We start from the raw sequence: 41,748 nt of genomic DNA on the forward strand, positions 1-41,748 counted from the left end.
GCTCTACGAGGCGGAGGTGCGCTATCTTGTCGCCAGGGAGTGGGCGCGCACGCCCGACGACATCCTCTACCGGCGCACCAAGCACCACCTCCACCTCACAGATGCCCAACGCCGCGCCTTCGCATCATGGTTCGAGGCCGAGCATCTCGCAGAGGCCGCGTGAATGACAAAGCGACTATCAACAACACGCAGGCGGGCCGATACGGAATGCCACTGACGCTTTCGCTGAACACCAATCCGCTGGTCAATCGCTTCGCCGATCCGGACGATCTGATCGACACGGTCGCGCGCGACCTGAAGATCCGCGACCTGCAACTGACGCACGAGTTCATCAATCCGAGCTGGCCGGCGCCGGTGATCCGGCGGCTGACGCGGCAGATGACGGCGGCCTTGCGGCGCACCGGCGTGCGCGTCACCAGCGGCATGACGGGACCTTACGGGCGTCTCAACCATTTCGGCCATCCCGACCGCGACGTGCGCCGCTATTACGTCGACTGGTTCAAGACCTTCGCCGACATCATCGCCGAACTCGGCGGCGTCTCCGTCGGCACCCAGTTCGCCATCTTCACCTTCCGGGATTATGACGATCCGGCCCGGCGAGAGGAGCTCATCCGGATCGCCGTCGACTGTTGGGAAGAGGTGGCGGAGCACGCCGGCGCCGCCGGCCTGCGCTACGTCTTCTGGGAACCGATGAGCATCGGGCGCGAATTCGGCGAGACGATCGCCGAATGCCTGAGGCTGCAGGACCGGCTGACCAGGGCCGATATGGCGGTGCCGATGTGGATGATGGCCGATATCGACCATGGCGACGTGACCAGCGCCGACCCGGACGACTACGATCCTTATGCCTGGGCACGCGCGGTGCCGAAGGTGTCGCCGATCATCCACATCAAGCAAAGCCTGATGGACAAGGGCGGGCATCGGCCTTTCACCGCGGCGTTCAACGACAGGGGCCGCATCCAGCCCGGACCGCTGCTGAAGGCCCTGGCGGACGGCGGGGCCGTCGACAACGAGATTTGCCTGGAACTGAGCTTCAAGGAGCGGGAGCCGGATGATCGGCAGGTCATCCCGCAGATCGCCGAAAGCATTGCCTTCTGGGCACCCCATATCGATACCGGCGCGCAAGGCCTGTCGGCCTGAACCGGCCGGTGAAGACGCGGAAATACGCAAGGAAAGATTGCAGATGTCGAAAGATCGGCGGCCTCCAAAAGATCGAGGCGATGGGCGCGATGCCGAAAGGCGCGCGATCGAAGGGCCCCGTCATCGACGAGCCGACGGCATGAGTCTTGGCCAGCGAGACGGGATGACTGCCGCATGACACAGCCCAAAAAAATCTGGATCGGCACCAGTTGGAAGATGAACAAGACGCTGGCCGAGGCGCGCGTGTTCGCCGAAGGGCTGCTGGCCGATCCGCAGGGCGATCCGCGCATCCAGCGTTTCGTCATCCCGCCCTTTACCGCGGTGCGCGAGGTCAAGGCGATGCTGACCGAAACCACCGTCAAGGTCGGAGCGCAGAACATGCACTGGGCCGACGACGGCGCCTGGACGGGCGAGATCTCGCCCGTAATGCTCACCGACTGTGGCCTCGACATGGTCGAGCTCGGGCACTCCGAGCGGCGCGAATATTTCGGCGAGACCGACGAGACCGTGGGGCTGAAAACCGAAGCGGCCGTCCGCCACGGCCTCGTTCCGCTCGTCTGCATCGGCGAGACGCTTGCCCAGCGGGAGGCCGGCCATGCTACCGAGGTGCTGGCAGCCCAGGTGCGCGGCGCGCTGTCGAAGCTTGATGAAAAGCAGAAGAGCCGGCCGCTCCTGTTCGCCTACGAGCCGGTCTGGGCGATCGGCGCCAATGGAATGCCGGCGAGCCCGGACTATGCCGACGCCCGGCAGGCGGAGATCATCGCCGTTGCCGAAGACGTGCTCGGCCGGCGCGTGCCCTGCCTCTACGGCGGCTCGGTCAATCCGGGCAACTGCGCCGAACTCATCGCCTGTCCGCATATCGACGGGCTGTTCATCGGCCGCTCCGCATGGGCCGTCGAGGGCTATCTCGACATCCTTGGCAGGTGCGCCGCCACACTCTCGAACTGAAGGAGACGATCATGAAACTCGCAATCGCAGGGGACAGCGCCGGCGAAGGGCTGGCCAGAATTCTCGCCGACCATCTGAAGGACAGGCACGAGGTCTCGGAAGTATCGCGCACCGAGGCCGGGCCTGATCCGTTCTACGCCAATCTGTCGGATCGCGTGGCAAACGACCTGCTCGCCGGCAAATACGACCGCGCCATCCTGGTGTGCGGCACCGGCATCGGCGTGTGCATCTCGGCCAACAAGGTGCCGGGCATCCGCGCGGCGCTGACGCACGACACCTATTCGGCGGAGCGTGCGGCGCTTTCCAACAACGCCCAGATCATCACCATGGGCGCGCGCGTGATCGGGCCGGAACTGGCCAAGGCGATCGCCGACGCGTATCTCAAGGAAACCTTCGACCCGCAGGGCCGCTCGGCCGGCAACGTCGATGCCATCGACCAGGTCGACGCCAAATACAACGCCCGCTGAGAGGCATGTCCGCCGCCTTGCCGGCGCCGCGCCCGTTCAGTCGCCTATCAGCACCGCGTCCGCCGGATTGATGACGACGGAAACCGCGCTCGCGTCGGCGATCGGGTTCTGCGTATCGGGCGAGGAAACGAACAGTTCCGTGTCAGGATCGGCCAATCGCACGCGATATTCCATGTGGTTGCCGAGATAGGTCGATTTGAGCACGGTGCCCGACAGCGTGTCGGCGCTGCTGGCGCCGGCGGTCATGCGGATCGCATGAGGACGCACCGCGAGGAGAGCTTCGCCGTTGGCAACGGCCCGGCGCCTGATCCGCACCGACGCCCGGCCGATCTTCACCTCGGCCTGCTGACTGTCGGTTCCGCCTACCGAGACCGGGATGAGGTTGGCGTCGCCCATGAAGTCGGCGATGAAACGGCTGCTCGGCTCGTTGTACAGTTCGCTCGGCGTTCCGTCCTGCGCGATCCTGCCGCCGTTCATGACGATGATGCGGTCGGAGACGGCCATCGCCTCCTCCTGGTCGTGCGTGACATAGGCGACCGTCAGCTTCAGCGCCTGTTGCAGGTCGCGGATTTCCTCGCGCACGCGCCGGCGCAGCTTGGCGTCCAGGTTGGAAAGCGGCTCGTCGAAGAGAAGCACCTGCGGTTCCAGCACGATCGCCCGCGCGACGGCGACGCGCTGCTGCTGACCGCCCGACAGTTCGCTCGGCTGCCGTTTCTCGTAACCCGACAGGCCGACCAGGGCCAGTTTCTCCGCGGCACGGGCTTCCGCGTCCGCCCTGCCGAGCCCCATGGACCGCAGGCCGTAGCTGACGTTCTCGATGACGTTCATGTGCGGGAACAGGGCATAGGATTGGAACACCATCGAGACGTCGCGCTCCGCCGCCGAAAGCAGGGTGACGTCCTTGCCGCCGATCAGGATGCGGCCGCCGCTGGCCTGTTCCAGCCCGGCGATCAGTCGCAGCGTCGTCGTCTTGCCGCAGCCGGAGGGGCCGAGCAGCGTCACGAGGCTCGCCGGCGCGATATCGAAGGAAACGCTGTCGACCGCCGTCACCGTCCCGTATTTCTTGGTGACGGCTTCGAAGCGGACGGCGGGTTCCGTCGTGGCAGCGGAGTTCAAGGGGACTGTCGTTTCGTCCATGGTTTCAGCGCTCTCCTTAGGCCATCACCGGCTCGCTCGCCGCGGACCTGCGGCCCAGCCGTCTTTCGCCGACCAGCACCTGTATGCCGACCAGGATCGCCATCATGACGACGATCATCACCGCGGCATAGACGATGGCGATGCCGTATTCGCCGACGTCGGCGCGGCCGACGATGTAGACGGTGGCCAGGTTGAAACGGCCGGTCGCGAGGAAGATGACCGCGCTGACCGCCGTGACCGCGCGCACGAATGAATAGATCATGGCCGTGACGATCGCCGGCTTCAGGATCGGCAGGATGACCTTGCGCAGCGTGGCGAAGGAGCGCGCGCCGAGCGTCAGCGACGCCTCGTCAAGGCTCTTGTCGATCTGGTTGAGGTTGGCGAGACCAGCGCGGATGGCGACGGGCATGTTGCGGAAGATGAAGGAGATGACGATGATCAGCCCGGTTCCGGTGATCTGCACCGGCGGCACGTTGAAGGCGAGGATGTAGCTGATGCCGACGACGGTGCCGGGGATGGCGAAGCTCATCATCGCCAGGAACTCGAACAGCGTGCGGCCGGCGAATTTCTGCCGGTCGAGCAGGTAGGCCGTGAGGATGCCCAGCGCCGCCGTCAGCGGCATCGCCACCAGCGCCAGGCCGATCGTCATGGTCAGCGACGGCCATGCCGAGCCGGACAGGAACCAGCCGTCCACCCCCTTGGTCACGCCGAAGGCGGTGAGGAAATACTCGAGCGTCGGCGTGTTGTCGCGGCCGATCGACTGCACGAAGCCCCCGGTCAGGATGATGACGTAGACGACCACCGTCAGCACCAGCCAGGGGAGGGTGGCGGCGTAGCAGCCGATACGCAAGACCGGCGGCAGCGCCGCCGGCACGCCGCCGTCGCCCTTGCCGGAGACGGTGACGTAGCTGCGCTTTCCGATCCAGCGCCGCTGGATGACGAAGGCGGCGAGCGTGAAGACCAGGAGCACGATGGCCAGTACCGCCGCTCTGCCCTGGTCGTGCGCGGCGCCTACGACGGCGAAGAAGATGTCCGTGGCCAGCACGTTGAAGTTGCCGCCCAGCACGAGAGGGTTGGCGAAGTCTGCCATGCTCTCGATGAAGGAGATCAGGAAGGCGCTGGCCAGGCCCGGCCGTATCAGCGGCCAGGTGACGGTCCAGAACGTGCGCCAGCGGCTGGCGCGCAGGGTCTGCGAGGCTTCTTCCATCGAGGGGCTGACGCCCTGCAGGACGCCGACCAGCACCAGGAAGGCGATCGGCGTGAAGGCGAGCACCTGCGCCATGGTGATGCCGGCCATGCCGTAGATCCATCGGCTGCGCGGGATAGCGAAATGGTGCGACAGGAAATTGGTGACGATGCCGGCGCGGCCGAACAGCAGGATCAGCGCAAGGCCGATGACGAAAGGCGGGGTGATGATGGGCAGGATCGACAGGCTGCGCAGGATCCACTTGCCGCGCACCTGCGTGCGCAGCGCGATCAGCGCCAGCGCCAGACCGAGCACCGTGCACAGCAGCCCGACCAGGGTCGCCACCGCGACCGTGTTCCAGGCGACGCCGCAATTGCCGGAGCCGTAGAGGCAGCCGAGGCTCCAGATATTGGAGTTGAACAGCTTGTCGGCGAACAACGACGGCATGACGTTGCCGTCATTGTCCTTCACCGCCGAGGACAGGATGGAGACCAGCGGATAGGCGACGAACAGGATGAGCGAGGTGATCACCAGCATCAGCGCTCCGACCACGAAGCCGTCGCCCTTGCACCAGCCGCGCCTTGCCAGGGAGGCCGCCGTCAGCATCAGCATGGCGGCGGCGTAGAGCACCGCTCCCCAGCCCATTCCCGGTTGCTTCGGACCCGGATCGCCGGTCAGCGTCGTCAGCCAGGAGAAGGCCCAGCCGGAGTGGATGATGGAGAAGCCTTCGACCGCCATCCAGGCAAGGCCCGCCGCTCCGACCCAGGCAAGGCTTCGCAAATCGCGGCGCCAGACAAACCAGGTGGCGGCAAGCAACGGCAAGGCGAGCGGCAGCAGCCACGGTGCGCTGCTCAGTCCCCCCAGCACGGCCGGCGTGGCGCTATAGGGCCTGGAGAGCCAGTCGAAAGCAAAGAACCCGCCTTCGACCTTGTACCAGGGGAGGACCAGGAAACTCAGCCACGCCACGGCCAGCCAGCCGGCAGCGTTGCCCTGGCCGGCGGAAGCGTCCGCCTTCACCGGTATCGACCGTGCCATGCGCAAACCTCTGCAATTCGGACTGGCGCTAAAGCCAGTTGCAGCCAAACTGAATCAGCATTCCGCCGTAAAGCTCTGTTTTAACGGCATCATCCTGTCTGCGTTATACGCAGCCATGGGATCGTGCGATAAGGGGCGCCGGCCGAAATCGATCCGGCCGACGCCGAGCGGGCAGCGGTCAGCCGCCGTTGCGGACTTCGTCGGTGAAGCGCTTCAGCAATTTGGTGCGCACTTCGGACGAGCCGTATTTGGCAAAATCGTAGTCGATCAGCTTGATCTTGGAGAGATCGGGAGCCTCTGGCGGAACCGGCGTCTTCGTGTTCGACGGGATCTGGTAGCTGCCGTTCGGCGCGGCGAGCTTCTGCGCGTCGACCGACAAGGCCCAGTCGTAGAACTTCTTCGCCTCGTCGAGGTTCTTCGCGCCCTTGACGATGCTCATCGAGCCGATCTCGTAGCCCGTGCCCTCGCAAGGCGACACCACCTTGACCGCCGGGTTCTGCTTGGCCGCATTGATGACGTCGTGCTGGAAGGCGATGCCGATCAGCGTCTCGCCCTTGCCCACCGCAAGAGCCGGAGCCGCGCCGGCCTTGGTGTATTCGGCCATGTTCTTGTTCAACTGCTTGAAATAGTCGAACGCCTTGTCCTCGCCCATGAGCTGGACCATCGTCGCCAGCGCCGTCCAGGCCGTGCCGGAGGAGTTGGGATCGGCCATCTCGATCTCGCCCTCGAACTCGGGCTTGATCAGGTCCGCCCAGCATTCGGGTGCCTTGAGGTCGCGCTGCTTGAGATCGTCGGCGTTGTAGCCGTAGCCGAGCGCGCCGAGATAGATGCCGACGGTGCGGTATTTGGCGCGCTCCGCCTGCTTCTGCGCCCAATCGCGCAGCTCGGGCAGGACGGGCGACTTGTACTCCTCCGTCAGCCCTTCCTCGGCAGCCTGGAGATGGGGGTCGCCGGTGCCGCCCCACCAGATGTCGGCCTGCGGATTGGCTTTTTCGGCACGGAGCCTGGCGTAGATCTCGCCCGCGCTCATGCGCGTCATGTCGACGTTGACGCCGGTGTCCTTCTGGTAGGTGGTCGCCATGGCGCGGCACCAGGCCTCGTCCACGCCGCAATACATGACCAGATTGCGGTCGGCTGCCTGAACCTGTCCGGCGAGCCCGATCAGCCCCAGCGCCGCCGCAGCGGCCAGGCCAAGCGTGGACGCGATCCTCGACCGCTTCTTTCTATTTCGCATGTTTTCCTCCCTGGTTGTCGATCGCGAAAAGTCTAGTCGGCGGGCAAGGGGATGCCCGTGGCCTGCGACAGGCCGGCGGCCACGCCCGGCGCGGCCGCGAGGACGGGATTGCCGTTCATGAGGCCCTCTCCGTCAAGAAAATCGTTGCAGACGCCGCCGGCCTCCCTGACCAGCAGCAATCCTGCCAGACAATCCCATGAATTGATATGGAGCTCCGCGTAGCCGTCGGAACGGCCGTCGGCCACATAGGCGAGACCGAGCGCGCCGGAGCCGCTTCTGCGCACATTGACGCCGAGTTCCCAGACCGCGGCGAGGCGATCGAGATACTGGCTGTTCGGCAGGCGCGACGACCAGCCGAACTCGATCATGCTGCGGTCGAAGGCTCGGGTATCGGCGACGCGAATCTCGCGGTCGTTGCGCGTGGCGCCCCGTCCGCGCCGTGCAAAATAGATTTCTCCGCTGGCGGGATTGGCGATGCCGCCGATCTCGACGCGCCCGCTGTGAAGGAAGGCGATGGAGATGCAGAAATGCGGGATGCCGCGCATGAAATTGGCGGTGCCGTCGATCGGGTCGACGACCCACATGCTCTTGGCCTCCGCGCCGCCGCCTTCCTCGCCGAGGAAACCGTCCTGCGGAAAGGCGGCCGCGATCGTCTTTCGGATGTGCTCCTCGACCTGTCCGTCGGTCTCGGTAAGGAAATCCTGCGGCCCCTTCATGGTCACGACGGGGCCGCCGGCGCCGAGCTTCGCATATCCGTCCATCGCGATGCGGCCTGCCGAACCGAGCAGGGCGCGGCATAGGCGTTCGCGCTCGTCCAGTTCTTCGCTCGAAAGCGGCGCCTCGCTGGCGGTTGTCATGGCTTCTGCGGACACAGGCTATTCCGACGAGCTGGAGAATGAAGTTTTTGCACGGCTGTGCAAAGCTGTTTCATTATGGCCGGGCTGTCAATAGCGGCAGGACATTCTTTCTGTTCGCTTGCTGTTTATGCACTTGCGTGCAAAGACTTGCCATCGTTTGTCCGGGGCAGCGCTGTGAGCGGTACTCGAAAGGTTTTCGCAAGCGCCAAGCAGGTCGCGGAACTGGCGGGCGTCTCGCGCTCCGCGGTGTCGCGCACCTTCACTCCGGGCGCCAGCGTCTCGCAGGAGACGCGCCGGCGCGTCGTCGAAGCCGCCGAGCGCCTCGGCTATCATGTGAACCATCTGGCACGCGGGCTGATGCGCGAGACGACGGGGATCGTCTGCCTTGCCGTCGCCGACAGCGATACGCCCTACCAGGGCAAGATGCTGCGCGCGCTCACCCAGCATCTGCGCGACGCCGGCAAGGTCGCCATGGTGTTCAACACGTCCGGGCCAGCGCATCATGTCGAAGAAGCCCTGCGCCAGACGCTGAACTACCGCGCCGACGCGACGGTCGTCCTGTCCGGCACGCCGCCGCAGTCGCTGATCCGGACCTGCCTGGACAACGGGCAGCGGCTGGTCCTGATCAATCGCGACGACAGGCTGGTCGGGCCGCACAATATCGGAAACAACAATGCGGCAGCCGCCGAAGCCGCACTTCATGTCCTGCTGCGCGCGGGATGCCGCCAGCCGGCGCTGGTGAGTTCTGCGGCCGGCACGCCCAGCCTGCTGGCGCGCGAGCAGGCATTTGTCGCCGCCGCCGCCTGTGAGGGGGTCGAGGTCATCGTCTGGCGACAGGGATCGACAGGCTACAATGTCGGCGCGGATGCGGCGCGGCACCTGTTTGCCGGCCGGCAGCGGCCCGACGGCGCCTTCTGCGTCACCGACCTGATTGCCTGCGGCTTCCTCGACGTGGCCCGCACGGAGTTCGGCCTGGCCGTGCCGCAGGATTTGTGCGTGATCGGTTTCGACGACATCGAACAGGCAGGGTGGGCGTCATACGGGCTGACGACCTTTGCGCCGCCGATCGAGCGGATCGCTGCAACCGTGGTCGACCTCGTTATGGGCAGCGGCGAGAACGATGAGAACCGCAGGATTGTTTTCGACGCTCCGATGGTGTGGCGCAGCACGGTCAGGCCGGGATAGCCGGACATCCGGCCGTGTGCAGGGGCCTGCCGGCGGCCGGGCATATTTCGCGCCTGCGCGATAACGAAAATGTTTCGTCCCGGGTGTGGATCGTTCCGCAAGGTCGAACGTTTCCCCGACCAGCAAGGGAGGCCGATATGGGCACCGATCGTCACGAGAAAATCCAGCAGCGCGCCTATCAGATATGGGAGCGGGAAGGCCGGCCTGAGGGCCATCATGAACGGCATTGGCATCAGGCGATCGATGAGCTCGACCGCGACGAAATGGACTATGTGCAGGACGCTGCCCCGCAAACCCTCTATGGCACTGACGACAGCGGCGAAACGGCGTCGCCCGCAAAGGCGCGACGGCGCGACAAGGGACGCGTGGCCAAGGGCGACGTGCTGGCCGAGGAAGCGCTCGCGATCAGGACCGGCATATCCGGCGACGAGGCCGAGCGCCTGATCGACGAGACCGACGGCGACCTCACGGCGGCCGAGCAGGCCGCGCGCGAGGAAGGCCCGGAAAGATAGCCGTTCAGGTTCCGCGGCAAGAGCGTCGATCGGCCGTTGCCGGCGGCTGTCGCGCCGGCGTCAGGCCACTTGGCGCGCCAATGCGCAGCGCGACCACAGTTCCGACAGGGCCGAGGTCAGATGGTCGATGTCTGCGGCCGTGTGGAGCGGCGTCGGGGTGATGCGCAGGCGCTCCGTGCCGCGCGCCACGGTCGGATAGTTGATCGGCTGGACATAGATCCCGTAGTGGTCGAGCAGGATGTCGCTGATCCATTTGCACTTGGCGGCATTGCCGACGATCACCGGCACGATGTGGCTGGGATTGTGCATATGCGGCACCCCGAGCTGGTCGAGCCGCGCGCGCACGGCCGCGACCGCGTCGCGATGGCGCGCGCGCTCCAGATCGGATTGCTTCAGGTGCCGGATCGAGGCCGCCGCGCCCGCCGCGACCGCCGGGGGCAGGGCGGTGGTGAAGATGAAACCGGACGCGAAGGAGCGCAGGAAGTCGCACAGCGCGGTCGAACCGGCGACATAGCCGCCGACGACGCCGAAGGCCTTGCCGAGCGTGCCCTCGATCAGGGTGATGCGGTCCATCAGGCCCTCGCGCTCGGCGATGCCGCCGCCGCGCGGGCCGTACATGCCGACCGCGTGGACCTCGTCCAGATAGGTCATGGCGCCGTGCTTTTCGGCAACCGCGAGGATATCGGCGATCGGCGCGATGTCGCCGTCCATCGAATAGACCGACTCGAAGGCGACGACCTTGGCCGCGTTGGCGGGCGCTGCCGCGAGATGGCGGTCCAGATCCTTGACGTCGTTGTGCTTCCATATCCGCTTTTCCGCCCGCGAGTGGCGGATGCCCTCGATCATCGAGGCATGGTTGCCGGCATCGGAGAAGATGATGCAATCCGGCAGGTGCTGGCCGAGCGTGGACAGCGCCGCCCAGTTCGAGACGTAGCCCGAGGTGAACAGCAGGGCGCTTTGCTTGCCGTGCAGGTCGGCGACCTCGCGCTCGAGCAGGACGTGGTGGTGATTGGTGCCGGAGATGTTGCGCGTGCCGCCTGCGCCGGCGCCGCAGCTATCAAGCGCGGCGTGCATGGCGGCCAGCACCTGCGGGTTCTGCCCCATGCCGAGATAATCGTTCGAGCACCAGACCGTGACGTCGCGCACGGCGCCGTCCGCGTGACGGGTTGCCGCCGGGAAATTGCCGGCCTTGCGTTCCAGGTCGGCGAAGACGCGATAGCGTCCTTCCTCGCGCAATCCGTCCAGCTTGCCGGTGAAGAACGCATCGAAATCCATTGCGAAACCTGCCTTTCGGGTGGGTCTGCCGCCGGGTCTACTGCCCCGAAGCTTCCTTGGCAATCTCGTCGAGCAGGTCGTTGACCTGATCGCGGCCGTCGCCTTTGGGAAGACGCCTGTATCCTACCACGACCTTGCCGGGCGCGGCTTCCGCTTCATAGGCGAAAACGATGTAAGGGCAATAGGCGATGTTGCCGATGTCGGCTTCCATTACAGAACGTGATACGACCGCGGAGCAGAACTGCATGAATTCCGCGTTCTTGTAGAGCGGCTTGGCCGCGCCCACATCGCCTGCGGTGCGCTTGAGCATGTCGCCGATATGGCCGTGATAGTCGACGACATAGCCGCGATTGACGATCGCATCCTGGATGTCCTGCGCGACGTCGGCGAACGCCTCGTCGGTCTGGTAGGTGGTCACGAGATCGTCGGCGCGGGCAACGGCGACGCCTGCCGTCAGCGAGCCTGCCATCAGCGGGCCTGCAAGTGCTGCGGCGAGGATCTGCTTCATGACGGTACTCCCATAGGCTTTCGCAAAAGCGGTTTGTCCATGCGGGCGCAGCATATGCGCAAGATGCGGGTCACGGCCTGACGTAGCTGTAGCCCTTTTCCTGAAGTTCCATCAGCCGCACCACGCCCGACGGCACTTCCTTCGCCTCCTCGACCAGCGGAACCTCGTGGCCTTCCTTCTTGTTGAGCGCGGCGTGGGTGTTGGCGCAGGCCGAGAAGGTGATTTCCGGGTCTTCCAGCGACATCGAAGAAATCCGGTCCTTCACCGGGCTTTTGTCGGCGACGTACATTTCGAGGCCAGGCCCGAAAGCGACGATCTCGATGGCGACCGATTCGCCCTTGCCGGCATAGTATTTCTTGACGTTGCGGGCGTTGTTGAGGGCCAGATTCATGATGGCCGGGTCGGCCTGGTCGACCTGTATGGCGAGGCGGTGCCTTGCCTCCTCGGCATGGCCGGCGTTGATCGCCACGAGCGTGGCGGCGGCAAGTGCGGCGATCCTGAGCTTTTGCATCTGTCCTCCCTGGCCGGCATTCGCGCCGTCCCGACGATTATACATAGAAAATTCTCTATGTTTAGGCATAATCGCACCATGTCATGTATTTCCGTGATCGGGTAGTCATGGCCCGGCGGCGCAGCAAGGAGGACGACGATGAGCGCAGGCACGAGATGGTCCGGTCCGGCGGTAGGCCGCCGCGATGTCCTGAGGCTTGCGGGCGCGCTGGCCGTTTCGCAACTCGGCGCGGGCCGTGCGTTCGCCGTGGGCCGGCTGGCGCTGGGCGATGCGGAGATCGTCACGGTCAGCGACGGTTCGCTGACCTTGCCGATGTCCTATTCCTACGGCGAGGCGCCGAAAGCGGAACTGGATGCCCTGCTGACCGCGAACGGAATGGCGACCGACGCGTTGCGGCCCGATTGCAACGTCACGGTGCTGAAGCGGGCAGGGCGCGTGGTGGTATTCGACGCCGGTTCCGGCCCGAATTTTATGGATACGGCCGGAAAGCTGGTCGAAAATCTCGCCGAGGCGGAGATCGACCCTTCGGATGTCACCGACGTTGTCTTCACCCATGCGCATCCCGATCACATCTGGGGCGTGACCGACGATTTCGACGAACTGGTGTTTTCCAACGCGGCCTATCACATCGGCCAGGCCGAATATGATTTCTGGTCGTCGCCGGATGCCTTGCAGGCGGTGTCGGCCGACCGGCAGAGCTTCGTGGTCGGCGCGCAGGGGCGGTTCGAGGCGATCCGCGACCGGCTGACCTTCCTGAAACCGGGCAGGGAGGTGCTGCCCGGCATCGAGGCGGTCGCGACGCCGGGGCATACGCCCGGTCATCTGAGCTACATCGTGCATGACGGCGCGGACCAGTTCATGGTGCTCGGCGACGCGCTCACCCAGTCGTTGATCTCGTTCGCGCATCCCGACTGGCCGGCGGGCGCGGACCAGGACCAGGCGCTGGCCGCAATCACGCGCAAGACGCTGCTGGATAGGCTGGCCGGCGATCGCGCGCGGGTGATCGGCTACCATTTCCCGCATCCGGCAGGCGGAACGGTGGAGCGCGCAGGCGCTGCCTATCGCTTCGTCCCGGTCTAGACTCTGCTCCGCACGCCGAGCCCGGAGAAGGCGGCCAACGGCGAGCCTTCGAGCAGGTAGGCGAGGCCGAGGCGCGCGCCGAGCACGATCGAGGCCATCGCCAGCGGCGCGGAGATGGCGAGCACCGAGACGGCGCTGACACCCTGGCCGATGGTGCAGCCCAGGGCGAAGACGCCGCCCGTGCCCATCAGGAAGCCGCCGGCCAGATGGCGGCCGAGTTCGCGCGCGTCGTCGCAGGCCTCCCAGCGCACGTCGCGGCGCCGCCATGCGCAGAGCGCCGCCCCCAGCACGACGCCGGCGACCAACCCGACGCCATAGTCCGGCAGGACGCCGGTGAAGGTGACGAGCTGCAGGATGGAATCGCCGACCGGGACGACGAAGGACGCCGATTCCAGTTGCACCGGCTCGAAGGAATGACGGGCGGCGAGCGTGGTGGCGACCCAGCCGAAGGCGACCACGAGGCCGATCACCGAACCGGTCGCGATCAATCCGAAGCGGTTGCGATAGCCGCGATCGGCGAACACCCAGGCAAGCAGGGCCAGCGCCACCAGCGCCGCGGCGAGAAGATGGACGTCCGTTCCGGCAAACGCGGAGGCGATGGAGCCGAGCGACTGGTCGCCGGCAAAGGAGAGATCGGCCGCCAGCCGGTCGACCAGTTCCACGCGCCCTTGCGCCACCAGTCCGCGTTGGGCCGAGAGGGCGGAAAGGCCGAGCGTGACGAGGACGACCAGCGAGCGCAGGCTGCCGCCGCCTAGGCGCACCAGCGCGCCGAAGCCGCAGGTGCCGACCAGCGCCATGCCGAAGCCGAAGGCGAGGCCGCCGATGATGGCGCCGGTCCAGGGCAGGTTCGAGGAGAGATAGAAGCTGTCCCGCGTGTCGGCCAGGCCGGCCGCGCTGAGAACCTGCGTGGCGATCAGCGCGACCGCGGCGGCGAGGACCCATGTGCGAACGCCGGAACTGTCGCCGGCATGCCAGTGGCGTTCCAGTGCGCCCATCGTGCAGAAATGCTGCCAGCGCGCGGCGAACCCCATGCAGGCGCCGGCAAGCAGACCGGCAAGCGGCAAGAACCACGAAGAGGTGGCTATATCCATGGCTTCCTCCCTCGGGGCCTTCCACCAGGCCTCGTCTCGTGACCGATTCTCTATCCGGGATCGCCGCGGACCGGCGCGCAGAAGAGCCGGTAAAGAGAATCGATGATCGCCGAAACCTCCGATCCGGCGATCGAGTAGTAGATGACGCGGCCGTCGCGCCTGGTGGTCACCAGGCCGTCGAGGCGCAATCGCGCCAGTTGCTGCGAGACCGCCGCCTGCGGCAGGCGCATGATGTTTTCCAGATCGGAAACCGACCGCTCGCCTTCCGAGAGAAGGCACAGGATCAGCAGCCTGCTCTCGTGCGACAGGGCCTTGAGGAGATCGCTCGCCTTGCGCGCCTGCGCGAGCAGGAGGTCGAATTCCTCCTGCGGCTGGTCGGGATTGAGTTTGGGCAGGTTCAGCATCGTGCGGCCAAAAATCGCGGACCTTTCCTCCAGCCATGATGTCTGGGTCATGACCTTATCCGTCGCCTGGCGGCAGCTTGGCGAGCATATCATCGACAAGATACCAGAAAAACTCGTCGCCGGGATAGCCTCTCAGCCGCGCCACCTCCTTGCCCCTGTCCATCAGGATGAAGGTGGGCGTGAAACGCTCGGCGGGCACGCCGGCAAGATCGCCGGGCCAGGAGCCGGTGATGTCGACGCGGCGCAACGGCGCGCGCCTGCCCTCGGGGGTGTTCGGCCAAGCCGGCGCGATCTCGGCATCGAACTTGGCGCACCACGGGCAGCCGGGCTGGACGAGCATGACCATCTCCGCCGGCAGCGTCACGACAGGCGCGGCAAGCAGGGCCGCAAGGCAAAGGAGCAGTTTCAGGGCATGCATTCGTCCAGACCCGTTTCCCGATTGCAATATATAGTCATTCCTGAATACATTGACAGTCGATTTTCGGCGTACAGACCGGCCAACAGGACAGGTCAGCGCCAGTACGGGGTCGGAAATGCTCGACGTGACAATCGGCGGCGCCTTGCTGGCCGGCCTGCTTTCCTTCGTGTCGCCTTGCGTGCTGCCGATCGTGCCGCCCTATCTGGCGTGGCTGGCGGGGGTCAGCTTCGACCAGCTCAAGGACGAGCATCCGGGCGCCGCGCAGCGGCGGGCTGTCGTGCTTTCCGCGCTGGCTTTCGTGCTGGGCTTCACCACGGTCTTCGTCGCGCTCGGCGCGACGGCGAGCGTCATCGGCAAAACCATTGCGCAGTATTTCGACACGCTGGCGCTGGTCGCCGGCATCGTCATCATCGTCATGGGCCTGCATTTCCTGGGTGTCTTCAGGATCGGCCTGCTGTTTCGCGAGGCGCGGGTGCAGGTGCAGCGCAAGCCGGTCGGCCTCGTCGGCGCCTATGTCATCGGGCTGGCCTTCGCTTTCGGCTGGACGCCGTGCGTGGGGCCGGTGCTGGCGGCGATCCTGTTCGTCGCCGGGTCGTCCGGCACGGCTGCGCGAGGCGCCTTGCTGCTGGCGGTCTATTCGCTCGGCATCGGCATACCGTTCCTGCTGGCGGCGGCTTTCGCCGGTCCCTTTTTGCGCTGGGCAGCCGGCTTCAGACAGCATATGGAGACGGTCGAGAAGGTGATGGGCGGGCTGCTGGTGCTCACCGGCATCCTGTTCGTGACCGGCAAGATGTCGGCTATCTCCTACTGGCTGCTCGAAACCTTTCCCGTCTTCCAGTCGATCGGCTAGGATGGACCCATGATGAAACGCGCGATTTCCCTCCTATTCCTCGTTCTCGTCGCGGCCCTGCCGGCAAAGGCGGAGGTCGGCGACGACGGCCTGCACAAGGAAGACTGGTTCACCATCACCTTCCGCGACATCGCCGACGACATCGCCCAGGCGAAGTCGCAGGGCAAGCGATTGGCGATCGTCATCGAGCAGCGCGGCTGCATCTACTGCCGCGAGATGCACGAGAAGCTTTTGAGCGACCCGGAAGTGCGCGACTACATCAAGGCCAACTACATGGTGGTGCAGTACAACATGTTCGGCGACGAGGAAGTCACCGACACCGACGGCGAGGCGCTGACGGAGAAGACGGCGGTGCGCAAATGGGGCTACCTGTTCACGCCGACCATCGTGTTCCTGCCGGAGGACGCGCCGCAGGGCGTGTCTGTCGACAAGGCGGCGGTCGCGGTCATGCCCGGCGCTTTCGGCAAATGGACCTTCCTCGACATGTTCAAATGGGTGCGCGAAAAGGGCTACGAGACGGACGAGCCGTTCCAGAAATACCATGCGCGCAGCATCAACGAGGCGCGCGCCGCGGGACGGCTGGACGCGGAGTGAGCCGGAACATCGATCCGCGCAGCCGTTCACGATATATGCAGAAAATCATATTTTTCGATTGACCTTTGCAGGGCCGTGTCTATCGTGCTTTACGGAGGATCGGAACTGCAGCCGGTTCCGCGCGTGTAGCGAAGGGGAGGGATAGCCGACATGCGAGCAGGGAAGACAATTGCCGTCTCGGCGATGATCTCACTGTCGGGAGCCTTGATGTCGGCGGGAGCCGCCCTGGCCGAGGACGTCAAGCCGGAGGCAGTCAAGTTCACCGATATGACGGTAGCGGATTCGCTGACCGGCAAGCCCGGCGACGCCGCGGCGGGACAAAAAGTCGTTGTCGACCGCAAGCTCGGCAACTGCCTGGCCTGTCACGAGGTGAGCGCGCTCAAGAAGGAGCTCTTCCACGGCAATGTCGGTCCCTCGCTGGACGGCGTCGCGGATCGCTGGAAGCCGGCCGAGCTGCGCGCCATCGTGACGGATTCGAAGCAGGTTTTCGGGCCTGAGACGGTGATGCCCGGATTCTATTCGCTCAATGTCGGCGTGAACGTGCGTAAGGATCTTGTCGGCAAGACCATCCTGACGGCCCAGCAGGTCGAGGACGTGGTCGCCTATCTCGAGACGCTGAAGGAGTAGTGCCGTTGCCGCACCGGAAGGAGAGCATCATGACATTCAACAGGCGCCAGCTGTTCCTGCTGTCGGCGGGCGTTGCCCTGGCCGGTGCCGGCGGGTTGACGGCCGCGCCGGCGCGCGCGGAAGCTTCGGCGACCGACAAGCGGATTTCCGACTTCGCCGGCGGCAAGGAGCCGGCAAGCGGCAAGATCACGCTGACGGCGCCGGAAATCGCGGAGAACGGCAATACCGTGCCGATCTCCGTGAAAGTCGACAGCAAGATGGACGGCGACGACATGGTCGATTCGGTCATGATCGTGGCCGACGGCAACCCCAATCCGGAGGTCGCGACGTTCCATTTCACCGCGATGAGCGGTGCGGCCGAAGCGACGACGCGCATGCGCCTCGCCAAGACGCAGAACGTGATCGCGGTGGCCAAGATGGCCGACGGCTCGGTCTACATGGACAAGAAGGAAGTCAAAGTCACCATCGGCGGCTGCGGCGGCTGAGGCGACGGGAGAACGATCATGGCGACACCCAAACCCCGCGTGAAACTGCCGAAGAAGGCCAAGGCCGGCGAGACCATTGTCATCAAGACGCTGATCAGCCACGAGATGGAATCGGGCCAGCGCAAGGACAAAGAAGGCAAGGTGATCCCGCGCGAGATCATCAACAAGTTCACCTGCGAGTTCAACGGCAAGCCCGTCTTCGCCTGCGACATGGAGCCGGCGATCTCGGCCAACCCGTATTTCGAATTCAACGCCAAGGTGAGCGAGAGCGGCAAGTTCAAGTTCACCTGGGTGGACGACAACGGTTCCGTCTACACCGACGAAGCCGCTATTGAGGTGGGCTGAGGGGACTTCGGTCGATTGTCGCGGCGGTTCAGCCGTTACCTGAAGGGGAGGGCAAGTTGAAAAAGACAGTGCTGGCAATCGCAAGCGCGGCAATGCTGACAGCCGGTTTTGCCGGAATCGCCTGTTCGGATCCGGTCGATGAAAAGCTGATCATCGACGGTAAGGAAATGGTCACGCGCGCGCCGGCGCCCGAAGGTCATCCCTTCGACGAGGTTCTCTCGGGTTGGCTGTTCCGCGAAACCGAAACACGAGCGCTCGAAGCCGATTCTTTCGCCAATCCCGGTACGCTCTATGTCGAGCGCGGCGAGGAAATCTGGAACACGGTCGACGGCACGATGGGCAAGTCCTGCGCCTCCTGCCACAACGACGCGTCCGAGACGATGAAGGACGTCGGCGCGCATTATCCGAAGTGGGACGCGGACGCCAAGCGGCCGATCAACGTCGAGCTGCAGATCAACAAGTGCCGCACCGAGAACATGGGCGCGGAGGCCTACAAGTTCGATTCCGATGACCAGAAGGCGCTGACGACCTACATCAAGTATCAGTCGCTCGGCACGCCGGTGAAGATCGACCTCAAGCAGGGCGACATGCAGAGCTGGTGGGACAAGGGCAAGACGGAATACTACACCCGCATGGGCCAGTTGAACCTTGCCTGCGCATCCTGCCACGAGGCCAGCATGGGCAAGCATATCCGTGCCGACCATTTGAGCCAGGGGCAGGCGAACGGCTTTCCGACCTACCGCTTGAAGCAGGCCGACATGGTTTCGCTGCACAACCGCCTGCGCGGCTGCATCCGCGACACGCGCGCCGAGATGCCGAAGGCGTTCTCCGACGAACTCATGGCCCTCGAGGTCTATGTGACATGGCGCGGCACCGGGCTTTCGGTGGAAACGCCGTCGGTGCGCCAGTAGACACGACATCTGCGGCTTTGCCGCCGACTTGGTCCGGCATCCGCTGCTGATGCCGGCCGCATGGACGATTTTGTCTTTCAGGAAAGGATTGCGGAATGAACAGGCGCGAGTTCCTTGCCGCGACGGCCGCTCTCGCGGCGATCACCGGCTCGGCCGGCGGCTGGGCGCGCGCGGCGGCGCAGCAGGCGCTGAGCGAAGATGCGCTGCTCGACTTCAAGCCGCTCGGCAACGTCACGCTCGTCCACCTGACGGACATCCATGCACAACTCATGCCGGTCTATTTCCGCGAGCCGTCGATCAATCTGGGCGTCGGCAAGGTGGCCGGCCTGCCGCCGCATGTCACCGGCGCCGATTTCCTGAAGCTCTACAATATCGAGCCCGGCAGTCCGCATGCCTATGCGCTGACCTACGAGGATTTCGCCGCGCTCGCCAGGACCTACGGCCGCATGGGCGGGCTGGACCGGATCGCGACCGTGGTGAAGCGCATCCGCGCCGAGCGGCAGGACCGCATGCTTTTCCTCGACGGCGGCGATACCTGGCAGGGCAGCTACACCGCGCTCAAGACCAAAGGGCAGGACATGGTGGACGCCATGAACCTGCTGAAGCCCGACGCCATGACCGGGCATTGGGAATTCACCTACGGCACCGACCGGGTGAAGGAGATCGTCGACGGCCTGCCGTTCGCCTTCCTCGGCGGCAACATCTTCGACGCCGAATGGGACGAGCCCGCCTTCGACGCCTACAAGATGTTCGAGAAGGGCGGCGTCAAGATCGCGGTGATCGGCCAGGCCTTCCCCTATACGCCGATCGCCAATCCGCGCTGGCTGATCCCGGAATGGTCGTTCGGCGTGCGCGAGGAAGAGGTGGCAAAAAACGTCGTCGCCGCACGGGCGGACGGAGCGCAACTCGTGGTGTTCCTGTCCCACAACGGTTTCGACGTGGACCGCGCGCTCGCGGCTCGCGTCGAAGGCATCGATGTCATCCTGACCGGCCACACGCACGACGCGCTTCCCGAGCCGGTCAAAGTGGGCAAGACACTGCTGATCGCCACCGGCTCGCACGGAAAATTCGTCAGCCGGCTCGACCTCGACGTGCAGGGGGGCGAAGTGAAGGATTTCCGCCATCGGCTGATCCCGATCTTCTCCGACGTGATTTCGCCGGATGAGGAGGTCGCCAAGCAGATCGGCGCCTCGCGCGCGCCGTTCGAGGCCGAGCTCAAGCGCGAACTCGCCACCACCGACACGCTGCTCTACCGGCGCGGCAATTTCAACGGCACGTTCGACGACCTGATCTGCCAGGCATTACTGGAAGTGCGGGAGGCGGACATCGCGCTGTCCCCCGGTTTCCGCTGGGGTACGTCCGTGCTGCCGGGCGACAAGATCACCGTCGAGGACGTCCACAATGCCTGCGCCATGACCTATCCGGCGGCCTATCGCTCGGCGATGACCGGCAAGACGCTGAAGGACATCATGGAGGATGTCGCCGACAATCTGTTCAACAAGGACCCGTACTACCAGCAGGGCGGCGACATGGTCCGCGTCGGCGGCATGGGCTACGCGATCGATCCCAATGCGGAGATCGGCAGCCGCATTTCGGGCATGACGCTGCTCAAGACGGGCGAGGCGATCGATCCGGCGAAGGAATACACGGTCGCCGGCTGGGCTTCGGTCAATGAAGGCACCGAAGGCCCGCCGATCTGGGAGGTGGTGGAGGACTATCTCAAGCGCCACCCGACTGTCCGCCTGGAGGAAAACCGCTCGGTGAAAGTGGCCGGCTAGACCTCAGCAGCCGTAGACAGCCCGGTTCCATCCTGATACATATAAAAATTCATATATTTATATGCACTTCGGGAGGAGCCGATGGACGGATCCGGCGACCAGCCTCTTTCAATCGCGCGCAGGCGCTTCCTGCGGGCGGGCCTGACCGGCGGGGCGGCGCTCGCCGGCAGCCTGGCGGCCGGGCGCGCCGCGGCGGCCGATGATCCCGCCATCACCGAAATCCAGGACTGGAACCGCTATTCGGGCGACGGTGTCGACGCGCATCCCTACGGCATGCCGTCGAAATTCGAGGCTGAGGTCGTCCGCCGCAACGTGCCGTGGCTGACGGCGGACCCGATCTCGTCGGTCAACTTCACGCCGCTGCACGCGCTCGACGGCATCATCACGCCGAACGGCCTGTGCTTCGAGCGCCATCACGGGGGCGCCGCCGTCATCGATCCGGCCGAGCATCGCCTGATGGTCAACGGGCTGGTCGACAAGCCGCTCGTCTTCACGATGGACGACCTGAAGCGCTTCCCGCGCCACAACAAGATTTACTTCCTGGAATGCGCGGCCAACACCGGCATGGAGTGGCGCGGCTCGCAGCTCAACGGCTGCCAGTTCACGCACGGCATGGTCCATTGCGTGATGTATACGGGCGTTCTCCTGAAGGACATATTGAACGAGGCCGGCATCAAGCCGGCGGGCAAATGGGTTCTGGCCGAGGGCGCCGACGCGGCGGCGATGACGCGCTCCATCCCGATGGAGAAGGCGCTGGACGACTGCATGGTCGCCTTCGCGATGAACGGCGAGGCGCTCAGGGTCGAGCAGGGCTATCCGATCCGGCTCGTCGTGCCCGGCTTCGAGGGTAACATGTGGGTGAAATGGCTGCGCCGGCTCGAAGTTGGCGACGAGCCTTGGGAGCAGCGCGAGGAGACCTCGAAATACACCGACCTGCTGGCCAACGGGAAGGCACGGCATTTCACCTGGACGATGGAGGTCAAGTCCGTCATCACCAGCCCGAGCCCGCAGGCGCCGATCAAGCACGGCAAGGGGCCGCTGGTGCTGGCGGGGCTGGCGTGGTCGGGCAACGGCACGATCACGCGCGTCGACGTCACCACCGACGGCGGCCGCAACTGGAAGACGGCGCGCATCGACGGGCCGAGCCTGCCGTTCGCGCTGCACCGTTTCTATTACGAGATGGACTGGGACGGATCGGAGATGTTCCTGCAATCGCGGGCGATGGACGAGAAGGGCTATGTGCAGCCCACCAAGCAGGCCCTGCGCGCCGTTCGCGGCAGCAATTCCATCTACCACAACAACGGCATTCAGACCTGGTACGTGAACAAGGACGGAGCGGCCGAAAATGTCGAGATTTCCTGAGGTTGCACTCGCTGGCGCGCTGATCGCCTTCGGTTTTGCCACGGCGGCGCAGGCCGGCGACGCGGCGGCCGGAGAAAAGGTCTTCAACAGGTGCAAGGCCTGCCACGCGGTGGGCGAGGGCGCGAAGAACCGCGTCGGCCCTGAACTCAACGACCTGATCGGACGCACCGCCGGAACGGCGGAGGGCTACAAATATTCGCCGGCGATGCAGAAGGCCGGCGACGGCGGGCTGGTGTGGAACGCCGAGACGCTGGCCACCTATCTCGCCAATCCCAGGGCGATGGTGAAGGGCACCAAGATGGCCTTCGCCGGGCTCAAGGACCAGGACGATCTCGACAATATCATCGCCTACCTCGAAACCTTCTCCAAGGCTGGCGGTTCGGATACAGCGCCGCAGCCGGACGAGAATAAATCCGAGGCGGTGCCCGCCGAACCCGCGCCAGCCGAAACCGGGCAAGCCGAACCTGCGGCCCCACAGGCGGCGCAGGCCGAGCCCACGAAGCCCGCCGAACAGGCGACACAGCCTGCCGCCGAGGCGACCGCGCGGGACGGCGACGGCGCGGGCGAGCATTTCCATATCGGCCGCGCCGCCACCGCGGCGGAAGTCGCCGCCTGGGACATCGACGTGCGTCCCGATGGCGTCGGGCTGCCCGAGGGGCACGGCACGGCGGCGCAGGGCGAAAAGATTTTCGACGAGAACTGCGCGTCCTGCCACGGCGATTTCGGCGAGGCGGTGGACCGCTGGCCGGTGCTGGCTGGAGGGCAGGGCACGCTGAAGGACGACCGTCCGGTCAAGACGGTCGGCTCCTACTGGCCCTATCTCTCGACGGTCTACGACTATATCCGCCGCGCCATGCCGTTCGGCAACGCGCGCTCGCTGTCGGACGACGACGTCTATGCGCTGACAGCCTATGTCCTCTATCTCAACGACATCGTCACCGACGAGGATTTCGAGCTGTCGAAGGCGAATTTCACCTCGATCAAGATGCCCAATCAGGCGAACTTCATCGCCGACGACCGCTTCCAGGAGCCGGAATACGCGGCCAACAGAGGCAATCCCTGCATGAAGGATTGCGCCGAGGGCAAGGCGAAGATCACCATGCATGCCGAAGTGCTGGACGTCACGCCGCAGGACGAGGGCGACGACAAGAAACCGAGTTCCGGTATCGAGTGACGGCGACCAGCCGGCCTATTCCGCCGGCACGGCCTTGGCTGGCAGCGTAGCGGGGGTCGCGACACGGCCGTCGATCAGGCGATCGGCAAGGGCTGCTCCCGTCACCATCGAGGCGAGCGCCAGCAGCGAGGTGATCGCCAGCACGGATCCGCCGGTGAAGCCGGCGCCGATCGTGCAGCCGACGGCGAGGATGCCGCCGAACCCCATCAGCACGGACCCGAGCGCGTAACGCAAGATCGACGGCGTGCCGGGCTCGGCGAAGGTGGCGATGCGGAAGTCGCGGAACAGCACCGCCGCCAGGAAGGCGCCGACCAGCGTTCCCGCCAGCAGGCCCTGATCGAGGCCGGCGCTCGAGATGGTCCCGGCGGCCAGATTGGCGGTGGTGGCGAGCGGGCGGATGAAGGACAGGCTCTCGGCCTGGATCGGTTCGAACACCTGCGTCGAGAGGTCGTAGGTGAAGTACCAGCCGGCGACGATCGTCAGGCCGACGCCGATGCCGCCAAGGATATTCCAGAGGCCGGGCCGCGCGCGCAGGCACAGCGCGACGGCGACAATTGCCAGCGCCGCCCCGATCGCCACGCCGGCCCCCTGTGCGACGCCGGCAAGCGCCAAGAGGTCGTTGCCGCCGATCAGGGCGGTGTTGGCGAAGGAGGACAGCCAGTCGCGCAGCGGAACCAGGATGCCGTCATAGGTCGCCCAGCCGACGAGGCCGGTGACGAGGATGCAGAACAGCGCGCGCAGGTTGCCCGACGCGCCGAGCACCAGCAGGCGCGACACGCAGCCGCGCGCCAAAGCCATGCCGACGCCGAACAGCAGGCCGCCGGCGACGGCGCCGGACAGGCTCTGCGGCGTGCCGAAGAACCGCGTGTCGACGACCGACAGGGCGTCGCGGTACAGCAGGATCTGGACGCCGAGGACGGCGGCGGCGAAGCCGGCGGCCCAGATGGCCAGCGCCTTCGGATTGCGGCCACGCGTGAGGTCGAGAACGGCCGAGCGCGTACAGAAGGCCGTGCGCTGGGCAAAAAAGCCGAACAGCAGGCCGAGTACGGCGCCACCCACGGCGGCAGCGCCGGTTTCACCAACGGCATCGATAAGCGGAACGAAATCCACGACGCTCTCCTGAGACGATTGCGCCGGAGGATAGAGCCGGGTTCGAACCTTTGGGAGGAATCGATTTCGAATTAAGCGCGTTCAACGAAAAGATCGTGCCTCTATTGCACTATTCAGTAGAAATATCTCTTACTTTCGAAAATTCGTGGAATTTCCTTCCAAGGTTATTGCCGCGCCGCTCAGTCCCATGCGGCGTCGGTGAAAGCGTCGAGAGGGAATTTCAGGTAGCGTCTGCCGTTGTCTTCCGGCTCCGGCAGGCGTCCACCGTTGATGTTCACCTGAAGCGCATGCAGGATCAGCTTCGGCATCGGCAGGGTCCTGTCGCGCGCCTCGCGCAGCGCCACGAATTCGGCCTCGGTCCCGCATTTCGACATATGGGTGTTGGCAGCTTTCTGCTCGGCGACCGTGCTTTCCCAGCGCGGCGCGCGGCCGCCGGGCTGGTAGTCGTGGCCGGTGAAGATGCGGGTCGCATCGGGCAGCGACAGGATCTCCGTGATCGACCGGTAGAGCCGGCTGGCGCTGCCGCCGGGAAAATCCGCGCGCGCCGTGCCGCCGTCGGGCATGAACAGCGTGTCGTGCACGAAAGCCGCGTCGCCGACGACATAGGTGACGGAGGCCAGCGTATGGCCGGGCGAGAACAGCACCTTGGCAGGGATATTGCCGATCGTGAACGTGTCGTCGGCCTCGAACAGGCGGTCCCATTGCGATCCGTCGGCGGGGAGGGCGGGCCAGTTGTAGATGTCCTTCCACAGCTTCTGCACCTCGACCACCTTCGCGCCGATCGCGGTCGGAGCGCCGGTTCTGCCCTTGAGGTAGTGCGCGGCGGAAAAATGGTCGGCGTGAGGATGGGTGTCGAGGATCCACTCCACCGTCAGGCCTTCCTTCGCCACGTGGTCGAGGATCTCGTCGGCGCTTCTGGTTGCCGTGGCGCCCGACTTCTCGTCGAAATCGAGAACGGGATCGATGATCGCGCACTTCCTCGTGGAAGGATCGGAAACGACGTACTGGATCGAAAAACTGCGCTTCTCGTAGAAGGCGCAGACATCGGGTTTCGAATTCGAATCGGACACGGGCCCCCTCATCGATGTTCCATTTCTTCCGGAGCAATCGACATGGCGCGGGCTATGTCAAGGAAGGCGCGCATGGTCTTGGCCTGGCTGCGCTCCTTGAGACAGATCAGCGCCTCCTCCATCAGCATGGGCGGGCCGTCGATGGCGATCTTGGCGAGGCGCACGTCGTTGCCGAACTCGGCCTCGGAAACGAAGCCGACGCCGGCGCCGGATGCCACGATCTCGCGCACGGCCTCGCGGCCTTCCGCCTCGATGGCGAATTTCAGTTCCACGCCGACGGCGGATGCGCCGTCCTCCAGCTTCTTGCGGGTGCGCGAGCCGCGCTCGCGCATGACCAGCGGCAGGTCGGCCAGTTCCTTGAAGGTGAGGGACGCGCGCGCGGCCAGCGGATGATCGGCCGCCACGAAGGCGATGATCGGCGTCGAGTTCAGCCGGACGGTCTCGAATTCCCTGCCTGTCGGTATGCCGCCCAGCACGCCGATGTCGGCCTCGTAGCTGAACAGGTTCTCCACCACCGTCTCGCTGTTGCCGGCATGGATCGTCACCTTCACGCCGGGATATTTCTTGCGGAACTCGCCCATGATGTGGAGCAGATGGTGCGCGGCGTCGGCGACGATCCTGAGCGTTCCGGCGCGCAGCGCACGCGATTCCGACAACAGTTCCAGCGCCTGGCTCTCGGTGTCGAACATGCGTCGCGTGATCGCCAGCAGTTTTTCGCCGGCCGGCGTCAGCGTCACCTGCTTGCGCTGGCGGTTGAACAGCAGGATGTCGTATTCTTCCTCCAGCTTGCGTACCTGATCTGAAATGGCGGGCTGGGTGAGGAACAGTTCCTCGGCAGCGCGGGAGAAGCCGCCGGAAATCGCGACATAGTGGAAGGCGCGCAGTTGGACGTAGCGCATGGCGGCATTCCTTTGGATAGATTCAGCTTATTGATAGATACAAAATAACGATTTTTCAAATACATTGTCCGACGCCTATAAGGCTGTGAACAACAAGCAGCGACGGGAGGCGTTCCGGCCATGGCCGACACGGCAACAGCACAGGGTTTCGAGCCTCCGGCTCTCGGCGAGCCCTATCTGCTTACCCCCGGACCGCTGACGACCGCCTATTCGGTCAAGCAGGCGATGTTGAAGGACTGGGGCTCGTGGGACGGTGATTTCCGTGCCATGACCGCCGACATGCGCCGCCGTCTGCTGGCGCTGACGGGCGACAAGAAGAGCGAATACGATTGCGTGCCGCTGCAAGGGTCCGGCTCCTATTGCGTGGAGGCCATGCTCGGCTCCTTTGTGCAGAAGGACGGCAAGGTGCTGGTGCTGGCCAACGGCGCCTACGGGCTTCGAGCTGCGCAGACCATGAAGTATCTCGGCCGGGCGCACACGCTGATCGACAAGGGCGACTACCTGCCGCCGCGCGGCGACGAGGTGGCGGCCGCGCTCGACGCCGATCCGGCCATCACCCATGTCCTTGCCATCCATTGCGAGACCAGTTCCGGGATACTCAACCCCGTGCTCGAGATCGCCGAAGCGGTGAAGGCGAAAGGCCGCAAGCTTCTGGTCGATTCCATGAGTGCCTTCGGCGCGGTGCCGCTCGACGTCAACGAGATCGACTACGAGGCGATGGTGTCCTCGGCCAACAAGTGCATCGAGGGCGTGCCGGGCTTCGGCTTCGTCATCGCGAAAAAGAGTGTGCTGGAAGCCGCCAAGGGCAACAGCCATTCGCTGTCGCTCGACGTACATGCCCAGTGGGCGGCGATGGAAAAGACCGGCCAGTGGCGCTTCACGCCGCCGACGCATGTGGTCGCCGCCTTCCTCGAGGCGCTGAAGATGCACGAGGCCGAGGGTGGCGTCGCCGGCCGCGGCGCGCGCTATACCAGGAACCGCGACGTGATGGTGGCGGGCATGCGCGAACTCGGCTTCGAGACGCTTCTGTCCGACCGCTGGCTGTCCCCGATCATCGTCACATTCTTTTGCCCCGCGCATGAGAAGTTCGTCTTCAACCGTTTCTACGAACTCATGAAGGACAAGGGCTTCATCATCTATCCGGGCAAGCTCACGGTGGTGGATTCCTTCCGTGTCGGCTGCATCGGCCGCATGGACGAGCAGGTCATGCGCCGCGTCGTCGAGGCGGCGAAACAGTCGCTCGACGAGATGGGCGTCGACACCGCCGCTCCGCCCGCCACGGCAATCGCCGAACGCGCAAAGCTTGCCGCCTGAGTTTCACCGCCGACTTCGCCGCTTGACGCGGCTTTTTCAATCCGAGGACCGACGCCCATGAACCAGATGTCTCCCGTTTCCGTGTCGGTGAACGGCCGCAGCTATGCGTGGCCGCGCGTGCCGGCGATCGCGATCTGCCTGGACGGCTGCGAGCCGGCCTATCTGGACGAGGCGATCAAGGCCGGGCTGATGCCGGCGCTGGTGAAAATCAAGGAAAAGGGCACGGTGCGGTTCGCCCATTCGGTGATCCCGTCCTTCACCAACCCGAACAACCTGTCGATCGCGACGGGCCGGCCGCCGGCGGTGCACGGCATCTGCGGCAACTACCTCTACAACCCGGAAACGGGTGAGGAGGTGATGATGAACGATCCGAAGTTCTTGCGCGCGCCTACCGTCTTCCAGGGCTTTTATGACGCCGGCGCCAAGGTCGCTGTGGTCACCGCCAAGGACAAGCTCAGGGCCTTGCTCGGCAAGGGGCTGAAGTTCGACGACGGCCGGGCGGTCTGCTTCTCGGCCGAGAAGTCGGACACGACGACGAAGGCCGAGCACGGCATCGACAATGCTTCCAAGCACTTCGGCTTGGCCGTACCGGAGGTCTATTCGGCCGAGTTGTCGGAATTCGTCTTCGCCGCCGGCGTGCAGTTGCTCAAGGAATTCCGGCCGGACGTGATGTATCTCACCACGACCGACTACGTGCAGCACAAATACGCGCCGGGCGTGCCGCAGGCGAACGCCTTCTACGAGATGTTCGACAAGTATCTGGCGCAATTGGATGAACTGGGCGCGGCGATCGTGGTCACCGCCGACCACGGCATGAAGCCGAAGCACCATGCCGACGGCTCGCCCAATGTGGTCTATGTTCAGGATCTGATGGACGAGTGGCTGGGCAAGGACGCCGCGCGCGTCATCCTGCCGATCACCGACCCCTACGTGGTGCACCACGGTGCGCTGGGTTCGTTCGCCACCGCCTACCTGCCGAAAGGTGCCGACCGTGAGGCGGTGATGGCGAAGCTCAGGCAGGTCGAGGACATCACTTTGGTGCTCGGCCGCGAGGAGGGTTGCGCCCGCTTCGAGCTGCCCGAGGACCGCATGGGCGACATCATCCTGATCTCGGGTGAGAACAAGACGATCGGTACCTCTGAGCACCGGCATAATCTGGCGGCGCTCGACGAGCCGCTGCGTTCGCATGGCGGGCTGACCGAGCAGACCGTGCCCTTCATCGTCAACCGGGTGATGAAGGACCTGCCCAACGAGCCTGTGCTGCGCAACTTCGACGCCTTCTACTATGCGGTGATGGCGGCGGCGCAGGTGGCGAACTGAATTGAGAGTGGGCGCTGACCCCCTCTCCGTCTCGGCTTCGCCGAGCCACCTCTCCCCCACTTCATGAGGGGAGAGGATGGGCGCCAGGCCCGCAGCCGGCGTATCCTCTCCACCCGGAACGGGGGGAGAGGTGGCTTGCGGAGCAAGACGGAGAGGGGGCCCCGCCTCACAGACGGTGGATTGGATAAGACATGACCAAGCTCGATCCTTCGATCAAAGTCCGCCACGAGCCGATGCGCATCGCCGGCAGGAAGGTGGATGCCGACGCGACCCTGAACGTGCACTATCCCTACACCGACACGGTGATCGGCACCGTGCCGGCGGGCACTGCCGAGCATGCGAAAAAGGCCTTCGAGATCGCGGCCAACTACACGCCGAAGCTGACCCGCTACGAGCGCCAGCGCATCCTGCTCAAGACCGCCGAGCTGCTGAACGGCCGCAAGGACGAACTGTCGGACCTGATCACGCTGGAACTCGGTATCTCCAAGCAGGACTCGCTCTACGAGGTCGGCCGCGCCTTCGACGTCTTCACGCTGGCCGGCCAGATGGTCATCCACGACGACGGCGAGATCTTTTCCTGTGACCTCACCCCGCACGGCAAGGCGCGAAAAATCTTCACCATCCGCGAGCCTCTCAAGGCGATCTCGGCGATCACCCCGTTCAACCATCCCTTGAACATGGTCTCGCACAAGGTGGCGCCGGCGATCGCCACCAACAACTGCGTGGTGGTGAAGCCGACCGAACTGACGCCGATGACGGCGCTGATGCTGGCCGACGTGCTCTACGAGGCAGGCCTGCCGCCGGAAATGCTCTCCGTCGTCACCGGCTGGCCGAAGGACATCGGCGACGAGATGATCACCAACCCCAATATCGACCTGATCACCTTCACCGGCGGCGTGCCGGTCGGCAAGATGATCGCACAAAAGGCCGGCTACAGGCGGCAGGTGCTGGAACTCGGCGGCAACGATCCGCTGATCATCCTCAACGACCTCTCCGACGACGACCTTGCCAAGGCCGCCGACCTTGCCGTCGCCGGCGCGACGAAGAACTCCGGCCAGCGCTGCACGGCGGTCAAGCGCATCCTCGTCCAGGAGAAGGTCGCCGACCGTTTCGTGCCGATGGTGCTGGAACGGGCGAAGCGAATAAAGTTCGGCGATCCGCGCGATCCGGCCACCCAGCTCGGCACGGTCGTGCACGAGAAGGCGGCGGTGCTGTTCGAGAAACGCGTCCATATGGCGGCCGAAGCCGGCGCCGACATCCTCTACAACCCCGGCCGTCAGGGCGCACTGCTGCCGCCGATCGTCGTCGACCGGGTGCCGCACGCCTCCGAACTCGTCATGGAAGAAACCTTCGGCCCGATCGTGCCGATCGTGCGCGCCCCCGACGACGACGACGCGCTGATCGAGCTGTCGAACTCCACCGCCTTCGGCCTGTCCTCGGGCGTGTGCACGAACGACTTCCGCCGCATGCAGAAATACATCGCCGGCCTGAAGGTCGGCACCGTCAACATCTGGGAGGTCCCCGGATACCGCATCGAGATGAGCCCGTTCGGCGGCATCAAGGACAGCGGCAACGGCTACAAGGAAGGCGTCATCGAGGCCATGAAGTCCTACACCAACGTCAAGACATTCTCCCTGCCGTGGACGAACTGACGATGGCGCGCCCGCAAACCACGCTCGTCCATACCGAAGGCGAATCCAACACATCCGCCGCCCGTGGCGCGTGGAGCGCCAAACAGCGCGACATCGAGACAAAAAAGCTGCTCGACCGCGATTCATCCGCCTTCCTGCACCAGAGCCTGTCCAGCCCCTGCGTGACGGCCATCGCCAGGGCCGAAGGCATCTGGATCGAGGACACGGCCGGCCGCCGCTACATGGATTTCCACGGCAACAGCGTGCATCATATCGGCTACGGCCATCCGCGCCTGAAGGAAGCGATCGCCAGGCAGATGGACGAGCTGCCGTTTTCGCCGCGCCGCTTCACCTGCGAGCCGGCGGTGGAACTGGCCGAGACGCTGGGCAAGCTGGCGCCCGGCGACCTCGGCAAGGTGCTGTTCACCACCGGTGGTTCGGACGCCATCGAAGTGGCGCTGAAGGTGGCGCGCGCCGCCACCGGCCGCTTCAAGACGCTGTCCTTCTGGGACGCCTTCCATGGCGCCGGCTTCGGCGCGTCGAGCGTCGGCGGCGAGGCGACGTTCCGCTCCGGCATCGCCGGACCGCTGCTGCCGGGCACCGAGCATGTCGCACCCTGGGCGTCGCACAATTGCCCCTATGGCACCAACTCGCTGGAGGAGTCGGCCCGCGCCTGCGCCAACATGATCTCCTACGTGCTCGGCCGCGAAGGCGATTTCGCCGCCGTCGTCGCCGAGCCGATGCGGGCGACGCCGCTGGTGCCGGCGCCGGGCTTCTGGAAGGCGGTGCGCGAGGCCTGCGACCGGCACGGCACCCTGCTGATCTTCGACGATATTCCGACCGGTCTCGGCAAGACGGGGAAATTCTTCGCTTCCGAGCATGACGGCGTCACGCCCGACATCATCGTCATGGGCAAGGCGCTCGGCGGCGGCATATTGCCGATCGCCGCCGTCGTCGCGCGGCGCGACCTCGACGTGGCGGGCGACTACGCCATCGGCCACTACACGCACGAAAAGAACCCGGTGACAACGCGCGCGGCGCTCACCACCATCGCCATCGTGCGCGAGGAGGGGCTCGTCGAGCGCGCCGCCGAATTGGGCGTCTACGCGATGGACAGGATGCGCGAGTTGATGGCGCGTTCGCCTTTCGTCGGCGACGTGCGGGGCAGGGGGCTGATGTTCGGCGTCGAGATGGTCGAGGACAAGGATGGTTTCCGGCCGAACCATGCGCTGGCCGAGCGCATCTACTACCGCTGCCTGGAGAAGGGTCTCTCCTTCAAGATCAGCGCCGGAAGCGTGCTGACGCTGTCGCCGCCGCTGGTAATTGCACGTGAGGATCTCGACCGGGCGCTGACGATCGTCGAGGAGGCGGTGCTGGCGGGATAACTATGTACGCTTGCGCACCCCCACCCCTAACCCCTCCCCACAAGGGGGAGGGGAAGCTGCCGCGTACCAAGTTCCCCTCCCCCTTGTGGGGAGGGGTTAGGGGTGGGGGTGCGCGGTCTTTACCAGGCGGTCGCCCATGAAAGCCGTCCGCACCGACGCTGAACTGGAATGCCCCGGCGTCGATGCCGGGCTGCGCGCACGAGGCGTGGAGCTCGTCACGCTGCCGGACGGCATCCCCGAAGCCGGTCTCTGCCGGGCGGTCGCAGACGCCGATCTCCTGCTCATGTGCTATACGCCGGTCACCGCTCGCGTGATCGAGGCCGCACCGCGGCTCAAGGGCATCGTCAAATACGGCGTCGGCATCGACGCCATCGACATCCCCGCGGCGATCCGGCGCAGCATTCCGGTTGTCAACGTGCCCGAATATGCCGAGGAGACAGTGGCGGAAGGCGCTTTCGCGCTGATGATCGCGCTCGCCAGGCGCCTGCCGGAAATCTCGGGCGCGGTGCAGCGCGACGGCTGGATCTGGCCCCAAGAGCGATGGCTGGGGCGCGATATCGCCGGCTCCACCGTCGGGCTGATCGGCTGCGGCAGGATCGGCCGCTCGATGGCGCGCATGGCGGGACAGGGTTTTCGCGCGCGGGTGCTCGCCTACAGTCCGCACAGCGACGCCGGCGAATTGGCGGCGCTCGGCGTCGAGAAGGTCGGCGACCTCAGGCAGATGCTCTCTGCCTGCGATTTCGTCTCGGTGCACTGCGTCCTCAACGACGAAACGCGCGGCCTGATCGGCAAGGCGGAACTCGCCTGTCTGAAACCCTCGGCTGTGCTGGTCAACGTCTCGCGCGGCGCCATCATCGATGAGGCGGCGCTGGTCGAGGCAGTCGTGGCGGGACGCGTCGGCGCTGTGGGGCTGGATGTCTATTCGCACGAACCGCTCGAACGCGCCGGCCATCCGCTGAGCCCGCTGTTCGGACGCGACAACGTCATCCTGTTTCCGCATCTGACCTTTTTCACGCATGAAGCCATGCAACGCCTGGAAGAAGACACGCTGGCACGCTGTTTCGAGGTGCTCGACGGCCGTCCTGTCACCGTGCGCTCGCACGATCCGCGCTTGCGCGCGCAGAAAGCGGGCATCGCCTTCGCTTGATCGAAAGAATCGACCAAGCATCCGATTCATTTGATTTTCCGTATCTTTTCGCGGTTTTGCCGCCGGCTGTCATCTGGCTGACATCGAGGCATCCCATGATCGCAGGGACTGGCATCGGCCCCGTGGTCCGATTGAAAGCCAGCCAAGGATTCGCGCCGCCAACCCATGAGCCACATCATAAATTTCATTTTCGTCTTCATAAAATAAATAGATTTTACTTATCGATGCCGCACCAACAAACTCCTCGGCGAGGATGGCTCAGACCGCACCAAGACGGCTGGGAAAAACAAGACAAGAGCCTTCAGGACACTTGAACGCGTCAAGCAAAGGAGAACCCATGAAAACGAAGCTCGCCCTGGTTGCGGCCCTGCTCGCAGCCACAGCCATGCCGGCCCTGGCGGACGGGGTCGTCACCATCTACAGCGCCGACGGTCTGCACGACGGCGACCCGAGCTGGCTCGGCAACCAGTTCGACGCCTTCACCAAGGAGACCGGCATCAAGATCCAGTATGTCGAGGCCGGCTCGAGCGGCGTGGTCGATCGCATCGCCAAGGAGAAATCCAACACCCAGGCCGATGTTCTGGTGACCCTTCCGCCGTTCATGCAGAAGGCTGCCGCCGACGATCTGCTGGAGGCCTACAGCCCGGCCGGCGCCGACAAGATCGCCGATCACGACAAGGATGCGGACGGTCGCTACTACGCGATGGTCAACAACTATCCGAACTTCATCTACAACGCCGAGGTCCTGAAGGAAGCGCCCAAGACCTACGACGATCTGCTCGACCCGAAGTTCAAGCAGAAACTCCAATATTCCACGCCCGGCCAGGCCGGCGACGGCACGGCGCTGATGCTGCAGACCTTCCACGCCTTCGGCTCGAAGGAGAAGGGTCTTGAGTTCCTGAAGAAACTGCAGGTCAACAATCTCGGCCCGTCCGCTTCGACCGGCAAGCTGACGGCGCTGGTCAACAAGGGCGAGCTCTATGTCGCCAATGGCGACATGCAGATGAACACGGCACAGTCGGCCGACAATCCCAACATCAAGATCTTCTTCCCCGAAGGACCCGACGGCAAGAAGACGGCCTTTGCGCTGCCTTACTACATCGCGCTGGTGAAGGGCGGGCCGAACGCCGACAACGGCAAGAAACTGGTCGACTTCCTGCTTTCGGCGGACGCGCAGAAGCAAATCAGCTCGGTGGCCAGAGGCTTCCCTGTCCGCACGGACGTCAAGCCCGACGACGAGACATTCAAGAACCTGAACGCCATGCTGGAAGGAGTCGAGATATGGACGCCGGACTGGGCGAAGGTGCTGGACACCCTCAAGGACGACGTGGCAGCCTACAATCAGGCGATCTCGAGCAACTGATGCCACAGGCGACGGTCATGGAACGGACGCCCTTCATAAAGCCAAATCCGGCGTCCACCCAAGCTGCTGCCGTTTCGGACGGCAGCAGGATCGGGTTCGAGAACGTCTCGGTCACCTACGGTGCCCTGACCGTGCTGCATTCTTTTACTCTGACGGTGAACCCCGGCGAGATCGTCGCTCTCATCGGGCCGTCCGGTTCGGGCAAGACGACGGCCCTGCGCGCGGTGGCGGGTTTCGTGCGACCGTCCAGCGGGCGTATCCTGATAGGAGACCGCGACGTCACCAATCTTGCTCCCTATGACCGCAAGATCGGCATGGTGGTGCAGAACTACGCGTTGTTTCCGCACATGCGCGTGGATGAGAACGTCGCCTTCGGCCTGCGTGCCCACGGCGCGTCGGAAGATTTGATCCGCAGCCGCGTGCCGGAATGTCTTTCCATGGTGGGCATGTCCGCCTACGCCAAGCGCTATCCGCGCGAACTCTCCGGCGGACAGCAGCAGCGCGTCGCCATTGCGAGGGCGCTGGCGCCCAGGCCGCAGGTGCTGCTGCTCGACGAGCCGCTCTCCGCGCTCGACGCGCAGATCCGTCGCTCGATGCTGGACGAGCTGGCGAAGCTGCACCGCGACCTGCCGAACCTGACCGTGCTCTATGTGACGCACGACCAGAGCGAGGCGCTGACGCTGGCCAACCACATCGGCATCATGCGCGACGGCCGGCTGCAGGCCTTCGGCGACTCCAAGGCGCTTTTTCGTCATCCGCCGAACCGCTTCGCCGCCGAATTCCTCGGCCGGGCGAACCTTTTGCCGGTTTCCGGCCTCAAGCCGGCCGACGAAGGCATGGCGCAGGTGCGCTTCGGCGGCATCGCTCTTTCGGCCCGCAACCATCACGGCCTTGCCGACGGCAGCGACTGCCTGATCTGCATCCGCCCGCATGATTTCCGCTTCTCGCGCAGCGCCGCCGAGCCGAACTCGGTGTCCGGCACAGTGCTCAGCGTGCAATGGCAGGGCGACGTCCACAACATCACCCTCAATATAGGCGGCGAGGCGTTGCGCATGTCGTGCCCGCCGATGACGAACCCGCCCGGCCTCGGGGAGACCGTTTCGGTCCATTTCAATCCGGCCGAAGTCACCCTGGTGCCGGAGGACGGCGCTCGTGGCTGAGGCGGCGATCGCGACCGCGCCGGCGCCGCGGCTTTCCCTCGACAGGTTGTGGATCGCGCCGCCCCTGCTGGTGCTGGCGACGCTGTTCTTCTATCCGCTGGGGTTGATCGTGCGAGCCTCGCTCGGCGAGGAGGCGCCCTCGCTGGCGACCTTCGAGCAGGTGCTTCGCTCCAGCCAGTTCCTCGACGCTCTTTATCGCACCATCGTCATCGCCGTGAGTTCGACGGCCGGCTGCCTCATCCTCGGCTTCGTGCTTTCCCTGGTCATCGCCTTCGTGCCGTTTCCCGGCGCGAAGATGGCCGGCCGGCTGATCGACACGGTGATCGCGCTGCCGACCTTCCTGGTGACGCTGGCCTTCACCTTCATCTACGGTTCGGCCGGCCTTCTCAACGAGACGCTGATGCACGTGTTCAGTCTTGAGTTGCCGCCGGTCGATTTCCTCTACTCGCAATGGGGCGTCATCCTGGCCGAGACCACGGTCTACACGCCTTTCATCATGCGGCCGCTGCTTGCAACCTTCTCGACCTTCGACCAGGCGCAGATCGAGGTCGCATCGAGCCTCGGCGCACGGCCGTTGCGCATCGTGCGCCAGGTCATCCTGCCGGCGGCGCTGCCGGCGCTGCTGGCGGGGGGAAGCCTGTGCCTGCTGCTGACCGTCAACGAGTTCGGCATCGTGCTGTTCATCGGCGCCAAGGATGTCATCACCCTGCCGCTGATGATCTACGGCAAGGCGATCCAGGAATTCGACTATACGACCGCCTGCGTCATCGCCGTCGTCAACATCGTCCTGTCGCTCGGGCTCTACAGCGTCTATCGACTGGCGATCTCGCATTTCGGAGGCCGACGTGCTGGTGTGGTCTAAAGGTTGGCGACTGCTCACCTGGGCATTCACCGTACCGCTTTTCCTGATCATCTACGGCTTGCCGATCGGGGTCATCGTGCTCGCCTCCTTCGCCGGCCAGTGGAACGACATCCTGCCGTCAAACATGACGCTGCTTCACTATGCCAAGGCGTTCAGGACCGATTCCTTCGATGCCCTGAAGGCAAGCCTGCTCACCGGCGTGATCGCCAGCGGCGCGGCGCTCGTCTGCGGGACCTGGGCCGCGCTTGCGCTGCGGAGCCTGAAACCGGCGCCGAAGCGGGTGCTCGACCTGTTGTTCTTCGTTCCGAGCGCGGTGCCGTCCGTTTCTGTCGGCCTGGCGCTGCTGGTCGCCTTCAGCCGTCCGCCGTTCCTTCTCAACGGCACGACGTGGATCGTGCTGATCGCGCATTTCGTTCTGATCTCGGCCTTCACCTACGGCAACGTCACGGCAGGGCTGGCGCGGATTCCGATCGATTGCGAGCAGGTCGCCGAAAGTCTCGGGGCGCGGCCGCTCTACAGGCTGCGCCGGGTGACGCTGCCTCTGCTCCTGCCTTACCTGGTCGCCGCCTTCAGCCTGTCCTTTGCCCTTTCGATGGGCGAACTCGGCGCCACGGTGATGATTTACCCACCGGGATGGGTGACACTGCCGGTCAAGGTCTTCGCGCTGTCAGACCGCGGCGCCATCTTCGACGCCGCGACGCTGGCGACCCTACTGGGCCTCGGCACCATGATCGTGCTGGTGGTGCTGTCCAGGGTGTCGAACCGCGCGGCGGCGCGCTGAGCGGGGCGATTGCCCCGCCGCCATTCCGATAGCGTCGTCGGCGCGGCGAAATCCTGACAGCGCGCATCCGGGCAGGCCTGCTATCGCGCATCGGACAGCAGAGACGTTTGCCCGGAGCGCCGCGTGAGAACGAGCCTTTCCATCGAACCCGCCAAGGCGGCCCTGCTGTGCATCGACCTGCAGGAGGAACACCGTAGCGACAGCCGCTATCTGGTGGAAGGCTTCGACGGCATCGTCGACAGGGTGCGACGTATCCAGGACGCGGCGCGCGGCGCCGGCGTGGCCGTCTTCCATTCGGCCTATGTCGTCGACACGGCCAAGCCCGGCCGGCCCTTCCATCCGACCATGGCCGACGGCGCCTCCGCTTTCAGCGACGTCAACGATCCTTTGTCGGCGATCTGCGCGGAAGTCGGGCCGGCGGGCGACGAGATGGTGCTGGTCAAGACCGACGCCAGCACGCTGGCGCAGGGCGACGTGCCGCTGCTGTTTAGGGCGCACGGCATCGAATGGATCGCCGTGGTCGGCGTGTGGTCGGAAGCCTGCATCGCGGCGACGGTCAAGGACGCGGTGGAAATGGGCTTCCGCGTGCTTCTGGTGAAGGACGCCTGCGGCAGCGGCAGCACGGCCATGCACCAGACGGCGGTGCTCAACATGGCGAACCGCCTCTACGGCGGAGCGGTCACCGACACGGACGGCGCCTGCCGCCTGTTCGCCGGCGAGACGATCGATGCCTGGCGGGTGCAGGGCGCGGTGCCGCTGCGCTTCACCTATGAGGATGCCGGCCGGATCTACGAGGCGCTGTAGAGCCGCCCGGCCTTGCGTCCGCTATTTCTGCTTTCCGGCAGCGGCCGGCGCAAGATCGACCCCGTTGACCTTGCCGATGTGAGTGGTCAGCATCGGCACGAAATCTTCGGCGCCGCCTGCGGCCACGGCTGAGGCGAAGGAATTCTTGGCCGCGTTGCCGAGCGAATTCACCAGGCCTGCCGCATCGGCCATGGATTCCAGATAAGTCATGTCCTTGAGCGCGTTGGCGAGCGTGAACTTGTGCGCGTCGCGGTCCCCCTCCAGCGTCCAGCGCATGAAGGTCTGGTAGAAGCCGCAATCCATGCGGCCGTTGCGGATGACGCTGTCGAAGCGATGGGGCGAGATGCCGACCTTGGCCGCGAGCGCGAGCGCCTCCGAATAGATGGCGGCATAGCCGAGCGAGATGAAGTTGTTGAGCAGCTTCATGCGATGCCCGTCACCGACGCCGCCGATATGGACGATGCGGCCCGCCCAGGTCTCCAGAACGGGTTTGAGCCGCTCGAACACCGCGTCGGTCGCGCCGACCATCGTGTCGAGCGTGCCTTCCCAGGCTTCCTTGGGCGTGCGGCTGAGCGGCGCGTCGGCGAAATCGACGCCGATCTCGGCAAGTTCGCCGGCGATCGCCATCGTCGAAGTCGGATCGGCGGTCGAGCAGTCGACCACGACGGAACCCGGTTTGAGGCCATGCTTGAGGCCGTCGGGACCGCGCACGATCTCCTCGACCTGGCGGGAGCCGGTCACGCACAGGAAAACGACGGTGGAGGCTTCCGCGACGGCGCGGGGCGTCGCGGCCTCTGTCGCGCCGCGGGCCAGCATGTCCTCGGCCGGCTTGCGGTTCTTGCGGCCGAGGAAGGTGAGGGGATATCCCTTGTCCCTGATGTTCCTGGCCATGCCGTGCCCCATCAGCCCGAGGCCGATAAAGCCGACGCGTTCGTTCCCGTTCGTCATGGTCGTTTCGCTCCGCGGATATTTTTCGGCGCGACGATAGGGGATCGTCCGGACAATGTCTCTGCTTTTGTCAGACTTATTCAACTATGCCTTGACAGTCCGGCCAGCACGGATTTTCTGGCAACTGTCTGTCGGATCACGCTATTTGGCAGACAGGCCGAATCATGGCCCGCCAGGTTTGGCAGGGCACACGAAGGGGGCAGTGCGGATGACGGCTCGAAAGACGGTACGGTCGGGACCATCGCGGAGCGCTTCGGCGGAGACCGGGAAGCGGCACGCCGTCCGCGTACCGGGCGAGAGCGTCCATGCGACCGTCGCCAACGAGATCGGCCTGCGCATCGTGCGCGGCGATTATCCGCCGGGAACGATCCTGCCCAACGAGGCGCAATGGTCCGAGACATTCGCAGTCAGCCGTTCGGCCGTGCGCGAGGCGATCAAGATGCTCATGGCAAAAAGCCTTCTGGCGTCGCGCCCCAAGGTCGGCAGCCGGGTCGAGCCGCGCGAGCGCTGGAACCTGCTCGACCGCGACGTGCTGGCCTGGTACGCGACATCGCCGGGACGCGACAGCTTCATGCGCACCGTGCAGGAATTTCGCTACATCATCGAGCCTGAGGCGACGGCCTTCGCCGCGGTGCGCCGCACCGACGAGCAGATGGCCGAGATCAGCAAGGCCTGCGCGGAGATGCGCGCGGCGACCAACCTGGAGGAACGGACGGGCGCCGATACGCGCTTCCATCTCGCCATCCTGCGGGCGGCGGGCAACGACCTGCTCGTGCCGCTCGGCGTCCTCATCGAATCGGCCTTCGATCATCTCTTCCGCTACGTGACGCGCGAGGGCGACGACCTCGAACACGCGCAGAAGCTCCACGAGGCGATCGAGCGCAACATCCGCCTGCAGAAGCCCGACGCGGCGCGCAATGCCGTGCGCAGGCTGCTGGCGAACACGGACAGGATCGTGTCGGAACAGTAAGCCGCGTCAGTTTGTTGCCTGTGAGAACACGACAGCCATGAAGTCCCGTCCTAACGTGCTGTTCATCTGCGCCGACCAGTGGCGCGGCGATTGCCTTTCGGCGCGGGGACACCCGAATGTGCGTACGCCCAACATCGACGCGCTGGCGGCCGACGGCGTGCTGTTCGCCAATCATTTCAGCCAGTGCACGCCCTGCGGCCCGTCACGCACCAGCCTGCTGACCGGGCTTTACCTGATGAACCACCGATCGGGCCGCAACGGCACGCCGCTCGACGCGCGCCACACCAACATGGCGCTGGAGGCGCGCAAGGCCGGCTATGATCCGGTGCTGTTCGGCTATACCGACACCAGCCTCGACCCGCGCGGCCGCGATCCCAACGACCCGGTGCTGACCGGCTACGACCGCGGCGTGATGCCGGGTTTCACGACACCGCTGCATTTGCCGGACGACATGGGCCCCTGGGTCGCCGACCTGATCGCGAAGGGCTACGACCTGCCGCATGGCCGCGACGACGCCTTCAGGCCGCGTGCCGGTTTCGACAAACCGGCGGATCGCGGATTTCGCTCCATCCCCACCATCTTCGGCGCCGAGGAAAGCGAGACCGCTTTTCTGGCCGACAGGTTCCTCGAATGGCTGTCGGTTCCGCGCGAGGAGCCGTTCTTCGCGCATGTGGTCTTCTACCGGCCGCATCCGCCGCTGATCGCGCCCGAGCCCTACAACCGGCTGGTCGATCCGGCCGACGTCGCCTTTCCCGTCCGGGCCGGTTCGGTCGAGGAGGAGAAGCGCCAGCATCCGTTCCTCGCCTATGAACTCGACCGCATCGGCGAGCCGGGGCGGTACGACGAGCACAGCCCGTTCGATCCCGTTTCGGCCGACGACCTCGAAATCCGCCAGATGCGCGCCGCCTATTACGGGCTTGTCGCCGAGGTCGATCACCATGTCGGCCGCATCATCGAGCATCTCAAGGCGACCGGCGCATATGACAACACGCTCATTGTCGTCACCAGCGACCATGCGGAAATGCTTGGCCAGCACCATGTCTGGGGCAAGGAGATCTATTTCGACCAGGCCTTTCATGTGCCGCTGGTCGTCCGCGATCCGAGACCGGAGGCCGACGAGGCGCGCGGCAGCGTGGTCGAGGCGTTCAGCGAGGCGATCGATGTCATGCCGACCATGCTGGAATGGCTCGGGCGCAGCATTCCGCGCGCCTGCGACGGCCGCTCACTGCTGTCGCTCGTGCGCGGCGTCGAGCCCGCCGACTGGCGGCAGGAGGTCTATTTCGAGCATGATTTCCGCGCCGTGGTGACGCAGCGCGCGGAGAGGGCGCTCGGCATCGAATCGGACGCCTGCAGCTATGCCGTTATCCGCGACAGGCAGTTCAAATACGTGCACTTCGCCGGATTGCCGCCACTCCTGTTCGACATGGAAAACGACCCGGACGAGACCACCGATCTCGCCGGGCAGGCGAACATGGCTGCGACCGTGCTCGCCTATGCCCGCAGGATGCTCGACTGGCGCCTGCGCCATGCCGACCGCACGCTCACCAACATGGCGCTGACGAAGGACGGCGTGTTTTCGAGGCCGTGAAAGGATCGAAGGAATTTGCGCTCGACCCGAACATCTCAGTTTACGGGTGGGCGACCGCATATGATGTCGCACCGTACCCCCACCCCTAACCCCTTGTAACTTGTCGTGTGCCGCATCTGCTAAGATTGGGGAAGCGGTGGCGCACGAGAGGCCGCGGACCCTTTGGGCGGCAGAGCCCGGTGGGGAGCAGGGGTCGTCGTGCGCCGTTCCATCGAACCCGAACAGTCGCCTGGGCCGCAAGCGAAGCCCGATTAGGCAAGGATGGGACAGGATGGACGCTTT

At 65.2% G+C, this 41,748-nt stretch carries 41 protein-coding genes and 1 pseudogene; 28 read left to right on the top strand and 14 right to left on the bottom strand.

The window, feature by feature from the left end:
• The 4 genes and pseudogenes from ABMA46_RS20395 to derI all read left to right on the top strand — a co-directional run.
• A pseudogene (locus ABMA46_RS20395) lies at window positions 1–163 on the top strand (glycerol-3-phosphate dehydrogenase); the annotation flags it as partial.
• Window positions 164–207: 44 nt separating this feature from the next.
• The gene (locus ABMA46_RS20400; protein WP_349001839.1) at window positions 208–1,140 is read left to right on the top strand and encodes a sugar phosphate isomerase/epimerase family protein; all 933 of its coding nucleotides are present in this window, start codon (window positions 208–210) and stop codon (window positions 1,138–1,140) included.
• 174 nt (window positions 1,141–1,314) lie between these two features.
• Complete coding sequence (locus tag ABMA46_RS20405; RefSeq protein ID WP_349001840.1) at window positions 1,315–2,088, top strand: triose-phosphate isomerase; 774 nt, start codon at window positions 1,315–1,317, stop codon at window positions 2,086–2,088.
• 11 nt (window positions 2,089–2,099) lie between these two features.
• The gene (gene derI / locus ABMA46_RS20410) at window positions 2,100–2,555 is read left to right on the top strand and encodes a D-erythrulose-4-phosphate isomerase (RefSeq protein ID WP_349001841.1); all 456 of its coding nucleotides are present in this window, start codon (window positions 2,100–2,102) and stop codon (window positions 2,553–2,555) included.
• A 36-nt stretch (window positions 2,556–2,591) separates the two neighbouring features.
• On the opposite strand, the gene ABMA46_RS20415 is transcribed toward derI, so the two are convergent.
• The 4 genes from ABMA46_RS20415 to ABMA46_RS20430 all read right to left on the bottom strand — a co-directional run bounded on the left by ABMA46_RS20415 (window position 2,592) and on the right by ABMA46_RS20430 (window position 8,004).
• Entirely contained in the window at window positions 2,592–3,692 is a 1,101-nt protein-coding gene (locus ABMA46_RS20415) for an ABC transporter ATP-binding protein (protein WP_349001842.1), read from the bottom strand.
• Between the two features lie 16 nt (window positions 3,693–3,708).
• Window positions 3,709–5,913, bottom strand: coding sequence for an ABC transporter permease (locus tag ABMA46_RS20420; protein WP_349001843.1), 2,205 nt, complete (start codon window positions 5,911–5,913; stop codon window positions 3,709–3,711).
• Window positions 5,914–6,091: 178 nt separating this feature from the next.
• Window positions 6,092–7,147 (bottom strand): ABC transporter substrate-binding protein, encoded by a 1,056-nt coding sequence (locus ABMA46_RS20425; RefSeq protein WP_349001844.1) that lies wholly within the window; start codon window positions 7,145–7,147, stop codon window positions 6,092–6,094.
• A gap of 32 nt (window positions 7,148–7,179) precedes the next feature.
• Window positions 7,180–8,004, bottom strand: coding sequence for an inositol monophosphatase family protein (locus tag ABMA46_RS20430; protein WP_349001845.1), 825 nt, complete (start codon window positions 8,002–8,004; stop codon window positions 7,180–7,182).
• Between the two features lie 174 nt (window positions 8,005–8,178).
• Here ABMA46_RS20430 and ABMA46_RS20435 point away from each other — a divergent pair, with 174 nt between their 5' ends.
• Both ABMA46_RS20435 and ABMA46_RS20440 read left to right on the top strand, forming a co-directional pair.
• On the top strand, window positions 8,179–9,189 hold the full coding sequence (locus tag ABMA46_RS20435) for a LacI family DNA-binding transcriptional regulator (protein WP_349001846.1): 1,011 nt from the start codon (window positions 8,179–8,181) through the stop codon (window positions 9,187–9,189).
• Between the two features lie 137 nt (window positions 9,190–9,326).
• On the top strand, window positions 9,327–9,701 hold the full coding sequence (locus ABMA46_RS20440) for a DUF2934 domain-containing protein (protein ID WP_349001847.1): 375 nt from the start codon (window positions 9,327–9,329) through the stop codon (window positions 9,699–9,701).
• A gap of 60 nt (window positions 9,702–9,761) precedes the next feature.
• Here ABMA46_RS20440 and hemA read toward each other — a convergent pair whose 3' ends face one another.
• The 3 genes from hemA to ABMA46_RS20455 form a co-directional block, all read right to left on the bottom strand.
• Entirely contained in the window at window positions 9,762–10,976 is a 1,215-nt protein-coding gene (gene hemA / locus ABMA46_RS20445; RefSeq protein ID WP_349001848.1) for a 5-aminolevulinate synthase, read from the bottom strand.
• Between the two features lie 37 nt (window positions 10,977–11,013).
• A complete protein-coding gene (locus tag ABMA46_RS20450) occupies window positions 11,014–11,484 on the bottom strand; it encodes a DUF302 domain-containing protein (protein ID WP_349001849.1) in 471 nt (156 codons plus the stop codon).
• 70 nt (window positions 11,485–11,554) lie between these two features.
• Complete coding sequence (locus tag ABMA46_RS20455; protein ID WP_349001850.1) at window positions 11,555–11,995, bottom strand: DsrE family protein; 441 nt, start codon at window positions 11,993–11,995, stop codon at window positions 11,555–11,557.
• A gap of 138 nt (window positions 11,996–12,133) precedes the next feature.
• Between ABMA46_RS20455 and ABMA46_RS20460 the strand changes: the two genes are divergently transcribed.
• The gene (locus tag ABMA46_RS20460; protein WP_349001851.1) at window positions 12,134–13,075 is read left to right on the top strand and encodes an MBL fold metallo-hydrolase; all 942 of its coding nucleotides are present in this window, start codon (window positions 12,134–12,136) and stop codon (window positions 13,073–13,075) included.
• Here the strand turns inward: ABMA46_RS20460 and ABMA46_RS20465 are convergent.
• From ABMA46_RS20465 to ABMA46_RS20475, 3 genes are read right to left on the bottom strand one after another with little or no spacing between them, the layout of a single operon-like run.
• A complete protein-coding gene (locus ABMA46_RS20465; RefSeq protein WP_349001852.1) occupies window positions 13,072–14,166 on the bottom strand; it encodes a YeeE/YedE family protein in 1,095 nt (364 codons plus the stop codon). The genes ABMA46_RS20460 and ABMA46_RS20465 overlap by 4 nt on opposite strands.
• A 50-nt stretch (window positions 14,167–14,216) precedes the next feature.
• Window positions 14,217–14,567, bottom strand: coding sequence for an ArsR/SmtB family transcription factor (locus ABMA46_RS20470; RefSeq protein ID WP_425475782.1), 351 nt, complete (start codon window positions 14,565–14,567; stop codon window positions 14,217–14,219).
• A gap of 58 nt (window positions 14,568–14,625) precedes the next feature.
• Entirely contained in the window at window positions 14,626–14,988 is a 363-nt protein-coding gene (locus tag ABMA46_RS20475; protein ID WP_349001853.1) for a transcriptional regulator, read from the bottom strand.
• A 115-nt stretch (window positions 14,989–15,103) separates the two neighbouring features.
• Here ABMA46_RS20475 and ABMA46_RS20480 point away from each other — a divergent pair, with 115 nt between their 5' ends.
• From ABMA46_RS20480 to ABMA46_RS20520, 9 genes are all read left to right on the top strand, one after another.
• Complete coding sequence (locus tag ABMA46_RS20480; RefSeq protein ID WP_349001854.1) at window positions 15,104–15,838, top strand: cytochrome c biogenesis CcdA family protein; 735 nt, start codon at window positions 15,104–15,106, stop codon at window positions 15,836–15,838.
• 9 nt (window positions 15,839–15,847) lie between these two features.
• Window positions 15,848–16,432, top strand: coding sequence for a thioredoxin family protein (locus tag ABMA46_RS20485; RefSeq protein WP_349001855.1), 585 nt, complete (start codon window positions 15,848–15,850; stop codon window positions 16,430–16,432).
• 150 nt (window positions 16,433–16,582) lie between these two features.
• A complete protein-coding gene (soxX, locus tag ABMA46_RS20490; protein ID WP_349001856.1) occupies window positions 16,583–17,059 on the top strand; it encodes a sulfur oxidation c-type cytochrome SoxX in 477 nt (158 codons plus the stop codon).
• A 29-nt stretch (window positions 17,060–17,088) separates the two neighbouring features.
• The gene (gene soxY / locus ABMA46_RS20495) at window positions 17,089–17,544 is read left to right on the top strand and encodes a thiosulfate oxidation carrier protein SoxY (protein ID WP_349001857.1); all 456 of its coding nucleotides are present in this window, start codon (window positions 17,089–17,091) and stop codon (window positions 17,542–17,544) included.
• Between the two features lie 18 nt (window positions 17,545–17,562).
• Window positions 17,563–17,889, top strand: coding sequence for a thiosulfate oxidation carrier complex protein SoxZ (soxZ, locus tag ABMA46_RS20500; RefSeq protein WP_349001858.1), 327 nt, complete (start codon window positions 17,563–17,565; stop codon window positions 17,887–17,889).
• A 92-nt stretch (window positions 17,890–17,981) separates the two neighbouring features.
• Window positions 17,982–18,800, top strand: coding sequence for a sulfur oxidation c-type cytochrome SoxA (gene soxA / locus ABMA46_RS20505; protein ID WP_349001879.1), 819 nt, complete (start codon window positions 17,982–17,984; stop codon window positions 18,798–18,800).
• Between the two features lie 95 nt (window positions 18,801–18,895).
• Window positions 18,896–20,578, top strand: coding sequence for a thiosulfohydrolase SoxB (gene soxB / locus ABMA46_RS20510; RefSeq protein ID WP_349001859.1), 1,683 nt, complete (start codon window positions 18,896–18,898; stop codon window positions 20,576–20,578).
• Window positions 20,579–20,659: 81 nt separating this feature from the next.
• Window positions 20,660–21,940 carry a sulfite dehydrogenase gene (gene soxC, locus ABMA46_RS20515; protein WP_349001860.1) on the top strand — a complete coding sequence of 427 codons (1,281 nt, stop codon included), beginning with the start codon at window positions 20,660–20,662 and terminating at the stop codon, window positions 21,938–21,940.
• On the top strand, window positions 21,924–23,114 hold the full coding sequence (locus tag ABMA46_RS20520; protein WP_349001861.1) for a c-type cytochrome: 1,191 nt from the start codon (window positions 21,924–21,926) through the stop codon (window positions 23,112–23,114). The genes soxC and ABMA46_RS20520 overlap by 17 nt, the downstream gene beginning before the upstream one ends.
• Window positions 23,115–23,129: 15 nt before the next feature.
• Here the strand turns inward: ABMA46_RS20520 and ABMA46_RS20525 are convergent, their stop codons facing one another.
• The 3 genes from ABMA46_RS20525 to ABMA46_RS20535 form a co-directional block, all read right to left on the bottom strand.
• On the bottom strand, window positions 23,130–24,224 hold the full coding sequence (locus ABMA46_RS20525) for a YeeE/YedE family protein (protein ID WP_349001862.1): 1,095 nt from the start codon (window positions 24,222–24,224) through the stop codon (window positions 23,130–23,132).
• A 179-nt stretch (window positions 24,225–24,403) separates the two neighbouring features.
• On the bottom strand, window positions 24,404–25,294 hold the full coding sequence (locus ABMA46_RS20530) for an MBL fold metallo-hydrolase (RefSeq protein ID WP_425475781.1): 891 nt from the start codon (window positions 25,292–25,294) through the stop codon (window positions 24,404–24,406).
• Window positions 25,295–25,302: 8 nt separating this feature from the next.
• Entirely contained in the window at window positions 25,303–26,193 is an 891-nt protein-coding gene (locus tag ABMA46_RS20535; protein ID WP_349001864.1) for a LysR substrate-binding domain-containing protein, read from the bottom strand.
• 120 nt (window positions 26,194–26,313) lie between these two features.
• On the opposite strand from ABMA46_RS20535, the gene ABMA46_RS20540 reads away from it, so the two are divergent.
• The 10 genes from ABMA46_RS20540 (at window position 26,314) to ABMA46_RS20585 (ending at window position 37,960) form a co-directional block, all read left to right on the top strand.
• Window positions 26,314–27,507: a 2-aminoethylphosphonate--pyruvate transaminase gene (locus ABMA46_RS20540; protein WP_349001865.1), complete on the top strand. Its 1,194-nt coding sequence runs from the start codon at window positions 26,314–26,316 to the stop codon at window positions 27,505–27,507.
• 57 nt (window positions 27,508–27,564) lie between these two features.
• Window positions 27,565–28,827 carry a phosphonoacetate hydrolase gene (phnA, locus tag ABMA46_RS20545; RefSeq protein WP_349001866.1) on the top strand — a complete coding sequence of 421 codons (1,263 nt, stop codon included), beginning with the start codon at window positions 27,565–27,567 and terminating at the stop codon, window positions 28,825–28,827.
• Window positions 28,828–29,018: 191 nt separating this feature from the next.
• Window positions 29,019–30,479, top strand: a complete 1,461-nt coding sequence (gene phnY / locus ABMA46_RS20550) for a phosphonoacetaldehyde dehydrogenase (RefSeq protein WP_349001867.1) — start codon at window positions 29,019–29,021, stop codon at window positions 30,477–30,479.
• Window positions 30,467–31,843 carry a (R)-1-hydroxy-2-aminoethylphosphonate ammonia-lyase gene (pbfA, locus tag ABMA46_RS20555; RefSeq protein WP_349001868.1) on the top strand — a complete coding sequence of 459 codons (1,377 nt, stop codon included), beginning with the start codon at window positions 30,467–30,469 and terminating at the stop codon, window positions 31,841–31,843. Before phnY ends, pbfA begins: the two co-directional genes overlap by 13 nt.
• 136 nt (window positions 31,844–31,979) lie before the next feature.
• Window positions 31,980–32,990 (top strand): 2-hydroxyacid dehydrogenase, encoded by a 1,011-nt coding sequence (locus ABMA46_RS20560; RefSeq protein ID WP_349001869.1) that lies wholly within the window; start codon window positions 31,980–31,982, stop codon window positions 32,988–32,990.
• Window positions 32,991–33,327: 337 nt separating this feature from the next.
• Window positions 33,328–34,353: a 2-aminoethylphosphonate ABC transporter substrate-binding protein gene (locus ABMA46_RS20565; RefSeq protein ID WP_349001870.1), complete on the top strand. Its 1,026-nt coding sequence runs from the start codon at window positions 33,328–33,330 to the stop codon at window positions 34,351–34,353.
• Window positions 34,353–35,513 carry an ABC transporter ATP-binding protein gene (locus tag ABMA46_RS20570; protein WP_349001871.1) on the top strand — a complete coding sequence of 387 codons (1,161 nt, stop codon included), beginning with the start codon at window positions 34,353–34,355 and terminating at the stop codon, window positions 35,511–35,513. Before ABMA46_RS20565 ends, ABMA46_RS20570 begins: the two co-directional genes overlap by 1 nt.
• Window positions 35,506–36,375: a 2-aminoethylphosphonate ABC transporter permease subunit gene (locus tag ABMA46_RS20575; RefSeq protein WP_349001872.1), complete on the top strand. Its 870-nt coding sequence runs from the start codon at window positions 35,506–35,508 to the stop codon at window positions 36,373–36,375. Before ABMA46_RS20570 ends, ABMA46_RS20575 begins: the two co-directional genes overlap by 8 nt.
• Window positions 36,359–37,156: an ABC transporter permease subunit gene (locus ABMA46_RS20580; protein ID WP_349001873.1), complete on the top strand. Its 798-nt coding sequence runs from the start codon at window positions 36,359–36,361 to the stop codon at window positions 37,154–37,156. The genes ABMA46_RS20575 and ABMA46_RS20580 overlap by 17 nt, the downstream gene beginning before the upstream one ends.
• 123 nt (window positions 37,157–37,279) lie before the next feature.
• Window positions 37,280–37,960, top strand: coding sequence for an isochorismatase family protein (locus ABMA46_RS20585; protein ID WP_349001874.1), 681 nt, complete (start codon window positions 37,280–37,282; stop codon window positions 37,958–37,960).
• Between the two features lie 21 nt (window positions 37,961–37,981).
• Here the strand turns inward: ABMA46_RS20585 and ABMA46_RS20590 are convergent, their stop codons facing one another.
• The gene (locus ABMA46_RS20590) at window positions 37,982–38,908 is read right to left on the bottom strand and encodes an NAD(P)-dependent oxidoreductase (RefSeq protein WP_349001875.1); all 927 of its coding nucleotides are present in this window, start codon (window positions 38,906–38,908) and stop codon (window positions 37,982–37,984) included.
• A gap of 208 nt (window positions 38,909–39,116) precedes the next feature.
• Here ABMA46_RS20590 and ABMA46_RS20595 point away from each other — a divergent pair, with 208 nt between their 5' ends.
• Window positions 39,117–39,878 (top strand): FadR/GntR family transcriptional regulator, encoded by a 762-nt coding sequence (locus ABMA46_RS20595; protein ID WP_349001876.1) that lies wholly within the window; start codon window positions 39,117–39,119, stop codon window positions 39,876–39,878.
• 37 nt (window positions 39,879–39,915) lie between these two features.
• Window positions 39,916–41,466 carry an alkaline phosphatase family protein gene (locus tag ABMA46_RS20600; protein ID WP_349001877.1) on the top strand — a complete coding sequence of 517 codons (1,551 nt, stop codon included), beginning with the start codon at window positions 39,916–39,918 and terminating at the stop codon, window positions 41,464–41,466.
• Window positions 41,467–41,748 lie beyond the last annotated feature (282 nt).

The organism is Mesorhizobium hunchu, from assembly GCF_040081975.1.
In the GTDB taxonomy this organism is placed as follows: Bacteria; Pseudomonadota; Alphaproteobacteria; order Rhizobiales; family Rhizobiaceae; genus Mesorhizobium; species Mesorhizobium hunchu.

What these genes read in the sequence shown, in the direction of transcription:
- ABMA46_RS20400 (WP_349001839.1), top strand. Translation starts at nt 208, where the DNA reads ATGCCACTGACGCTTTCGCTGAACACCAATCCGCTGGTCAATCGCTTC.
- ABMA46_RS20405 (WP_349001840.1), top strand. Translation starts at nt 1,315, where the DNA reads ATGACACAGCCCAAAAAAATCTGGATCGGCACCAGTTGGAAGATGAAC.
- derI (WP_349001841.1), top strand. Translation starts at nt 2,100, where the DNA reads ATGAAACTCGCAATCGCAGGGGACAGCGCCGGCGAAGGGCTGGCCAGA.
- ABMA46_RS20415 (WP_349001842.1), bottom strand. Translation starts at nt 3,692, where the DNA reads ATGGACGAAACGACAGTCCCCTTGAACTCCGCTGCCACGACGGAACCC.
- ABMA46_RS20420 (WP_349001843.1), bottom strand. Translation starts at nt 5,913, where the DNA reads ATGGCACGGTCGATACCGGTGAAGGCGGACGCTTCCGCCGGCCAGGGC.
- ABMA46_RS20425 (WP_349001844.1), bottom strand. Translation starts at nt 7,147, where the DNA reads ATGCGAAATAGAAAGAAGCGGTCGAGGATCGCGTCCACGCTTGGCCTG.
- ABMA46_RS20430 (WP_349001845.1), bottom strand. Translation starts at nt 8,004, where the DNA reads ATGACAACCGCCAGCGAGGCGCCGCTTTCGAGCGAAGAACTGGACGAG.
- ABMA46_RS20440 (WP_349001847.1), top strand. Translation starts at nt 9,327, where the DNA reads ATGGGCACCGATCGTCACGAGAAAATCCAGCAGCGCGCCTATCAGATA.
- hemA (WP_349001848.1), bottom strand. Translation starts at nt 10,976, where the DNA reads ATGGATTTCGATGCGTTCTTCACCGGCAAGCTGGACGGATTGCGCGAG.
- ABMA46_RS20450 (WP_349001849.1), bottom strand. Translation starts at nt 11,484, where the DNA reads ATGAAGCAGATCCTCGCCGCAGCACTTGCAGGCCCGCTGATGGCAGGC.
- ABMA46_RS20455 (WP_349001850.1), bottom strand. Translation starts at nt 11,995, where the DNA reads ATGCAAAAGCTCAGGATCGCCGCACTTGCCGCCGCCACGCTCGTGGCG.
- ABMA46_RS20460 (WP_349001851.1), top strand. Translation starts at nt 12,134, where the DNA reads ATGAGCGCAGGCACGAGATGGTCCGGTCCGGCGGTAGGCCGCCGCGAT.
- ABMA46_RS20465 (WP_349001852.1), bottom strand. Translation starts at nt 14,166, where the DNA reads ATGGATATAGCCACCTCTTCGTGGTTCTTGCCGCTTGCCGGTCTGCTT.
- ABMA46_RS20475 (WP_349001853.1), bottom strand. Translation starts at nt 14,988, where the DNA reads ATGCATGCCCTGAAACTGCTCCTTTGCCTTGCGGCCCTGCTTGCCGCG.
- ABMA46_RS20480 (WP_349001854.1), top strand. Translation starts at nt 15,104, where the DNA reads ATGCTCGACGTGACAATCGGCGGCGCCTTGCTGGCCGGCCTGCTTTCC.
- ABMA46_RS20485 (WP_349001855.1), top strand. Translation starts at nt 15,848, where the DNA reads ATGATGAAACGCGCGATTTCCCTCCTATTCCTCGTTCTCGTCGCGGCC.
- soxX (WP_349001856.1), top strand. Translation starts at nt 16,583, where the DNA reads ATGCGAGCAGGGAAGACAATTGCCGTCTCGGCGATGATCTCACTGTCG.
- soxY (WP_349001857.1), top strand. Translation starts at nt 17,089, where the DNA reads ATGACATTCAACAGGCGCCAGCTGTTCCTGCTGTCGGCGGGCGTTGCC.
- soxZ (WP_349001858.1), top strand. Translation starts at nt 17,563, where the DNA reads ATGGCGACACCCAAACCCCGCGTGAAACTGCCGAAGAAGGCCAAGGCC.
- soxA (WP_349001879.1), top strand. Translation starts at nt 17,982, where the DNA reads ATGCTGACAGCCGGTTTTGCCGGAATCGCCTGTTCGGATCCGGTCGAT.
- soxB (WP_349001859.1), top strand. Translation starts at nt 18,896, where the DNA reads ATGAACAGGCGCGAGTTCCTTGCCGCGACGGCCGCTCTCGCGGCGATC.
- soxC (WP_349001860.1), top strand. Translation starts at nt 20,660, where the DNA reads ATGGACGGATCCGGCGACCAGCCTCTTTCAATCGCGCGCAGGCGCTTC.
- ABMA46_RS20520 (WP_349001861.1), top strand. Translation starts at nt 21,924, where the DNA reads ATGTCGAGATTTCCTGAGGTTGCACTCGCTGGCGCGCTGATCGCCTTC.
- ABMA46_RS20535 (WP_349001864.1), bottom strand. Translation starts at nt 26,193, where the DNA reads ATGCGCTACGTCCAACTGCGCGCCTTCCACTATGTCGCGATTTCCGGC.
- ABMA46_RS20540 (WP_349001865.1), top strand. Translation starts at nt 26,314, where the DNA reads ATGGCCGACACGGCAACAGCACAGGGTTTCGAGCCTCCGGCTCTCGGC.
- phnA (WP_349001866.1), top strand. Translation starts at nt 27,565, where the DNA reads ATGAACCAGATGTCTCCCGTTTCCGTGTCGGTGAACGGCCGCAGCTAT.
- phnY (WP_349001867.1), top strand. Translation starts at nt 29,019, where the DNA reads ATGACCAAGCTCGATCCTTCGATCAAAGTCCGCCACGAGCCGATGCGC.
- ABMA46_RS20560 (WP_349001869.1), top strand. Translation starts at nt 31,980, where the DNA reads ATGAAAGCCGTCCGCACCGACGCTGAACTGGAATGCCCCGGCGTCGAT.
- ABMA46_RS20565 (WP_349001870.1), top strand. Translation starts at nt 33,328, where the DNA reads ATGAAAACGAAGCTCGCCCTGGTTGCGGCCCTGCTCGCAGCCACAGCC.
- ABMA46_RS20570 (WP_349001871.1), top strand. Translation starts at nt 34,353, where the DNA reads ATGCCACAGGCGACGGTCATGGAACGGACGCCCTTCATAAAGCCAAAT.
- ABMA46_RS20590 (WP_349001875.1), bottom strand. Translation starts at nt 38,908, where the DNA reads ATGACGAACGGGAACGAACGCGTCGGCTTTATCGGCCTCGGGCTGATG.
- ABMA46_RS20595 (WP_349001876.1), top strand. Translation starts at nt 39,117, where the DNA reads ATGACGGCTCGAAAGACGGTACGGTCGGGACCATCGCGGAGCGCTTCG.
- ABMA46_RS20600 (WP_349001877.1), top strand. Translation starts at nt 39,916, where the DNA reads ATGAAGTCCCGTCCTAACGTGCTGTTCATCTGCGCCGACCAGTGGCGC.